The following is a 55925-nucleotide window of genomic DNA, read 5'->3' as shown; positions in this document are numbered from 1 at the left end:
CTGCGGACGCCGGGCTGCTGGACGGCGGGCAGCGTCCACTCCGGATCGAAGCCCTGCAGACGCTCGGCACCGATGATGCCGGGAGTGACGATCTCCCCTGACGGTAGGCGAACGGCCGGGGGACTGGCGATGCCGAGGGAAGATCCGCCCTTGAGCGTCGGGACCGCGTTGACCGCCCAGCCCAGGCCGCGGATGCCCTCGGTCCAGTAGAAGCCGCACGGCTGGGTGGTGGGATCGCCGTCGGGCAGCGGGCCTGCGTCCTGTGAGAACAGCACCTCCCGCGGATCGTCGGTGCGCGAGGCCAGCATCACCACGCGCTGTCGACGCTGCGGCAACCCGAACGCGCGGGCGTCGACGACGCGGTAGGCCCACATGTACCCGAGGTCCTCGAGCGCATCGGTGATGTGTCGCATGGCGGCCCCGCGGCCGAGCTGCAGCATGAACGGCACGTTCTCCATCAGCAACCATCGCGGACCGCGTCGACGCGAGACCAGCCGAAACACCTCGTCCACCAAACCGGAACGCGCACCGGTGATGCCCGCGGTGCGTCCGGCCTGGGAAAGGTCCTGACACGGGAAGCCGGCCGCGACCAGTTCGGTGTCGGCGGGCAGGCTTCGGAGAGTGGTGACGTCGGTGTGCAGGGGTGTCTCGGGCATCCGCGCTCGAAGGACGGCCCCGGCTCCGGGATCGATCTCGCACAGCAACTGCGTCGTCCACCCTGCGTCGGCCAGCCCCAGCTCGAGCCCGCCGATCCCCGCGAACAACCCGACCATCGACCGTGCGCTCACGTGTGCCCTTCCCTCGCCCGACGGTCCTACGTTACTCGAGAGGCGCTGCGCTTGACCTCGACCACGCCCCTCGGTTTCACACTGGAATGCGAGGGCCGAAAAATCGGTTGGAAACTGAGCCTGTGCAATGAAATCATTCGAGCACAGCAATAAGGAGAAGAACTGTGTCTACGGGTGTGCTCGATCCCGAAACCCGAACCCTCGATCAGCCATACCCGGACACCGCGAAGCCGCCCAGCTCACTGCGTCGTTTCGCGCCGTTTCTGCTGCCGTACAAGTGGTTCTACATCGCCTCGATCGTGGTCTCGCTGATCGCCACCATGACCGGTCTGGTGATTCCGCTGGTGATGCAACGCGTCATCGACGGCCCCATCACCGATCGCAATTTCTCTGCTGTCTGGTGGCCTGCGGCATTCGTCCTGTTGCTCGGCACCATCGATGCACTCGGCATCTGGGTTCGCCGCTACCTGGTCTCCCGCCCGTCGAGTCAGTTCGAGATTTCAGCGCGTGCAACGGTATTCGACAAATTGCAGCGACTGTCGGTCTCGGCTCACGAGAGCTGGGAATCGGGTCAGCTGCTCTCGCGAGCCATCGCAGACCTCGGTTCGCTGCGGCGGTTCATGGCCTTCATCGGCCCGTTCATCATCATCAACGCCGTGACACTGGTCGTGGGCATCGGCGTATTGCTGGTGCAGTCCTGGCAATTGGGGCTGATCATGCTGGTGACGTCGGTACCGCTGGTGATCGCCTGCACCAAGTTCGAGACGCTCTATCGCGTTGTGGCCCGTGACGCTCAGGATCAGGCAGGCGACGTCACGACGACGGTCGAGGAATCCATCCAGGGCATCCGCGTCCTCAAGGCGTTCGGCCGAAGTGCGCACTTGGGCAAGCAGTTTCTGCGTCAGGCCCGAACGCTGCGGGGTACCGAGCTGAAGAAGGTGCGCTACCTGGCGATCATCTGGGCGGTGATCGTCGGGCTGCAGCCGATCACCATCGGCGCGATCCTGGCTGTGGGTACGTACTCGATCGTGCAGGGCACCATGACGGTCGGCACGCTCGTCGCGGCCATTGCCATCGTCGCCTTCCTGCTGTGGCCGATCGAATCCTTCGGGTATCTCCTGGCCGAGCTGAACAACGCACGCACGGCGGCAGATCGGTATTGGGAAATCATGGATACTCCCGAAACCGTGACCGATCCGGACAATCCCGTCGAATTACCCGAAAGAATCCGTGGCCGAGTGCAATTCGATCGCGTCGGATTCACCTTTCCCGACGCGTCGTCGCCGCTGCTCACCGACGTCAGCTTCGTCATCGAGCCGGGGGAGACCGTCGCGCTGGTCGGCAACACCGGTAGCGGAAAGACTGCGCTGACGAACCTCGTCCCTCGGCTGTTCGACGCCACCGAGGGGTCCATCACCATCGACGGCATCGACGTGACCTCGATGCGGTTGGCCGATCTACGGTCGATCGTCACGGTGGCGTTCGAGGATCCGGTGCTGTTCTCGGCCAGTGCGCGCGAGAACATCGCGCTCGGTTCGCCCGACGCGACCGATGCCGAGATTGCCGAGGCGTTGGAGATCGCGCACGCAACGGATTTCGTCGAGCAGCTGCCCTGGGGTCTGGCCACCCGCATCGGTGAGCAGGGCATGAGTCTGTCCGGCGGGCAGCGGCAGCGGCTCGCGTTGGCGCGGGCAGTGCTGGGCAAACCGCGGGTGCTGGTGCTCGACGACCCACTGTCTGCGCTCGACGTGGACACCGAAGCCAAAGTGCAGAAGGAACTGCGGCGCGTATTGGCGCACTCGACGACAGTGCTGGTGGCGCACCGGCCGTCGACCGCTGCGTTGGCCGACCGCGTGCTGTATCTCGAGAACGGAAGAATTGTGGAGCAGGGAACACACGAGGGACTGCTGGCGACGTCGCCGCGGTACCGCGAGGTGATGGGGTCGATTCATGGCTGAGCAAACCGCAGCTACGGATTGGCGCGGAGTCGGCGGCGAGGAATCGGAGGTCGACGCAACCGGAAACCTGGTGTTGGCCGGGCGTTCTCGACGATTGCTCGCCTCATTGGTGCGGCCGTACAAGAGGCAGGCCCTGCTGTCCTTCCTGATCATTCTGGTCGACAACATCACCTACGTTGCCGGTCCGCTGTTCATCGCCTATGCACTGGACAACGGCGTCGGTGCTGCAGGACAGGGTGATTGGGGTCCGATGCTGTGGGCGGTCGGCGGCTACACCGGCTTCGGTCTGCTCGGAATGCTCACCACCTACGCATTTCTCACCGTCTCGGGTCGGCTGAGTCAGAACATCCTGTACGACCTGCGCGGACGGGTGTTCGACCATGCCCAGAAGCTGAGCCTGTCTTTCCACGAGAATTACACCTCGGGACGGCTGATCTCGCGACTGACCAGTGATGTCGAATCTCTGCAGACACTGCTCGAAAGCGCGCTCAACGACGCCCTGACCGCCATCCTGTCGATGGTGTCGATCGCGATCATCCTGGTCTACCTCGACGTTCCGATGGCGATGATCGTGCTGGCCGGCTTCGTGCCGCTGGTCCTCGTCACCCGGTGGTCGCAGCGCCGACAACGCCAGGGATACCGTCGAACACGGGTGGCGATCGCCCGCGTCGTGGTCCACTTCGTCGAATCCATGGGCGGCATCCGCGCCGTGCAGGTGTTCCGGCGCGAGGGCCGCAACGACGCCATTCTCAGCACCGAGGATTCGGAGTACCGCGACGCCACCACTGCGGCGCTGCGCGGTATGGCGAGCTACACCGGCATCGTGCGCTGGATCGGCAACGTCACGCTCGCGATCATCCTGGTGTTCGGTAGCTGGCGAGTGATCAACGGCCACATGGACATCGGTGTCCTCGCGGCCTACGTGCTGTATCTGCGCAGGTTCTACGGCCCGCTCGACGAGCTGGCGATGGTGTTCAACGCCTACCAGTCCGCCGCCGCTGCCCTGGAGAAGATCTCCGGTGTACTCGAAGAAGAACCGTCGGTGACGGCACCGAAGAACCCGGTGGAGATCGGAACGGCCAAGGGCGACATCACGTTCGACGACGTGCACTTCTCCTACGGCCCCGAACGCGTCGTGCTGCCGGAATTCTCGCTGCACGTACCCGCCGGACAGGTGGTCGCGATGGTCGGAGCCACCGGAGCGGGCAAGTCGACACTGGCAAAGCTGTTGGCGCGCTTCTACGATCCGACGGCCGGAGCCGTCCGACTCGACGGCGTCGACATGCGGCAGATCAGCGACGAGGACCTGCGCCGCAACGTCGTGATGGTGACACAGGAGTCGTTCCTGTTCTCCGGTTCGGTGGCCGACAACATCCGACTCGGCCGCCCGACCGCGACCGACGAGGAAGTGGAGGCAGCGGCGGACGCCGTCGGACTGACGGAGTTCATCGCGTCGCTACCGGAGGGAGTCGACACCGACGTGCGCAAGCGCGGAGGCCGATTGTCCTCGGGCCAAAGGCAATTAGTGGCCTTCGCGCGGGTGTTCCTCGCCGCACCGTCGGTGATCGTGCTGGACGAGGCAACATCGAGCCTGGACATCCCGAGTGAGCGGCTGGTGCAGCGCGCGCTCGAGACGATCCTGCAGGGACGAACGGCGCTGATCATCGCGCACCGCCTCTCGACGGTGGCCATCGCAGATCGAGTACTCGTCATGGCCGACGGAAACATCGTCGAAGACGGAACCCCCGAGGACCTCATCGCGGGGGAGGGACGCTTCGCGCACCTGCACGAGGCGTGGGAGGACTCGCTCGTCTAGGTCCCGTTGTTCAGGTCCACGGGGTGATCGGCGGTTTGACCCACATGATCTTCTCGTCCGCGTGCTGGGGCGTCGCACCGTCGTGGCCCGGGTGCTCGGCCGCCCAGGCGGATTTACGGTCGAGCAACTCGGCCACGATGGTCCACGTCTCCATCGTGCTCGGCGGGTGCAGATCGGCGGCGCGGGCGAGTTTGCGGCGGACTGCGTCGGTGAGGTCGAGCAGCTCGGCACCGGTGATGCCGCGATCCCACACGTAGCGCGCCAGAGCTTTCGCCTTGTCCTGTCGACTCTTCGCAGCCTGCTCGGAGTGCGCGAAATCGAACTGCCCGCCGCCGGTGTTCTCTGTCGTCACGGGCACAACCTTAATGAACTGCGAGAAAAGGCACGTCCGCTTGATCTTCTGGGGGCATCGTCGCCTACCGTAGGTGGGTGATCACTCAAGCATCGGGTGCAGAGCAAGTCTCCATCCCCGCGACCGACTCCACAGACGCGAAAACCTGGCCCTCCATTCTGACCTGGCGGGCGCACGACGTTCCCCGCATGGAGTCCGTGCGGGTCCAGCTCTCGGGCAACCGCATCAAGGCTGCCGGACGCATCATCGGTGCCGCGTGCAGCGATCACCCCGCCTTCAGCGCGTCCTACGACCTGGTGACCGACGAATACGGCGTCACCAAGCGGCTCTCGGTGCGCACCTCGCTCGCGTCCGGGGACCGGCAGGCCTCCGTCAGCCGCGACGACGAGGGCTACTGGATGGTGGAGAACAGCACCAGCCATCAGCGCTCGACCTACAGCGGAGCGCTCGACGTCGACATGGTGCTCAGCCCGTTCTTCAACACTCTGCCGATCCGTCGATTCGGTCTGCACACCCAGGTCCAGGACCTCGAGGTGCCCACGGTGTACGTGAACCTGCTCGACCTCAGCATCCAGGAAGCCACGCTGACCTACAGCAGTGGTTCCGAGGGCATCCACGTCATCTCGCCGGTCTCCACGTCGTCGGTCAGGGTCGACGCCGAAGGCTTCGTGCTCGACTACCCGGGACTGGCCGAGCGGATCTGACGCACGACGCCACCGCGTCGACCCGCGTCCTGCAGCTTCTCCCGCCAGCCCGGTTCGCCCGGGGTGATGTCGGTGATCTCGAAGCGCTGATGCTGCTCGTACTGCAGACGCGCTGCGTTTCCGGCGTCGACCAGCGTTTTCGTCGAGCCTTCGTCCAGTTCTTCGCGCGCTGCGGTGAGTGCATGCAGCGCTTCGTCGAGCGCGGTTCGGAGAGCGGCGGCGTTGCCCTCGGTCATCGCGCGGACGAGATTCGGCGACGACGACGCCACCCGCGTCCCGTCCCGGAACGAGCCCGCGGCCAGGCCGAGCGCGAGTGGTCCGCCTGCCGCTCCCACCATCGCCAGTGCCTCGGCCAGCAGGTGCGGTAGATGTGAAATTCTGGCGACGGCGCGATCGTGTTCGACGCTCTCGGCCGGCACCACCACCGAACCGCAGTCGAGGGCGAGCTGGGCCACCCGAACCCACACGTCCGCGTCGACTCCCGGGTCGGTAGCCACCACCCACACCGCGTCGGCGAACAGCGTCGGATCGGTGGCCGACCACCCCGACTGGTTGGTGCCCGCCATGGGATGTCCGCCGACGTAGCGGGCCTTTAGTCCGCGAGTGGCCACGGCAGCGGCGACCTCTGCCTTGACGCTGACGACATCGGTGATCGGAGCAGCGGGCGCGTGCTCGGCCACGGCGGCCAGAACGGAGTCGACGGCAGGCATCGGGACGGCGACGACGATCAACGCGTCCTGTGCTGCGGCCCTGCTCAGCGCGGCTGCCAGGTCGGTACCGACGTCGTAGCCATCGGCGGTGGCACCGGCGATCGCGTCGGCCGATCGGTTCCATCCCCACACCTGACGGCCTGCGTCGTGTGCCGCGCGCAGGATCGACCCACCGATCAGTCCGAGACCCAGAACGCACACCGAAGAAGAAGTCACCCGATCAGATTGGCACAGGTGGGTGACGTCGACGGGAGGTGGACTTCGAATACAGGCCCCTACCGGACTACCGTTGCGCGCATGGCCGCACAGCGCGCGAACAACAACCGCGCATCCGCACCGGAATACGACGACCTCGAGGGATTCGGCGTTGCAGTTGTCCGAGAGGAAGGCAAGTGGACCGTCACGCCGCTGTCCGACGACGCACTGACCAGTCTGTCGGCGGCAGAGACCGAATTGCGTGAGCTGCGCAGCTCGGGAGCGGTGTTCGGACTGCTCGACGTGGACGAGGAATTCTTCGTCATCCTGCGTCCCGCACCGAACGGCACCCGACTCCTGCTGTCCGACGCGGTCGCCGCAGTGGACTACGAAATCGCCGCGGACGTTCTCGATGCGTTGAACATCGAGATCCCCGACGTCGACCCCGACGAACTCGACGACATCGAACCCTACGAAGAAGGCGACCTCGCGCTGCTCGCGGACCTCGGACTACCCGAGGCCGTCCTTGGCATCATCGTCGCCGAGACCGACGACTACCCGGACGAGCAGCTGCAGTCCATCGCCGAACGCCTGGGCTTCGAGGACGAGTTCGCCGCAGCGGTGAACAAGCTGCGGCGGTAACCGATGCCGGTGTCCGACGCGGACATGATCCGCGCAGCGCTGTCGGCTGCGGCCGAGGCCTCGGATGCAGACGTCCCCGTCGGAGCCGTCGTGTTCGACTCCTCGGGACGTGAGATCGCCCGGGCCTGCAATGCGCGGGAGGCGTCGGGCGACCCCACCGGACATGCGGAAGTGATCGCACTGCGTCGAGCAGCGGCTGTCCACGGGGACGGCTGGCGACTCGAAGGCTGCACCCTGGCCGTCACGTTGGAACCCTGCACGATGTGCGCCGGGGCATTGGTTCTAGCCCGCGTCGGAGCAGTGGTGTTCGGGGCGTGGGAACCCAAGACCGGAGCCGTCGGCTCGCTGTGGGACGTCGTGCGAGACCGTCGACTCACCCATAGACCACAGGTTCGCGGCGGCGTGTTGGAAGCCGAATGCGCCGAGGTGTTGACCAGGTTCTTCGCTCGCCAGAGATAACGATCTCGTCACTCAGTGGCCCCGATGTCCACTTTTGTGGAGGGTGGAGGGCAGGCGCAAAGAAGCGCTCCACCCTCTGCGAAGGAGAGAACTATGGGAATCGGCGACAAGATCTCGAACAAGACCGAAGACCTCGGCGGCAAAGCCAAAGAAGCCGCAGGTTCGGCCACCGGAGACAGGGACCTCGAAGCAGAAGGCAAGGGCGACCAGGCCTCGGCAGCAGTCAAGGACGGCGTCGAGAAGGTCAAGGACGCAGCCTCGAACATCAAGGACAAGCTCACCGGCAACTAGATTCACGCGCTGAGCAGGCGATTTAGCCTCAGGCCGTCATTCCGGTACAGTCTTTTGCGGTGGCGTGTCCGAGCGGCCTAAGGAGCACGCCTCGAAAGCGTGTGACGGGTAATCCCCGTCCGAGGGTTCAAATCCCTCCGCCACCGCCAAGAACTCCCCACCCGATCCGTCGGGTGGGGAGTTTTTTTGTGCGCTGGGTGGGGGTGGGGGTCAGCGGCCGGATTGGGTTCATCCGCAAACGCGCGCGCATTCGTCAGACGCGTTCGGTTTCGCTTCCGATTAGGGGTCTATTTCGCGCGCACTTGGCAAATGCGCGCGCGTTTGCGGGGTCGCCGGGCGGAAGTGGGCGCACTCAGGGGTTCACCGGGCGGAAGTGGGCGTACTCAGGAGTTCACGGGTGCTGGTTACACGGGTGCAGAGGTTTCGGTCCTCTGCGGCTATGTCTGTCGCAAACGCGCGCGCATTCGTCAGACGCGTTCGGATTCGCCACCGATCCGGGGTCTATTCCGCGCGCTCCTGGCAAATGCGCGCGCGTTTGCGGGATCACCGGGGCCCGGGCCAGGCCGGGCGCCGAACCCCCAGCGACTCAGACGCTCAGCACTGTCCCGCACCGGCGGCGTCGAGTCCGCGCAGAATTTCGTTCTGATCGCCGGGGGGCACGTCGTTCCAGCTGGGCGCGGTGGTCATTTCGTTGCGCAGACCCTCGACGGATGCGGCGCGATCGGAGATACCGGTCTGCTCCAGCGCATCGATGGACGGCAGAAACTGCGTGCAGGTCTGCTGGTAGAGCGCTTCACCGGTGACGCCTGAGGTCGCGTCGGTCGGGGCCGCGGGCTCGGCAGCAGGCGGTACCTCGGAAACAGGCGCAGGAGCGGGCGCAGGTGCTTCGACCGTGGTGCTGATCGGGACCGTGGTGGAGGCGACAGCAGACGTGGTCGTAGCCGCGGCGGGTGTGCTCGACGCTTCCGCGGTCGACGGGTCGTTGCTACATCCGGCAACCGAGACGGCGACGATCAGCCCGAGCAATCCGGTCGCGATTTTTCCGTTCATCGCAACTGTGTACCACCTGCGGCTCACAGCAGCGTTTGCGCACGTCCGGTAATGGTGCCCAGCGCCGTCGACCAGGCGAGGTTCTTCGGGTCGAGAAACGCTCCGTGTCCGGCTCCGGGCAGCACGACGAGCTCGGGGTCGGTGCTGCCCGCCTTCGTGGCGGCGTCGACGTAGACGCGGCTCTGATTCACCGAGACGGTTTGGTCGGCGTCACCGTGCAGCGCGGTCAGTGGAACGTCGAGGGGGAGGTATTCGATGGGTGAGGCGATCTTGTAGCGTCCGGGCACCTCGTTCGGCATACCGCCGAGGAAGGCAGGCACGAACTTGTCGCCGCCGATGTCGGCTGCTCGTTTCATGTCGAAGACGCCGGCCATGATGGTGGCGCTACGTGGTCGGATCTTCGGTTCTGCTCCCGGTGCGTCGACCGGCATGAGGTGTCGAGCCGCCACCCACGCGGCGAGTTGGCCGCCGGCCGAATGTCCGGCGACGTGCACGCGATCGAGATCGAGCCTCCCGTCCGCTGCACCCTGTACGACGGTTGCCAGTGCCTCGGTGGCGTCGTCGACGTCGGAGAGGGTGTTGGCCCAGTTGTTCGGGCCACGCCGATACTCGACGTTCCACACGGCGATGCCCTCGTCGGCGATGGCCGTCGACATCTGCTGGAAGTACGACAGGTCGAGATCTTCCTGCCATCCGCCGCCGTGAATCATCACCACCACTGGGAGCGAGGTGGCGTTGTTGTCGGGGAGGTACAGGTCGCCGATGTTGTCCGGTTCGTATCCGTACTTCAGTCGGATGGGATCCCCGGCCGGGCCCGATACCGGTTGCAGCGCAGCCGAATACGTCTCGGCGGTACTCGGTGAGGAGTCGGTGTCGGCCGAACTGCAGCCGACCAACGCGACCGTCAGCAGACCGGAGAGGAAATGACGACGATTCACGCGCGCTGCGCCGTCCACTCGAGCAATTCGGCGAGCGGCCAGGTGTTGATCACGCGCTCGGCAGGCACACCCTGTGCTTCGGCGCGGATGCATCCGTAGCCCTGCCAGTCGAGCTGCCCGGGTGCATGTGCGTCGGTGTCGATGGAGAACAGGCAGTCGCGTTCGAGGGCGATGTCGATCAGTCGCTCGGGGGGATCCTGGCGTTCGGGTCTGGCATTGATCTCCACTGCGGTGCCGAACTGGCGGCAGCCCTCGAACACCACTGGGGCGTCGAACGTCGATTCGGGCCGGGTGCCGCGGCCACCCTCGACGAGCCGTCCGGTGCAGTGGCCGAGGACGTCGACATGCGGGTTGGCGATGGCAGTGACCATCCGCTTGGTCATCGTCTTGGAGTCGGCTCGCAGGTTGGAGTGCACGCTCGCCACCACCACGTCCAGCTCTGCGAGCAGACCCTCGTCCTGGTCGAGGGATCCGTCGTCGAGAATGTCGACTTCGATTCCGGTGAGGATGCGGAACGGTGCGAGCCGCTCGTTGAGCTCGGCGATCACGTCGAGCTGTGCGCGCAGCCGCTCGGCGGTGAGGCCGTTGGCGACCTTGAGACGCGGGGAATGATCGGTGAGCGCGCAGTATTCGTGGCCGAGCCTCGCGGCGGTGCGCATCATCTCCTCGATTCCGCTGCCGCCGTCGGACCAGTTGGAATGGGTGTGCAGATCGCCCTTCAGTGCGCCGCGAAGTTCGTTGTCGCCGATGGGTTCTGCCGCGCCTCGTTGCTCGAGGAGATAGTCCGGAACGTCCTGGGTCAGAGCCTGGCGGATGATCAGCGAGGTCTTGGCTCCGATGCCGGTCAGCGAGGACCAACTGTCTGCTTTCTCGTGCTCGGATCGTTGTGCGGGCGTGAGGGATTCGACGACATCTGCTGCCCGACGGTAGGCCTTGACTCGATGGGTGTCCGCGCGAGAGCGTTCGAGCCAGAAGCCGATCTCTCGAAGTGCGTCCACCGGGTCCATGCGGTCCATTGTGCCTGGCGGTACCGACACGTGTTCACGGGGTAAACGGACAAAACTCTCAGGGACTTACCAGGTCGCTCACTCCCCATAGGCTTGAAGCTGCAACTACCATCGGCAGTCATGACCAAGAAATGGTGGATCGTAGGAGTAGTTGTCGTCGCCGTGGTGGCGCTCGGGCTGTACTTCGGCCCCAAGATCTATGCATCGCTGCAAGAAGACGACGCCCCGGCAGCATCGGTGTCCACCTCGGGCGCGCAAGCCGCCAGCACCGAGAGCATCGATGGACGGTGGATCGTCACTCCAGGTGACGCTGCCAACGCGACCGCCGCGGGCTACACCGTCGACGAGCTGCTCAACGGGTCCGATGTCACCGTCGTCGGGTCGACGACCGAGGTCGCAGGCAACGTCGTCATCGCCGACGACACCCTCACGGAGGGGCAGGTGGTCGTCATGACCAACTCGATCAGCACCGACAGTGATCGCCGTGACGGCCAGTTCCGCGGCAACATCTTCGACACCGCCACCTACCCGACGGCGACGTTCAACATCGACTCGCCGATCGATCTGTCCTCGCTGCCCAAGGACGGCACCACCGAAACCGTCACCGCCGAGGGCACATTGACGCTCAAGGATCAGACGCGTCCGGTCTCGGTGGAGATGGAGGTGCTGCAGTCCGGTGACACGCTCATCGCGTCGGGCGCCATTCCGACCACGTGGACCGATTACGGCATCGAACCGCCGTCGCTCGGCTTCGTCACCGTGGAGGGCTCGGGAACCGTCGACTTCCTGATCAATCTAAGTCAGCAGTAGCGCGTTCTCTCGCGGGCCCGGGCGTCCATCCCGGCGGTCCGACGAGATATCCGACGCGTTCCTTCCATGACCGCGATGCCGCAACATCCCGCGCGATGTTGCGGTATTCGTGTGTCTGGAGGGTCCAGATGTTGAACGTGTCGACGGGCTTGGTGAGGCCGTAGTTGGGGCGCTCGACTTCCTCGGCGTAGGTGCCGAACAGGCGGTCCCAGATGATGAGGATGCCGCCGTAGTTCTTGTCCAGATACTGAGGATCTCGGCCGTGATGGACGCGATGGTGCGAGGGCGTGTTGAAGACGAACTCGAACGGACGCGGCAGCCGGTCGATGCGCTCGGTGTGTACCCAGAATTGGTAGACGAGGTTGATCGAGAAGCCGACGAACACCATCCACGGCGGCATGCCCAGCAGGGGGAGCGGTAGCCACATGATGACCTCGCCGCTGTTGTTCCACTTCTGTCGCAGCGCCGCCGCGAAGTTGAAGTACTCGCTCGAATGATGTGCCTGATGCGTCGCCCAGATCAGTCGGGTTCGATGCGCGATGCGGTGATAGCCGTAGAACAGCAGGTCGACGCCCAGGATCAGGATCACCCACGTGTACCAGGCGTCGGCCGGGAGATGCCACGGCGCGACGTAGACGTAGATCGCCGTGTAGCCGACCAACGCCAGTGCCTTCCATGCCGTGGTGGTCGCGATGGACACCAATCCCATGCTGAGGCTGGCCCGGGCGTCCTTGCTGGAGTAGCTACCGCGTTCACCGTCTTCGAGCTTCGCGGCCGCTATCCACTCGATGGCCAACAGCAGCGCGAACGCGGGGATGGCCAGCGCCACGGGATCGCGCAGCGGTTCGGGTAGGGCATTCCACGCCGAACCGATCCACTCGTTCATTCGACCCTCCCGCCGTGCGTGACATTCACCGAAGAAGTGTAACGCAAAATGGTGGATTGTTCGCTAATTCCCTACTGCAATGGTAGGAATTGAAACGTGCACATCACGGCCAAGGCGGACTATGCGGTTCGGACGCTTGTCGAACTCGCGGCGGTCGGTGGACAGCGGCCCGCGAAGGCCGAGGCATTGGCCATGGCGCAGGGCATTCCCCACAAATTTCTCGAATCGGTGCTCTCGGACCTGCGTCGCGCAGATCTGGTGTGTAGCAGACGGGGACCCGACGGCGGCTACTGGCTGGCGCGGGAGGCGTCGGACATTTCTGTTGCCGATGTGATGAGGGCCGTCGAGGGCCCGCTGGCGTCGGTGCGCGGTCAGCGGCCCGAGGATGCGGAGTATTCCGGTCCGGCCGAGCCGCTCACTCGGGTATGGCTGGCCGTACGTGTCAATCTGCGGGCGGTGCTCGAAGCGGTGTCGCTGGCGGACATCGTCGAGAACGATCTCCCGGACTTCGTCGGGGAGCTGATCAGCGAGCCGACCGCATGGGCGCGTCGATGAGCTGAGTCACATCCGTTGCCTGGTGTGGCGCGATCGACAAAATTGCACTCCACTGCAAACTTGCAGAACAGTGCAAGTTCCGTAGGTTGGTAAGCGTGACTTCTCCGACGGGCCTTCGTGATCTGAAGAAGGCCGCCACCCGCGACGCCCTCGGCATGGCCGCCGTGCGTCTGGGTAAGGAGCACGGCTTCGACGCGGTCACCGCCGACGCCATCGCGCACGAAGCGGGAGTCTCCACCCGCACGTTCCACAACTACTTCTCCAACAAGGAAGAAGCAGTACTCCACCACATCGAAGTGTCTGCACTCGAATGGTTCGAGCTCCTGCGCGCCAGGCCGTCGACCGAACCGATCTGGGACTCGTTGCGGCACATCGCAATCAACCTCGTCGCGGACCCCGGCCGGGATCTGGACGACACCTTCGCGGCAGCGCGGCTGATCGAGGCCAACCCTGCCCTGATGGCGCGCAAGCTCGAAATGCACCAATCGCTGACCCGCAAACTCGGCGAAGCCATCGCCGAGCGAACCGGCACCGATATCGACACCGACCTCTACCCCAACCTGCTCCAGATGGCCGTCGGTGGTGCCGTCACGGCAGCACTGAACATCTGGGTCACCGATTGCGCGGGTGCGTCGACGCCCAGGGCCCTCATCGAAGACGCCTTCGACCAACTGCGCGCGGGCCTACCGGAACCACATGGTCGTTCCGCAGGCTCCACTCCTGACCCCGAACCTCATCCCCATCCCGACTCGTCCGAACCCAACCGAGGAGCTTGACAGTGGCCACCTATCTCTACCGAATCGGAAGATTCGCGTACCGACGCAAGGGCATCGTCCTCGGACTGTGGCTGGCGATTCTGGTTCTCGCCGGAGTCGGCGCAGCGACGCTGTCCGGTCCCACAGCCAACTCGTTCAACATCCCGGGCACACCGGCGCAGGCCGCACTGGACCTGCAGGAGGAGCGATTCGGCAACGCCGAGGATCCGCTCACCGCAGTCAACGCCGAGTACGTGTTCCAGGCGCCCGACGGGCAGACGCTGGACACCCCGCAGTACACCTCGGCCATCGATGCCACCATCGCCGAGATCGAGAAGGTGGACGCCGCGAAGCCCGCGGAAGGTGCTCCGCCGCTGGCGAATCCGGTCGCTGCAAATCAGTCCACCATCGAGCGATACACCGAGGCGGCAGCGGAGGCAGGTACCCCGGCCGACGAGGTTGCAGCCGACGCCGCAGCCACTTCACCGCTGAGCCCCAACGGCAACGTCGGAACGGTCACCGTGCCGATCAACGTCGAGCTCGCCGACGTCACCGACCAGATCCGAACCGAACTCGACGAGGCCGCACAGCCGGCCCGTGACGCCGGATTGACCGTCCTGCTCGGCGGAACCGTCGCGCAGGACACCGCCCCGCCCGGCGGAACGTCGGAACTCGTCGGTCTGGCCGTGGCCGCCGTCGTGCTGCTCATCATGTTCGGCTCCGCCGCTGCCGCCAGCCTGCCGCTCATCACCGCCATCGTCGGAATCGGCATCTCGAGCCTGGCGATCACCACCGCATCCGGCTTCGCCGACCTGTCGACGTTCACACCGGTGCTCGCCATCATGATCGGTCTGGCCGTCGCGATCGACTACTCCCTGTTCATTCTGGCTCGCTACAGACACGAGCTGACGCTCACCGACGACCGTGAGGAAGCCGTCGGCCGGTCGGTGGGAACGGCAGGCTCGGCCGTCGTGTTCGCCGGTGCCACCGTGCTGATCGCCCTCGTCGCACTGCGCGTCGTCGGCATTCCGTTCCTGTCGCAGATGGGTCTGGCAGCCGGATTCGCAGTGTTCATCGCGGTCCTCATCGCCCTGACGTTCCTGCCCGCCATGCTCGGCCTCTACAAGAACAAGGCCTTCGCAGGCAAGATCAAGTTCGTCAACACTGCCGACCCGGAATCTCCCGATGCCAAGCCCACCAACGGACTTCGGTGGGCCAGGTTCCTGGTCAAGCGGCCCGCGGTGGGACTCATCGGCGGCATCGTTCTGCTCGGCGTCATCGCAGGCCCGGCCACCGGACTGTCGCTGGCTCTGCCATCGATCGCCACGTCGGATCCGTCCACGCCCGCGCGTCAGGCCTACGACATCGTCGACGAGGGCTTCGGACCGGGACGCAACGGACCTCTGCTGGTCATCGCCGACGCGTCGAATGTGGCCGAGGCCGATCGGACTGCGTCGTTCGGCAAGGTCGTCGAGGCCGTCGTCGAGCAGTCGGACGTCACGAACGCGCAGATCATCGCCGTCAACCCGGCCGGTGACACCGCGCAGATTCTCGTCACGCCGTCGTCCTCGCCGAACAGTGAGCAGACGAAGGATTTGGTGGCGAACCTGCGGGACGCCGAACCGGGCGTGCTGGCCAGCGACGGCGTCTCCTACGGCGTTACCGGACAGACGGCGCTCGAGTTGGACGTCTCCGAACGACTGCAGGACGCGTTGATTCCGTACCTGGCAGTGGTTGTCGGCCTGGCCTTCGTGTTGCTGATGCTGGTGTTCCGCTCCATCCTGGTGCCGCTGACCGCAACACTGGGCTTCCTGCTCAGTGTCCTCGCGACTTTCGGTGCCACGGTGTTCATCTTCCAAGAGGGTGGGCTCGGCCTGATCTCCAATCCGCAGCCGATCGTCAGCTTCATGCCGATCTTCCTGATCGGTGTCGTGTTCGGCCTGGCGATGGACTACCAGGTGTTCCTCGTCTCGCGAATGCGTGAGGAGTTCGTCCATGGTGCCGCCGCCAAGGATGCCGTCGTCAACGGCTTCAAGTACGGCGCACGCGTGGTCACTTCGGCAGCGATCATCATGATCTCGGTGTTCGCCGCGTTCATCGCCGAGCCGGACTCGTTCATCAAGTCCATCGGATTCGCGCTCGCCGCCGCCGTGTTCTTCGACGCGTTCGTCGTGCGTATGGTGCTGATTCCGTCCGTGATGGCGCTGCTCGGCGACAAGGCCTGGTGGCTGCCGAAGTGGCTGGACAAGGTTCTGCCGGACGTCGACATCGAAGGTGCCAAGCTCAAGACGGCACCGGAGAAGACCGCGTAATTCTCGACTGCAGCCGGTCGGCCGAAGATTGCCCGCAACACTCGAAAAACGGAGAGACTGTTATCCATGTGTACGAGTAATCTTCGGCCATCATGCTGATCCCCCTGCTGCGCACGTATCTGGCTCCGTACAAGATGCCGATCGTCGCGCTGATTCTGCTCCAACTGGTCGCCACGCTGGCGGCACTGTTCCTACCCAGCCTCAATGCCGACATCATCGACAAGGGCGTCACCACCGGCGACACGGGCTACATCCTCTCCGCCGGCGGAGTGATGCTGATGGTCTCGGCGGTGCAGATCATCAGCTCGGTGGCCGCGGTGTTCATCGGTGCTCGCACGGCCATGAGTGTCGGACGTGACCTGCGCGGTTCGATCCTGCACCGCGTCGGTACATTCTCGGCTCGTGAGGTCGGCCAGTTCGGTGCGCCGTCGCTGATCACCCGCAACACCAACGACGTTCAGCAGGTGCAGTTGGTGATCGTCATGGGATTCACCATCGTGGTGATGGCCCCCATCATGTGCGTCGGTGGCATCGTGATGTCGCTGCGCGAGGACCTCGGGTTGTCCTGGATCCTGATGATCGCGGTGCCCGGGCTCGCGATCTCCATGGGCCTGATCATCATCAAGATGGTGCCAGCGTTCCGCTCGATGCAGAAGCGTATCGACGCAGTCAATCGTGTTCTGCGTGAGCAGATCACCGGAATCCGCGTGGTACGAGCGTTCGTTCGCGAGGATTTCGAGATCGACCGGTTCGGAGCGGCCAACACCGCGCTCACCGACACTGCTCTCCGCGTCGGACGGCTCATGGCCCTGATGTTCCCGACGGTCATGCTCATCAGCAACGTCACCAGTGTTGCCGTCATCTGGTTCGGCGGCCACGCGATCGACGACGGTACGATGCAGATCGGCTCTCTCACAGCACTTCTGAGCTACATCATGCTGATCCTCATGTCGGTGATGATGGCCTCGTTCATCGCGATGATGGTTCCCCGCGCGTCGGTGTGCGCCGATCGCATCAGCGAGGTACTGGCCACCGAATCCTCGGTCGTGTTGCCCCGTGAGCCCAAGACGTTCGCGTCCTCGCCGGGAACCGTCGAGCTCGTGAACGCCGAATTCTCTTTCCCCGGAGCCGAATATCCGGTGCTGTGCGGGGTGAATCTCGAGGCCGAGGCCGGCAAGGTCACCGCCATCATCGGCGGCACCGGCTCGGGAAAGTCCACTCTCGTCAATCTGATTCCGCGACTCATCGACGTCACCGGCGGTGAGGTGCGGATCGGCGGAGTCGACATCCGCGAACTCGATCTGGACCTGCTGCGCTCCGAGATCGGTCTGATCCCGCAGAAGCCGTACCTGTTCTCGGGCACCATCGCGAGCAACCTGCGCTACGGCAAATCCGACGCCACCGACGAAGAACTGTGGGAGGCACTCGAGATCGCCCAGGGAGCCGACTTCGTTCGCGCCATGCCCGAGGGATTGGAAACACCCGTCGCGCAGGGCGGTACGACGGTCTCCGGCGGTCAGCGGCAACGCCTCGCCATCGCCCGCGCGTTGGTCCGCAAACCCAGCATCTATCTGTTCGACGACTCGTTCTCCGCACTGGACCTCACCACCGACGCCAATCTGCGCGCGGCTCTGAAGGCAGTGACGCGAGATGCCTGCATGATCGTTGTCGCTCAACGCGTCTCGACCATCATCGATGCCGATCAGATACTCGTACTCGACGACGGAAAGCCGGTAGGTGTGGGTACCCACGACCAATTGATGGCCGATTGCCCCACCTACGCCGAGATCGTCGACTCGCAGCACGCCGTGGGTGCACTGTGACCGCGCAGGTGGAGAAGACGGAAGAGGAGGACACCGCCCCCGTCGCCAAAACTGTGAAGCCGGGAACCAAGGCCCGCGACTTCAAGGGCTCGTTCAAGCGACTGATCGGCCTGCTCGCTCCCGAGCGAGTGTTCCTGTCGATCATGCTGGCGTTCGGTATCGCCAGCACCGTGCTGACCGTCGCCGCGCCCAGCGTCCTCGGACATGCGACCGACCTCATCTTCAACGGTGTCGTCGGCCGCGAGCTCGATCCGGGTCTGACCAGAGAACAGGCCATCGACCAGCTGCGGGCGGAAGGGAACGACTCCGTCGCAGATCTGGTGTCCGGGACGGACCTGACTCCAGGAGCCGGAATCGACTTCGGCGCAGTCGGAACCGTGCTGATGTGGGTACTGGTTCTGTATGTGCTGTCGGCGGTGCTGGCCTGGGCGCAGGGATACATCCTCAACATCGCGCTGCAGCGTCGAATCCTGTTGCTGCGCGGCAGCGTCGAAGCGAAGGTGCATCGACTGCCGCTGAAGTACTTCGACAACAATGCTCGCGGCGAGACGCTGAGCCGCGTCACCAACGACATCGACAACGTCTCGACCAGCCTGCAGCAGACGCTGAGTCAGTTGATCACCGGCATTCTCACCGTCCTGGGCATCCTCGGCGTCATGATCTGGATCTCGCCGCTGCTGGCTCTCGTTGCGGTGCTGACCATTCCGGCGTCGTTCGCGGTCACCGCCGTCATCGCCAAGCGTTCGCAGCCGCACTTCGTCGCGCAGTGGAAGCACACCGGCAAGCTGAACGCGCAGATCGAAGAAACGTACACGGGCCACGAGATCGTCAAGGCCTTCGGTCGTCAGGCAGAGGTGGAACGCGAGTTCGGTGACCGCAACGAGAAGCTGTTCCAGTCGAGCTTCCGGGCGCAGTTCATCTCCGGCATGATCATGCCCGTCATCATGTTCCTCGGGAACATCAACTACGTGGTCATCGCCGTGGTCGGCGGGCTGCGGGTCGCGTCGGGCACACTAACCCTCGGTGAGGTGCAGGCGTTCATCCAGTACTCGCGTCAGTTCACGCAACCGCTCACCCAGGTGGGTGCGATGGTGAACCTGGTCCAGTCGGGTGTGGCGTCGGCCGAGCGTATCTTCGAGGTCCTCGACGCCGAGGAAGAAGACGCCGACCCCGCCGATGCGGTACGGCCCACCGAGCGCCGAGGACGCGTCGAGTTCGACAACGTCTCGTTCGGCTATTCTCCCGACCGCCCGCTCATCGAGAACCTATCGCTGGTGGCCGATCCCGGGCATCTGGTCGCGATCGTCGGACCGACCGGCGCGGGCAAGACCACCCTGGTGAACCTGATCATGCGGTTCTACGAGATCGATTCCGGCCGAATCACCCTCGACGGCGTCGACACCAGGAAGATGACCCGCGAAGAACTGCGGGCTCGCACCGGCATGGTGCTGCAGGACACCTGGCTGTTCGGCGGAACCATTCGCGACAACATCGCCTACGGCGACCCGAGTGCCAGCGAGGAGGAAATCCTCGAGGCCGCGCGAGTGAGCTACGTCGACCGCTTCGTCCACTCGTTGCCCGACGGCTACGACACGATCATCGACGAGGAGGGCAACAACGTCAGCGCCGGTGAGAAGCAGCTCATCACCATCGCCCGAGCCTTCTTGGCCAAGCCGCTGATTCTCATCCTCGACGAGGCCACGAGTTCCGTCGACACCCGTACCGAATTGCTGGTGCAGAAGGCCACCGCGAAGCTGCGAACCGATCGCACCAGTTTCGTGATCGCGCACAGGCTTTCGACCATCCGCGACGCGGACACCATCGTGGTGATGGAGAACGGCAGCATCGTCGAGCAGGGCAATCACGAGGAACTGCTCGCGGCCAGGGGTGCCTACTTCCGCTTGAATGCGGCTGGAGCGGCGGCGCCGCAGGTGAGCGGAACTTCGTAGTGGGCTACGAATTTCCGCTCACAAGCCGCGCAGCGGCATACTGACGCGGTGAGTTCTTCCAGCTTCGGCTTCGATATCGGCACCCGGCTCGACGGTGAGCTCGGTCGTACCGGCACCATCCACACCCCGCACGGTGACATCGCCACCCCCGCGTTCATCGCGGTGGGAACAAAGGCGACCGTCAAAGCGGTGCTGCCGGAGGCGATGAAGGAACTCGGCGCGCAGGCTGTGCTCGCCAATGCCTACCACCTGTATCTGCAGCCGGGCTCGGACATCGTCGACGAGGCGGGCGGGCTGGGCAAGTTCATGAACTGGGACGGGCCGACGTTCACCGACAGCGGCGGATTCCAGGTGATGTCGCTCGGCGTGGGGTTCAAGAAGGTCATCTCGATGGACGCCACACGCGTGCAGTCCGACGACGTCATCGCCGAGGGCAAGGAACGCCTCGCACACGTCGACGACGACGGAGTGACGTTTAAGTCGCACCTCGACGGCTCCAAGCATCGGTTCACTCCCGAGGTGTCGATGCAGATTCAGCACCGCCTCGGAGCAGACATCATGTTCGCGTTCGACGAGCTGACCACGCTGATGAATACCCGGGGCTACCAGGAGAAGTCGGTCGATCGGACGCAGGCGTGGGCGAAGCGATGCGTCCTCGAGCACGAACGACTCACGGTCGAGCGCGCCGACAAGCCGTACCAGGCGCTGTTCGGGGTGGTGCAGGGTGCGCAGTACGAGGATCTACGACGCAAGGCCGCACACGATCTCGAGACCATCACCGGCGAGACCGGCAGAGGATTCGACGGCTACGGCATCGGCGGCGCACTCGAGAAGCAGAACCTCGGCACCATCACTCGGTGGGTGAACGAGGAACTGCCCGAGCACAAGCCGCGGCACATGCTCGGCATTAGCGAGCCGGACGACTTCTTCACCGCCATCGAGAACGGTGCCGACACCTTCGATTGCGTCAATCCCTCACGGGTGGCGCGCAATGCGGCGATCTACGTGCCGACGGGACGCTTCAACATCAACACCGCCAAGCATCGACGCGACTTCACCCCGATAGACGAGAACTGCGACTGCTACACCTGCGCGCACTACACCCGTGCGTACATCCATCACCTGTTCAAGGCCAAGGAGATGCTCGCCTCGACGCTGTGCACCATCCACAACGAGCGTTTCACGGTCAAACTGGTCGACGACATCCGTGCCTCGATCGATCAGGGACGCTTCGCGGAATTCAAGACGGAGTTCCTGGGTCGCTTCTATGCGTCGAAGACTGCGTGAGCTGATCTTCGAGTTCTGAAATGCGCTGTAGCAGTTCCTGTTCCCGCTCGGCCGCCTTGCGCTGATACACCTCCGACAGCTCTGCGAGGTAGTTCGCGTCGTAGCGGGGGATGATGCTGCGGGTGCAGTTCCAGTCGACGGCCTCGACGTCGATGACGACGCTGCGCTCGCAGGTAGCGGCGACGGTCATGTCGCCGATTTTTCTCAGCCGGTCCAGCAGTTCGGGGTCGTCGGCCTGCTCGACGGTGCGCGCCCGTCCGTAGAGCTTGAGCCGTTGCCGCAGAGGGTAATTCACCAGAAACAGTGCGACGCGGTCATCGTGATCGAGATTGGCCGCCGTGACGTACTGGTGGTTTCCGGCGAAATCGGCGAAGCCGAGAGTGTGATCGTCGAGGACCTGCAGGAAGCCTTTCGGGCCACTTCGATACTGAATGTAGGGCCACCCGGTCTCGGCGACGGTGGCGATCTGGAACTGATCCAACGCGCGAATCATGGCCTTCTCGCGAGTGTCGAGAGGCGTCGGGCCGTCGTCGGGACGCTCGGTCTGCGAGCCGTAGGCGGTGTAACTGCCGTCGACCTTCTGCCGCGCAATCGCAGCAGGGCCGAACATCAAGTGGTGATAGTGGTTGTTCGGCGGCATGTCAGAAGGCTGTCGGCGAGATCGTACGTTCGGGCAGTGTCACGATTGCAACCTTAGAACTGCAGGGCGGACGGCACCAGATCAGACCCCATACGAATCGAGCTGTCAGAGAAGGATTCTTCGCAGGTCGTCGATAACGGCATTCGCCCCGCTGAGGTTGTAGCCGTCGAACCATGGCGCAGAGTCGACCTTGACGGCTCGATTCGCCTGTACGGCCGACAGTCTCGACCACAACGGGCTCGAGGTCAGGGCCTGCTCGACGTCGGCACCGGCATCGGCTTGGCCACCTGCTCCGACGTAGTAGATGATCACGTCACCGTCGATGAGCGGAAGATTCTCGGCACTCACAGCGGTATTGACCTTGCTTGGGTCCGCTCCGGGCAAGGAGTTGGCGCTGGGAACGATCCCTGCCCCGGAAAGAATGTCGGCGTACAGGAATGTCGCCGATGCGGCGAGGGTGTTGTAGGAGCGCACATCGCCTGAAATGTCCGAGACCCGGACCACCGACAGGCGGAGCCCGTTCGGCCAAGCCTGCTCGAGGTCGGAACGAAGGGCGGCGACGCGCTCGTCGAGGCCGGTGAAGTTCTGCGAGGCCTGCGCCGAGAGTCCGACGGAATCGGCGACATCGATGTACTGGTCACGCCAGTACGTAAACGGGATCAGCACTGTCGGAGCGATACCGGATAATTCGGTGTAGTACTCCTGACCGATCGGTTGACGTCCGACGATCAGATCGGGTGCAGCGGCGGCGATCGCTTCGAGTTGAATGTCACCCAACGCGGTGACGCCGATCGAGGGCAACTCCTGCGATGCGGCGCTGACAAGCGTACGTAGTCCACCGCCGAGGGTTCCGGTTGCTATGACCGGGGCTCCTAGCTCGTCGAGGGTTTGCAATCCGACGTACGCGTCCAAGCTCACGACTCGCTGTGGATCCAACGGGACTACAACTGGGCCCATCGGCGTCTCGATTGTGCGAGTCGAACCACCCGCACTGTCGCCGGGATGCTCACTCGCGGAGGAGCATGCAGCGCCGAACAAGGCAGCGAGGGACAGCCCTGCAGCGGCACCGAAATGCCGGCGCGAAAGGTCATCGGTGACAGAATTGTCGTGGACGCTCAGGGAAGCCATGGAAGTTCCTTACATCGTTGGGTGGTTCGGCTGCGATTCACAATCCGGCGTTTTCGAGTGCGTCGTCGACGATTCGGGCCAGTTCGTCACCGGATTTGCCATCTGCAATGGCCTGCTCGCGGACAGTGTCGATGCGATGTTGTACCTGGGCGTAGCGCTGCTGCCATCGTTCTTTGTCGTGCCGCCAGTAGCCCTTGATATCGAAGGACCGAGGATCCCAACAAAGCTCGCGATGAAAATATTTACGGATGGATCGGGCTTCGGATGCCTCGGTAGCCACCCACACATAGCCTGGGCTGTCGGGAAGTTCGAAGTCTCGTACCGCTTCGGGAAGCGATGGGACCGGCACTGTTCGGGCTCGATCGTGCCGTGATCCATCTGTGTGGAGCCACAGATAGGAGACGTCGCCTCGCGTGGGAACGATCTGTTCATCGGCGCGATCGGGAACCGCGGCGATGACCGATGCGCGAGTGCCCGCAGGGAGCTGTTCGATGGCACGGGTCAAAGCCGGGAGCCCGGTCATGTCGGCGACCAATAGTTGCCAGTCGATATCGGTTGGAGGCCCGTACCAACCGCGGGCCTCGGAAAGTCGAAGCCGATCGCCTGGCTTCGCGCGGAGCGCCCAGTCGGCCGCGATCCCACCGTCGTGGACGACGAAATCGACATCGAGAAACGGCCCTCGTGGATCGAATGCACGCACCGTGTAGCTGCGTGCAACCTGTGCGGTGCCGTCACCGAAAAGCAGCCGTAGCCTCTCGTCAGGTATCCCGGTGCTCTCGAACTTTTCGAGTCCGGCACCCCCGAACCGAACCCTGATCATTGACGGAGTCACGAACACCGTGGATATCGTCACTGCATCGAAAATCAGCGGTACCGCAGAACCAGTCATCGACACGAACGACGCTACTTTCTAGAAACGGACGATCCATACCAGCTGGTGAGCTTAGCCTAGCCTGCCTTCTTTCGGCGGGGTGGCTCCGCGGTGTTGGCAGTCGGTCTCGGTCTTGGCGGTTCGCATCCGAACGACGACAATCGTGCAGGTGTACAGAATCGGAGAGTTCGGCGCGCGTGCCGCGTGGGAAGCCGTGACGGCTGTCGGCAATGTCTGAGCCCGAGCCGGCCCTGCACGAGCACGAGCCACACGGTGATCTGTCGGGGCGGTTGAACTGGCTTCGGGCAGGCGTATTGGGTGCGAACGACGGCATCGTCTCCACGGCCGGCCTGGTGGTCGGCGTGGCAGCTGCCACCACCGATCGTGGGTCGCTGCTCACCGCGGGCGTTGCCGGTCTCGTCGCCGGGGCGGTGTCGATGGCGCTCGGCGAATATGTCTCGGTGAGCACGCAGCGCGACGCCGAGCGGTCTCTGCTGATCAAGGAGAAGCGGGAGCTGGCCGAGGAACCCGAGGAAGAGTTGGCCGAGCTGGCTGCGCTCTACGAGGCCAAGGGGCTTTCGGTGGAGACCGCGCAGAAGGTTGCGCAGGAACTGACCGATCACGATCCGTTCGCCGCGCACGTGGACGTCGAATTGGGAATCGACCCCGACGCGTTGACCAATCCATGGCAAGCGGCCGCGTCGTCGGCGGTGTCGTTCATCAGCGGTGCCCTCTTGCCGTTGCTCTCGATCCTGCTTCTGCCTGCTTCGCAACGTATTCCGGTCACGTTCGTCGTCGTGTTGCTGGCTCTGGCGTTGACCGGAACCATCAGCGCGCGCCTCGGTGGAGCGCCGAGTCGCCCGGCGGTGACTCGAATTGTGATCGGTGGCGCGATCGCGATGGCCGTTACAAACGCGATCGGCCAACTGGCTGGAGTGGCCGGGATCTGATCGACCGTTCAGAGGAAGATCGAGGTGATGGGCTCGCTGGCATCGCTTGAAATATTTCGCACTTCTAGCGGGCGGCGCGATCGTGTAATACTCTGGCGCTATCAGTCCACCACCTCGAGGACCAACCATGAGCGTCGAAGCGAATACCCGCGCGATAGAGAAAACCGTCGTCACCGACTTCAGCGATCGCATGAGCTACGGCTCGTACCTGGACCTCGACACGTTGCTCAGTGCGCAGAAGCCGGTCAGCACCCCGGAACATCACGACGAACTGCTGTTCATCATTCAGCACCAGACCACCGAACTGTGGCTCAAGCTGGTGCTGCACGAGACGCTGGCCGCGCGAGCAGCTCTCGATGCCGACGACATCGGCACCGCGCTCAAATGCGTCGCGCGGGTCAAGCACATTCAGAAGACGCTGACCGAGCAGTGGTCCGTCCTGGCCACGCTCACCCCGACGGAGTACTCGCAGTTCCGCGACTTCCTCGGCAACTCGTCGGGGTTTCAGTCGTATCAATATCGAGCGGTGGAGTTCGTGCTCGGCAACAAGAACGCAGGCATGCTGAAGGTCTTCGAGTCGGATCCGGCTGCGCACCAATTGCTTTCGACTCTACTGCACGAGCCGAGCCTGTACGACGCCTTCTGGCAGTCTCTGGCGCGGCAGGGGTACGACGTGCCGGCATCGGCTCTTGATCGCGACGTCACCACGGCGTACACGTTCAACGAGGACCTGATGCCGCTGATCAAGTTCGTCTACGAGAACCACACCGAACACTGGGCCGTGTACGAGGCCTTCGAGGAGTTCGTCGATCTGGAGGAGAACTTCCAGCTGTGGCGCTTCCGTCATATGCGGACGGTGCTCCGTACCATCGGAATGAAGAGCGGCACAGGAGGATCGAGTGGAGTCGGATTCTTGCAGAAGGCACTCGAACTCACCTTCTTTCCCGAATTGCTCGCAGTGAGAACGGATATCGGACGATGATGGAACGCGCAGACGAACTCGACGCCCAGGATCCACTCCGCAGCTACCGCGACAAATTCCTCGGAAGCGACGACCCGTCGATCAGCGCATATCTCGACGGCAACTCGCTGGGCCGGCCCACCAAGGCAAGCGTCGAACGAATCAATACCTTCATGACCGACGCCTGGGGTGGACGCCTCATCCGCGGCTGGGACGAGCAGTGGTTCGACCTGCCCATCACCATCGGCGACGCCCTGGCCGACGCCACCCTCGGAGCCGCGTCCGGACAGACCACGATCGGTGATTCGACGACGGTGCTGCTGTACAAGCTGGCGCGGGCGGCCATCGCCATGCGGCCGGGCCGCACCGAGATCGTCATCGACCGCGACAACTTCCCCACCGATCGATACCTGCTCGAAGGCATTGCAGCAGAGCTGAATATGACCCTGCGTTGGATCGAGACGGATTGCCGCAGTGGTATCGAACCGGAACAACTTGCAGAGGTGGTGGGGGAGAACACCGCCTTGGTGGTGATCACTCACGTCGCCTACCGTTCCGGCTTCCTCGTCGACGTGGCCGCGGCGACGCGCATCACGCATGCTGCCGGAGCTTTGATGCTGCTGGATGTGTGTCATTCCGTCGGATCGGTACCGCTCGAACTCGATTCCTGGGGAGTGGATCTGGCCGTCGGGTGTACGTACAAGTACCTCAACGGAGGACCCGGATCGCCGGCCTTCGCGTACGTGCGCAGTGATCTTCTGGGCGATTTCGTCCAGCCGATCTGGGGCTGGATGGGCCGCGCCGATCCGTTCGAGATGGCGCAGGGTTACGTTCCGGCGCAGGGCATTCGACGCGTCATTAGTGGGACGCCGTCGGTATTCGGCATGATCGCGATGCAGGACACCATCGAGATGATCGCCGAGGTGGGGATGGACGCGATACGTGCGAAGTCCGTCGCGCTGACCGAATACGCCCTCGAGCTCGTCCGAGAGATGTTGGTGCCGTTGGGCGTGGAGATTGCCTCACCCGAGGATTCGACGCGACGCGGCGGGCACGTCACCATCGACCATCCCGATTTCAAGGCCATCACCGCTCGATTGTGGGAGCAGGGTGTCATCCCGGATTACCGCGCACCGCAGGGCATTCGCCTGGGTTTGAGTCCGCTCAGCACCTCGTACCGCGAGGTGTATCTGGGAATCGTGGCGATTCGTGACGAACTCCGCGCCTAGCACCGCCGGTGCCATTCTCGACGACTTCGACTCTCGTCCGGGAAGCGCCACCTCGTTGGTGCGTACCGTGCTCGGAGCCTACGTTCGTCCTCTGGGAGGTTGGTTCGCCATCGCCGATTTCGTTGTGTGGATGGACGCGCTCGGAGTGCCGCCGGAGAGCACGCGCATCGCGGTGGCCAGGTTGAAGAAGAAGGGCGTCGTCGAATCCGGTAATCGAGAGGGCCGCACCGGCTATCGCATCACCGAGCAGGCCGACGCCATGTTCGCGCGCGGCGACGGTCGGATCTTCGGGTTCCGGCGGATGGCCGACGGCGATCCGTTTCGGCTCATCTCGTTCACCATCCCCGAGACCCAACGCGCCGCGCGCCACCAGCTTCGGCGTCGACTCATCGGAATAGGCTGCGGCACAGTCTCGCCCGGTCTGTGGATCGCACCCGAATACCTCGCGGGTGAGGCGGGCGACATCATCGACGCGTTGGAGTTGTCGGAGTACGTGACGAGCTTCGTCGCCTCCGAGGTAGCGCCACCCGCCTCACTGCGCGAGAGCGCCGCCCAGTGGTGGGACCTGGCGGGCATCGCCGATCGGCATCGAGCATTTCTTGCTGCGTACGACGGTGGGTCCCTGGCTGGGAACCCCCGCGACGCGTTCGTCACGTTCGTGCCGCTGCTCGACGAGTGGCGAGTCATCCCCTACGTCGACCCGGGTCTTCCTCCGTGCATGACGCCGGAGGACTGGCCGGGGACCCGGGCCGTCGCGACTTTCGACGCGGCGCGTGAGCGCTACCTGGAGATCAGTCGGGCATGGGTCGATACGACGGTTCGCGCTTCTTGATGTACGAGATGACGCGGTACGTGATGGGCAGGACGAGGACCTCGACGAGTGTCTTCCACAGGAATCCGACGATGACGTAGTTGATGAAGTCGGTCCATGTGCTGATGCCGATGACGCCGGCGGCGATGGCGCAGAAGATCAGCGTGTCGAAGAATTCGCCTACGACGGTCGAGCCGATCAGACGCGCCCACAGGTGCTTTTCCTTGGTGCGTTCCTTGATCTTGACCAGGACGTAGGAATTGAGCAGCTGGCCGACGGCAAAGCCGGCCAGACCGGCGAGAACCAGTCGGGGGACGACGCCGACGACGGTTTCGAGTGCCTCTTGGTTCTCGTAGAACGAGGCGGCGGGAAGTTCGATGGCGATCCAGAAGCACACCGAGGTGAGGATCAGGGAGCCGAAACCGAGGTAGATCGCGCGGCGTGCGGCTTTGAAGCCGTAGACCTCGCTGAGGACGTCGCCGAGGATGTAGGCGAGAGGGAACAGGAAGAATGCGCCGTCGGTATTGATCGGCAGGATCTGGAGCGGTCCGAGCATGACGTCGGAGGAGGCGAAGAAGGCGACACCTTTGCTGGCGGCCACATTCGAGATCAGCAGCGTCGCCACGAAAAGCGCGACGATGGTGGGGTAGTAGCCCCGGCTGATGTGAGCGAACGTGGCCTGCCCAGACTCGGTGCCGCCGTTGGCGGCGGTGGGTTCGGTAGTAGTCACCGCTCGATCCAAGCACCGAGACGACGATGGACGCGAATCCCAGGGAGGGATGCGCGCCCATCGAGGCGGATCTCAGGTCAGGCGACGTGGCCACGCACGGTGACGCGGTAGGCGTAGGTGCCGGCGATGATCGTGATCGGGATGGAGGCCAGCAGACCGACCAAGAGCAGAAGTGCGCCGACGATGTTGATGCCGACCAGGGCGAGCGCGAGCACGAAGAGGGTCCCACCGTTGGACGCGATCGCCTGAGCGCTGGCTTTGATGGCGGGGATCGGTTCGTCGCCGCGGTCGATGACGAACTGGAAGGTCCACCACGTGAAGAACGTGATGACAATGCCGGGGATGATCAGCAGGAGGAAGCCGATGCTGGTTGCGATTCCGACGAGGACGCCGGCGATGACGACGGACACGACGTTGCCGAACTGGAAGAAGGACCCGAACGCGGGCTTGATCCCGTCCACCTCGTGCAGAGCGCCGCGGACGAGTGCCGCCTGAATGAGGAGCGCGACGACTCCGACGATGACACTGAAGACCAAGCCGAGGACGAAGTTGTCGGAGCTCAACACGAAGTTCAGGACGCTCTGGATGATCGCGGCGATCAGGACGATGCCGACCCAGACGAGGGCGTTGTCCTTGAACTTGTTGAAGGCGTAGCCGATGGCCGTTCCCACGGACAGCTGCGTCGGCATCGGTGACTCACCGAAGGCCGGAGGCGGCGGATAGTTGCCCTGCGGGGGCGGTGGGTAGTTTCCTGGGGGTGGGTAGTTGCCCTGCGGGGGAGGTGGGTAGCCGCCCTGCGCAGGTGGTGGGTAGTTGCCCTGGGGAGGTGGTGGATAGCCGCCCTGCGGCGGGGGATAGCCGCCGGGGTTCTGTGGATCCTTGTCGGGGTCGTAGCCGCCTGAGGTCATCGTGTCCTTCTCCCTCGGGAAGAGTTGTCGCGGCTACTGTACGTCCGATTCCTCCCGAGTTGGGCCCTGTCGCATTGCAACGTGATCTCGATCGGTTCGTGGATCAGAAAATCGCGGGGTCGAACACCCACGGTTCGCGTGGCACATGCGTCGGTTTCCACTGTTCGAGCAATTCCTCGGCGTTCTTCGCGTCGGGCACACCGAGGGAAGCGGTGATGAGCGCCCACGCGTCGGGTCGTTCGCGCAGTGTCACCGCGCCGTCGCGCTTGGCCAGGCGCTTGCCCTCGACATTGAGAGCGAGGGGCACATGCACGTACGTCGCAGGAGTGAGACCGAGGAGCTGAGCCAGATATCCCTGTCGCGGAGCGGAGGTGAGTAGGTCGTCGCCGCGCACGATCTGGTCGACACCTTGCGCGCCATCGTCGACGACGACGGCGAGGTTGTAGGCGGGCACACCGTCGGATCGGCGGAGGACGAAGTCGTCCACCTGGCCACGAAACGGGCCGTGCAGCTGATCGACGATGGTGAAGCCGGTTATCTGCGAACGTAATCGGATGGCCGGCGGGCGGTCCTTCGCTGCCTTTTGGTCTGCAGTGAGATCGCGGCAGGTGCCGGGATAAGCCCCGTCGGGCGCATGTGGCGCGGATGCGGCTTGTTGGATTTCCCGACGCGTGCAGAAACACTCGTACGTCAGCCCGGCTGCGGTGAGCGTGCGAATCGTGGCGTCGTAAATCTCCCGACGCTCGGATTGCCGCATGATGGGCCCGTCCCAATCGAGTCCGATCGCCGCGAGGTCCTCGAGTTGACGTTGTTCGGAACCTGCTTTGACGCGATCGAGGTCTTCGACGCGCATCACGAAACGTCGTTCAGTGGAGCGGGCGAAGAGCCAGGCCAGTAGTCCGGTGCGCAGATTGCCTAGATGCAAGTCGCCGGAGGGACTGGGAGCGAAGCGTCCGGCGGGCATGGGGTGATCTTAGTTTCGACGCAATGGGAGGATGCGGCACCCTCGAGGTCGACGGTTACGTGGCCGATCCGGCCATGCTCGGTCCCATCCTCAGCGCGTCGTTGTCCGGCCACCGGGCCACCCCCGGATGTGAGCGACTGAAGCAGTCGCCTGCTCGGATCGTCACTGGACGACCTGCCACATGGTGTGCTGACTAAGCAGAATCTGCACTGCCACTGGTGATCCCAGCCAGCACGAAGAAGGGCGAGGCAAGCGCACCCGCGATGATGGGTCCGGGCGGAAACCCTGCCAGCGCGGCCGTAGTGTTCCAGAAAATTTCGTAGCCGAGATTGTACAAGCCTGCTGCCATAGTGCTCTCCTTCGGTGATTCCTTCGGTCGATCGAATCAGGTGGTAGGGGTCGTGGTGGAGGCACCTGACCGTGTGGTCCTTGCTGAGACCGATTTCAGAATAGTCTGCCCGTCGTTCGGCGGTGTTCGGGTCGAACTGCCCTGTTCGCTTCGCGGGAGATCATGAAATCGAATTGAGCGTCCTCGGGCCAGGCCCCGTGGGTGTCAGTTCGCCGTTCTGTTGAGCTTGCTGGTGGTGGCCGACGTAATCGATGGTCATCTAGAAGGGTCGAAGGACACGTTGCCGACCGAGTACTTTAAAAGTACTTTATAAGTATGTCTGTGGGTGAGGTGCCGTTCTCGGATATCCAGAACAAGGGAAAAGCGACGCTGTCGGCGTGGCAGCAGTCGGGTGCGCGGCCGCTCCGTGTGACTCGGCGCGATGACGAAGACCTGGTGTTGATGACGGCAGCTCGGGCGGACCAGGAGCGAAGTGTGCTCGTGGCGGCCACTGCGATGGTCGATGCTCTCCTGCATTCCGGGGATCGAGTCCTGGTTCGCACAGCGGTCGCAGCGGCGTTCCCATGGGTGAGCTACCTATCCGACGAGGAAGTCGCCGAGTTCGTCGACGAGCTGGTGGGTTCGCTGAAGGTGGGCTCGTCGTTGGACAATCCGGCCCCGGCAGCGCACGCGATCGAAGCGTGGCGCCATTCGGCGGAGGTGTACGCCGATCCAGAATTGGCCCGGATCTTGTCGGCATCGTCCATGGGTGATGGCGGGGCTGTTCCGGCACCGCAGCTGTGAGTCCCAAGAGGGGCGATCGAGTTGCACCCCCTGCTGCAGGTGAGCTCTGGGAACTTCGATTCGCCACCAGCGAAGCAGCCAAAGGCTGGGACGAGCTGTGCCGGCAAGCACCTGCAAATACTCTGGTGGCGTACGAGGAAATGCGTCGTCGTAGTACGACAGGCGAGTCGACCACACGACATCACCGTTTGAGAGGCAATCTCGCGGTCGGGGTTCACAACGGCGTCGAGATGGAGCAATGGCAGTACGAAGTCACAGCCGGCGGACGGATCTGGTACTTGGTCGATACCGAACTCCGCACGCTGTGGCTCAAATATGCAAGCACCAGGCATCCCAAACCGACCGAGTGAGGTTGCCGTAGCAAATGCCCGTCGACCATTCTCGACCGTCGGTCAGCCTGCAACAACGAACCTTGCCCCACCCGGAATCTCCAACCCCACTGCATCCCCGATCCGCACCGTAGCTCCCGCCGCTAACTCCACCTTTACGGTTGCCGAGCCCACGGTCACATCGGCGATGCTGCGAAATCCGGTCGGACGCAGATCCGAAACGACTCCACGAATCCCGTTGTCATCCAAAGTAATCAGCTCATGTCGCAGCAGCAACACGGCCGGCCCTGCCTGAAGCCCTGCAACCCCTTCGACCTCCAACTCCCCGAGCTCGGAGCGATGCACCCCAACGCCGTCCCACTGACCCTCGATTTCGTTCATCCCGCCCATCAGTCGCGAGACCGCCAATGTGCTCGGACGCGTGTAGGCCCTCGCGATATCGGAGTGATGTTCGAGCCGACCGTCGATGAGCACCGCCACCGAATCGGCCAGCACCGCCGATTCCTGCTGATCGTGGGTGACGAGCAGCAGAGTTTGATCCAATGTCGAGCGCAATTCGCGGACCAGATCGTGCATCTCGGTGCGCAACACCGGGTCCAGAGCGCTGAAGGGCTCGTCCAACAACAACACTCGCGGGGACCCCGCGAGTGAGCGCGCCAACGCCACCCGCTGCGCTTGCCCGCCCGACACCTCGGACACCGCACGATCTCCGATGTCACCCAGATGCACCAGATCGAGGTACTCCCGGGCACGTTCGCGCGACCGCTTGCGACTGTCCCCGGCAGCGCGGTAGGCGAAACCGATGTTGTCGAGTACCGACATGTGCGGGAACAACATCGGACGCTGGAACACCATCCCCACCCCGCGGTTCTCGGCGGCAACAGCGTTCACCTCGCGGCCGTCGATGCGCACCGTGCCGGCACTGGGTGAATCCAGTCCCGCGATGAGGCGCAGTGCAGTGCTCTTACCCGAACCCGACGGCCCGAGAATCGCAGTACAGGACCCCGGCGGCACGGTGAGATCCAGCGAATCCAGCGCCGCAACCGATTGACCGGCATGCACTTTGGTGAGCCCGTGAACGGACAATTCGACGCTCATCGTGCACTCCTACGACGCAACCGGGCCAGCATGAGCACCAACAACAACGGCGGCACGACGGCGGCGACCGACAGTGCGGCCACCACCGAATCGTTGCCGGTCCCGGCGGCGAACGAGGCGACGAGAATGGGCACGGTGACCAGTCTGCCCCCACCGATCAGCAAGGTGATCACGTAGTCGCTCCACGCGACGAGGAAGGCGAGCAACGCCGCACCCGCCAACGCCGGAGCCAACATTGGAATGCGAATTCGCCGCAGAATCAGGGCGGGCGACGCACCGAGGGTGCGCGCTTCTTCCTCGTAGCCGATTTCGTACGCGCCGAACGCCACTCGCATCAGGAACGTCGTGTACGGAATGGCCGCAACGGTCAGCAACGCGATCACCGCCACCGTGCTCGGAATGCGTGAGCGCAGCACCAGGACATCGAGTCCCAATGCCACGGCAAACGGGGGCAGGGCCAGCGGAGCGAAGAGAATCCCGGCCACGAGAGCGGGAAAGCGCACCGTACCGTTCACCAGGGCGCGAGCGGCCAACGCACCCAATGGCGTTGCGATAGCTGCGACTGCAAGAGCGAGAAGGGTCGACCGCACGAATGCATCGACGCCCCCTGCATCGAGGGCGCTGCGGACGCCGTCGAATCCCCATTCCTGGGGAACCGAGCCGGGAAACGACCAGCGATTGCTGATGGCCCACAGGACAATCGGAACCAGGGGCAGCAGGAACCACAGGATCAACACGAAGCGGCCGACGGACGGGAAAACCCTGTTCATTTCCACGCTGCCGATCTGCGCAGATAGTGCAGTGCCACCGCGGCCACGACCACCGTCAGCGCAGTGGCGATCGTCGCGGCGGCGGCTGCCTGCGGACGCGTCTGGAGATCGATCGAGGTGAACAGGCGAATTGCCATCACCGACAACGGTTCCGGATAGGGTCGCCCCAGAATGCGGGCCACCTCGTAGGAGCCGACGGTATAGGCGAACGCGATGGCACTCGACGCGATCAGCGCGGGGCGCGCCAACGGCAGAGTGACCAGCCGCAGCCGAGCCCACCGCCCGGCACCGAGGGTCGCGGCCGTTTCGTCGTATGCGGCTACGCGGGTGGCCAGCGTCCCGGCCACGACGACCGCCACGAAAGCCGATTCCTTCCAGGCATATTCGGCGACGACAGCGATCCACCACTTCCCACCGACCAACTCCGGCCAACCGCCGTCGGTCATGCCGAGAATGCGGGGGAGCATGCCCGAGTCCGCCAGCAACAACGCCATCGCCGCGGCGCCGATCAGGTGCGGCACCGTCACCGTCACCCCGGCAGCGACGAGGGCAGCGCGACCGCCCGAGAGCGCGGTCAGCGCCGCGGCCAGCCCGATCACCGCGGCCAGAGCCGTCGAGACCACGGCGATCGACAGCGTCAGCGCCACCGAACGCCACAGATCACCGCCCAGAGCGGAGTACGCGTCCACCGACAGCTCAGGCGTTCCCACCAGCGGCATCAGTCCCAGGCTCTGCAACACGACGGTCCCGAGGCCGCCGCCGACGACGAGCACGACCAACACGACGGCAGGGAGCACCGCCAGCGAGCCGCGCCAGCTCTTCGTGGGCGTGCTCACTGACCGGCGAGCACGCTTCGTCGCCAACCCTCGTCGAGAGGGGACACCCAGTCCGCCGACAGCTCGGGATGCGCGTTCTCCGAAAGATCCTCGTAGGACGGAAGAACCGTCGAACTCGGCAGGGACTCGAACTGCGTACGCGTCTCCGGCGTCAACCGGTCGAAGTCGAGCACGGTGAACTGGCCCCACACGTCCGGCGTCGATTTGGCGAGTTGCTGCTCCGGCGAGAGTGCGAGGTTCGCGACCACCTGCGCCGCCGCCGACTTCCCCGACGTCGACGGGATGGCCAGGAAACTTGCATTCCCGACGGTTCCCTCGTCGAGAGTCAGGACTCGGGTCTCCGGGGGATAGGTGCCGTCGGCGACGAGTTGGGGGAGGGTCGCGGGGCCGTACGTCATGGTCATGTCCACCTGACCGCCGGCGTAGAGGGCGTCGAGCTCGGAAGAGGACTGCGGATACGTCGATCCTTCACGCCACAGTGAGGGTGCGAGCTCGTTCAATCGGTCGAACAACGCCGGAGCGAGGCGATCGTAGGAGTCCTGATCGAACTGCGCCGGAACCTCGTCGACGCCACCGGAGACGTTCACCAGCGCTTCACGCACGAACACCGAGCCGGTGAAGTCCGGGGGAGCGGGGTAGGTGAAGCGGCCCGGGTTCGCGCGGGCCCAGTCGAGTACGCCGTCGAACGTCGTCGGCGGATCCGGAATCGCTGCCGCATTGTAGACCAAGGTGAATTGCGCTTTGTGCCAGGGTGATTCGCAATTCTCGACCGGGGTGCCGAAGTCGTCGAGCAGCAGGGGATCCTCGGGATCGGTGAATTCCATGTTCGGCAGATTCTGCGTCCAACCGCACAGCCACGCGCCCGCCTGCTTGCCGGTGCCGAAGTTCGCGCCGTTGACCCACACCAGGTCCACCTCGCCGTCGGTCACACCGGCCTGCCGCTCGGACAGGATGCGGTTGACGGCATCAGTGGTCGATTCCACCGGCACGCGTCGCAGCGTGACGCCTTCCTCGGCGGCCGCTGGCGTGAGCACGTCGTCGACGTACGCATTGCCCTGCTCGTCCCCGCCGTACATCCACAGCGAGACGGTCTGTCCTTGCGCCTGCTGTTCGATCTCGCTCCACGGCAAGGCGTCGGCGATGGGGGCTTCGGAGTCCGGGGCCGCGCAGGAGGTCAGCAGTAATCCCGCGCTCGCTGCGATCGTCACCGCGCACCGTACGGAGCGAAACTTCAACGGAGGGCCTCCTGGTTCACGGGAACAGACGAACGACGCTGCGCTCACCACCGTAATCGGTCGAATGAGACAACCGCTGAACACGCGGACAGACCGATCGTGTGCACAATGGATCGTGAACCGCCGGACGAGAGGCCCACACCGTGACGCAGGACCGCCCGACGCGTAGTCGTCGCGGCACCACCCTGAAATTGCTCGGGGCCGCCGCCGCCGTCATCGCCGTGGTGATCGTGCTCGGCACCGTCGATCTACCCGATCCGGCGTTCATCCGTGATCGGGTGGCGTCGGCCGGGGTCTGGGGCATCGCACTGTTCGTCGTTCTCTATGCCGTCCTGTCGGCCACCCCGTTCCCCGCCAGCACGCTGACCATCGCGTCGGGATTGCTGTTCGGGCTCGCGGTGGGCGCGATCGTCGTGGTGTTCGCCGCCACGGCCGGGGCGTATCTGGGGTACTGGGGAGCGCGGTCTCTGGGACGCGGCAAGGTGGCCCGCACCGAATGGGAGAGGCTCCGCAGGCTCGACGCCATGCTCGGGCGTCGGGGATTGATGTCGGTGCTGCTCGTGCGACTGGTGCCGTTGCCGTTCTCCTTGGTCAACTACGCGGCCGGCGTCAGTGCGGTGGGACAACGGGACTACGTGGTGGGAACCATGGTCGGGATCGTGCCCGCGACCGTCGCCTACACCGCGCTCGGGGCCTACGGGACCTCGCCGCTGTCGTGGCCGTTCGCCATCGCGCTGCTCGCGGTGCTGGCGATCGCGGTCGGTTCGGCGCTGCTGGCCCGACGTCTTGGGCTCACCGGAGCGAATCCGTGATCGACAACGTGCTGCGCCGACACCTCGAGGCCCCACTCGATCGCTGCGCCCGCGCCCTGGACCGTCCGGCGATCACCCCGGACCGCATCACCGCAGCCGGACTGGTGCTCGGTCTCGGCAGTGCACTGGCGGCCGGGCTGCAGTTCTGGTGGCTCGCGTTGGTGTTGTGGATCGTCTCCCGCATCGCCGACGGCCTGGACGGGCCTCTCGCACGTAGGCGTTCCAGTACGGGCGGTGCCGGCGGATTCTTCGACATCACAGCCGATTTCGTGGTCTACGGAACCACGGTGGTGGGTGTTGCGGTAGGTGCGTCCGCCGGATACGACGCCCCCTGGTGGCCGTTCCTGCTGGTGTTGTTGGCCTACTACATCAACGGAACCGCGTTTCTGGCGTTCTCCTCGATTGCCGAACGCAACGGCCGCACCATCGACGACGGCCGCTCGCTGTCGTTCCTCGGGGGCTTGGCCGAGGGTGCGGAAACGATTGCGGTGCATTGCCTCTGGCTACTGTTGCCAGGTATCTCGTGGCAGATCGCGGTGGTCTGGGCGGCGGTGGTCGCGGTGAGCTCCGGTCAGCGGATCATTGCCGGTTATCGCGCTCTTTCCTGATCCATAGGCTCCTGCCCTTCGCCAGTGCGGCCGTTGCTCGGGAGATCACCGGAGAACTCAGCTGCGCTTTGACGTCCGCGATCGCCGCGTTCCACGGCCCGTCGTTGTATGTCGGATAGGGATGGGTGGCGCTGGCGAGGTCGCGGGTCCGCAGACCCTGCTCGATGGCGGTGATCAGCTCCCCGATCGTCTCGCCTGCCCTCGGTCCCACCACGCAGGCCCCGACGATGCGACGCTTGGCGTCGAGCACCAGTGTCGTCGATCCGTTTGTTGCCCCCTCGGTGACGGCGCGGTCGACGTGGCGGTGGTCCAGGGTCTGCAGCCGTAATCCGCGACTGCGGGCGGTCCGCACATCGACTCCGGCCGAGGCGATCTCGGGATCGGTGAACGTCACCCGCGGGGTTCCCGTCGTACTCACCGTTCGGTTCAGGCCCAGTGCCGCGTTGCTCGAGGCCAGGCTGCCGTGCACGCCTGCTGTGTGCGTGAACTGCGGATGACCGGTGAGATCACCCGCGGCCCAGATGTGGGGGTTGGTGGTCCGCAGATGCTCATCGACGCGCACGAAACCGTTGTCGTCCAACGACACTCCGGCCGAATCCAACCCGAGCGACGCAGTCCGCGGAGTTCGTCCGGTGGCGATCAGAACCCGGTCGAAGGCGAGCTCGACGCCCGTGTCGGTGATCGCCGAGCCGTCGTCGATGCGTACGACGGCGGTGGAGGTCAGCACCCGCACGCCCTCGTCGGTCAAGCCCTGCGTCAGGATCGACGAGGCCTCGGGGTGCTCGCGGGGAAGGATCGTCGCCGACCGCCCGACGAGTGTGACCTCAGACCCGAGCCGCGAGAATGCTTGCGCCATTTCGCATCCCACCGACCCGGCCCCGACGATCAGCAGCCGCTCCGGTAGCGCCGTCAGATCCCACAGGGTGTCGCTGGTCAGGTAGTCCACCGCGTCGATGCCGTCGACCGCCGGCACCGTGGGACGCGCGCCGGTGGTGACGATCGCCTGACCGAATTCGAGCGTCCGCGCGCCGACGGCCACGGTGTTCGGCCCGGTGAAAACAGCGTCGCCGCTGATCACGTGGACCCCGGCAGCGGTGAGTGCCTCGGGCGAATCGATCGGTGCGATCTGGGCAATCGCGCTGTGCACGTGCTGCATGACTCGCGCGAAATCCACGCGCGGCGGCTCGGTGTCGATGCCGAAGCGGGACGCGGTTCGGACGGTCGCCGCCACCGAGGCGGCGGCCAGGAGCGCCTTCGACGGCACGCATCCCGTCCACAGGCAGTCGCCGCCGGTTCGTTCCCGCTCGATCAGCACCACTAGTACACCGAAGCTCGCCGCGGTCTTCGCTGCCACGATGCCGGCGGTGCCGCCGCCCACCACGACCACGTCGGCGCGATTGTCGGGCACACTCGAAGACGAACGACGCATTCCCATACCTCCCACTATGCCCGCGCCCTGGAGAGACCCGAGATGAAACGACCGACAAAGTACACGGCATCGGCGCGCCTGTACGACGTGATTTCCTTCGAATGGCCGGTGTATCGCGCCGGACGAGGGGCGGCGTTCGAGCTACTGAATCTGCCTGTAGGAAGCCATGTTCTGGACCTCGGCTGCGGGACGGGTCTGAACTTCGCGGGGTTGCAGCGGATGATCGGACCCACCGGCTCGATCACCGGAATCGACGCCAGTTCGCAGATGCTCGAACAGGCCCGACGGCGAGCAGACCGGGCCGGCTGGGACAACGTCACCCTCGTCGCCGCCGACGCCACCGCCCTGACGTCGGCGGATCTGGGCGAGACCCCGTTCGATGCGGCACTGAGTACCTACGCGCTCTCGTTGATGACGCCGTGGCAGGCGGCCCTTGAGTCCATGATCTCGGCTACGCGAGTGGGCGGCGTCGTTGTCGTCGTCGACATGCAGCGGCCCTACGGGCGCGCGGCGGTGTGGACCCCACTGGCGAAGCTCGCGTGCCGTCTCGGCGGAGCGGACATCGAGGCTCACCCGTGGACCGCGATGACACCACCACTCGAGCCGCTACACGCCGCCTCGGTGCGCGGCGGCCACATCCAGGTACGCGTGGGGACCGTCGGCTTTCGGCCGGCAGCGCCGAATTCCTAAACCACGCTCTCCTCCGTTACGACCAGGCGACGCTTCCCGGTGAGTTTCCGCTCTGACCGAGGTCCGTACCGCCGTAAGCGCTCTGTCGTACCGCACGAACACCGTCGGTCCCGGCAGCCGCACCGGCTTCCTCGCACAGAGCATCCATCGAACCAGGAGCAATCATGGGCCTCATCACGCTGGAGCTTTTCGCCACCCTCGACCTCGTCGCGCAATCACCCGGAAGCCCAGAGGAAGACCCCGAGAACTTCCCCTACGGTGGTTGGCAGGCTCCCCTGCTCGGCCAGGTCTCCGGAGCGCAAGTTGCCGCCGCATACGAAGGCACCGATGCGCTCCTGCTCGGACGGCGCACCTACGACATCTTCGCCGCACATTGGCCGAACCGAAACGATTCGTTCGCAACGTTGTTCAACGCAATACCCAAATACGTCGCCTCTCGCGGCACACCCGATCTGCTGTGGGACGGTTCGACCCAACTCGGACCGGACCTGGCCGGTGCGGTGCGCGAGATCCGAGATCGACACGACCACATCAAGGTGGTCGGAAGCCTCGATCTGGTTCAGACTCTGTTGCGGGAGAAGCTCTTCGATCGACTCGACCTGTGGGTGCATCCCATCCTTCTCGGAGCGGGAAAGAAGGTGTTTGCCGACGGCACCGTGCCCAGCAACCTGACGTTGCTCGCGCCACCGGCCGTCGGCGACGCAGGCACCGTGTACCTGCGCTACGCCCTCGACGCCGGAACGCCGGAGGTCGGCAACATGGACGACGTGCAGGGCGACTGATCCGGCCTGAAATCACTTCTTCTGTCGTCGGCTACCGCCGTGCCAGTCCTGCTGCACGCCCGCTTCGTCTTCCTGCACGCCCAAGGCCCTCAACTGAGGAAGCTCACGCAGACTGCGCTTCATCTCGGCGAAGCCGGGGAAGCGAGCGAGTCCGATCACGTTGTCCCACAGAGCTACTGCCTCTTCGTCGCTGGGTAGACGGCTGATCACCGGCCCGAAGAAGGCGACGCCGTTCGGCGGCTCGAAGGCAATGATCGGTGTGCCGACGTCCTTGCCGGTCAGCGACAGTGCGTGATCGGTTTCGGCTCGGATCTCCTCGTCGAATGACGAATCATCCAGTGCTGCAGTGTGATGGGTGGGCAGACCGAGTTCTTCGAGGATCGGCCCGAGGAATGCCGCGGTGCCGCGGTGGCCGTGGCTCGCAGCGTCGTCGGGGACCACCTCGGTGTCGAAGATGTGCGTGCCGAGGGCCTCGTACAGCGGCCCGATCGCGGCCGACCCGTGCTCACGGCGAACGTCGGCAGCGGCCCGCAACAGTCGCAGACCCGCGGTGTGCCCGGCCTCGTATTCAGGCGGGAAATGCGCGTCGTAATCGATGTGGGAGTTGAGCAGTCGCAGTGAGATGAACCGCCAGTCGACGCTGTAGTCGCGCTGGGCCTGGACCTTGCGAACCCATTTGCTGGTCATCCAGGCGAACGGGCACACCGGATCGAAATAGAAGTCGATATCGGCCATCGGGGACTCTCCTTGTGGGGCGTAGGTTCCGTACGATTCAGTGTTCACCCAGCAGAGCCGAGCGCTGCTCCGTGACCACGGCCCGAATCGCGTCGACCACCGCCGACACCTCCGGCCGTCGCAGAGTTTCGCTTCGGGTGACGAGCCAGTAGGTCAGTTTCACCGCGATCGCGTCGGGCAGGATTCGTCGTAGGTCGGGATGGCGGTCGGCCATGAAGCACGGCAGCAGCCCGATACCCGCGGACGCTCGGGTGGCCTCGACGTGCACGAACACGTTGGTGGAGGTGACGGATTCGCGCATCGTCGGGGTGAAGTTGGGGGCCAGATCGAGATCGTCGACGTGCAGCATCGAGTCGATGAAGTAGATGAACGGGTGAGCGGCGAGGTCGGCCGGGATCTGCGGCGTTCCGTGCTCGTCCAGGTAGGTCTCCGATGCATACAGGCCGAGCCGGTAGTCCCCGAGCCGGATCGCCTCGGCGCGGTGCACCTGCGGTTGGCCGACGACGATCTCGATGTCCAAGCCCGATCGCTGCTGCGACGCACGCCGGGTGACGGCGACGATCTCCACCGACACCCGAGGATGCGTTCGCTGCACCCGCGCCGCTGCCGGGGCGGCGATGTAGGCACTGAAGCCGTCGGTGGCCGAAATGCGCACCACACCCTCCAACGCACCGGCGTCGGTCGAGACCAGCGTGCGTAGCGCATCCTCGACGGCCTCGGCAGCGGTCAATGCGCCGCGGCCCAGTTGCGTGAGCTCCCAGCCTCCGCCTGCTCGGGTCAGCACTCGCCCGCCGAGCGTGTCCTCGAGCGCGGCGATGCGTCGGGAAATGGTCGTGTGGTTGATGCCCAGGTCGTCGGCCGCAGAACTGTAGCGACCCGTTCGGCTCACAGCGAGGAGCACCAGTAGGTCGTCTGCACTGGGGATCTTCGCGCCACCGAGCGTCATATCTGCAGTTTTGCAGATCCGACCTGCGTTCATGGCTCTTGCGCCGACAAACATCTGCACCAATACTCAGAGCGGCCCGCCAATGTGTGGTCTGTCACAAACAAGAACCTGAAGTGCCGAGTAACACAGGAGAGTCAATGAGCGTCGATCAGCCGCTGGCAGGACGGTCCGAACCGGACCCCGATGCCACCCCCGCAGGCCTCAAGAAGGTAGTCGGGGCATCGATGGCAGGCACCATCGTCGAGTGGTACGAGTTCTTCCTCTACGGAACCGCCGCGACCCTGGTGTTCAGCAAGATCTTCTTCGCCGCCGGAACCAGCGAGCTCGACGCCATCCTCGCGGCCTTCGTCACCTACGCCGTCGGTTTCGTCGCACGGCCGTTGGGCGGCATCGTCTTCGGGCACTACGGCGACAAGTACGGCCGAAAGAAGTTGCTGCAGTTCAGCCTCGTCCTCGTCGGTGGAGCCACGTTTCTCATGGGCTGCCTGCCGACCTTCGAGGCGATCGGCTACTGGGCACCGGCACTACTGGTGACCCTGCGATTCATCCAGGGCTTCGCCGTCGGCGGCGAATGGGGTGGCGCGGTTCTCCTTGTCGCAGAACACAGCCCGAACAAGTCTCGCGGATTCTGGGCCAGCTGGCCGCAGGCAGGCGTGCCCGCAGGCAACCTGCTCGCCACCGTCGCGCTGCTGGTTTTGACGTCGACACTGTCGGACGAAGACTTCCTGAGTTGGGGTTGGCGTATCGCGTTCTGGCTCTCTGCCGTCATCGTTTTCGTCGGCTACTACATCCGCACCAAGGTCTCCGACGCCCCGATCTTCCTCGAGGCACACAAGCAGGCCGAGGTCATCAAGGCCGCGTCGTACGGCGTCTTCGAGGTCGTCAAGCGTTACCCGCGGGGCGTCTTCACCGCGATGGGACTGCGCTTCGGTGAGAACGTCATGTACTACCTCGTGGTCACCTTCTCGATCACGTACCTCTCGGTGGAAGTGGGAACCGACACCTCCACGATCCTGTGGTGGATGCTCATCGCCCACGCGATCCACTTCTGCACAATTCCGTTGGTGGGCAAGCTCGCCGACCGCGTCGGCCGTCGCCCGGTCTACTTCGCCGGTGCCGTCACCGCGGCCACCTGGGGCTTCTTCGCCTTCCCGATGATGAACAGCGGGCACAACGTCGTCATCATGCTGGCCATCATCATCGGCCTGATGTTCCACGCCTTCATGTACGCCACGCAGCCGGCCATCATGGCCGAGATGTTCCCGACGCGGATGCGCTACTCCGGTGTGTCCCTCGGCTACCAGGTCACCTCGATCGTCGCCGGTTCACTGGCCCCGATCATCGCGGTGAAGCTGCTCGACGTCTACGGCTCGTCCGTCCCGATCGCGGTGTACTTGGCCGTGGCCTGCGCGATCACCGTCGTTGCCGTCGTCGTCGCCAGGGAGACAAAGGGATTGGCACTCGAGAGCATCGACATCGCCGACGCCAAGAACCTGGCCACCGAAGCCGAGTTGGCCAAGGCCGGTCTGCTCGATCAGAATTCACAGCGGTGACCGATCTCGACGGACGCTCCGCCCTCGTCACCGGGGGAGCGTCCGGTATCGGGGCCGCGTGTGCACGCGAGCTCGCCGACCGAGGTGCACGCGTCACCGTCGCCGATGTGAACGACGTTGCCGCAAAGGAATTGGCGTCGGAGATCGGCGGTGAGGTCTGGTCGGTGGATCTGCTCGACACCACCGCGCTGGACGACCTTCGCCTGGACGTCGACATCCTCGTCAACAATGCGGGCATCCAGACAGTGGCACCGATCGTCGACTTCGACCCGGGCGCGTTCCGCAGGATTCAGACGCTGATGGTCGAGGCTCCGTTCCTGTTGATTCGTGCGGCGCTGCCTGGGATGTATACCCGCCGGTTCGGCCGGGTCATCAATCTGTCTTCGGTGCACGGGCTACGCGCGTCGGAATTCAAGGTCGCCTACGTCACCGCGAAGCATGCGCTGGAAGGACTGTCGAAAGTGACAGCCCTCGAAGGTGCAGCCCACGGTGTGACGAGTAACTGCGTCAACCCGGGATACGTCCGAACGCCACTGGTCGAAAAACAGATCGCAGACCAAGCCAAGGCGCACGACATCCCCGAGGACGAGGTACTCGAGAAAGTTCTGCTGACCGAGGCCGCCATCAAGAGACTCGTCGAACCGGCCGAAGTCGCCTCACTGGTGGGCTGGTTGACCTCCGAGAACGCAGGCATGGTCACCGGAGCGTCGTACACGATGGACGGTGGTTGGTCGGCTCGATAGATTCGGTGCCGCCCGTTCCGCGTCAATGGACCACTGCACACGTCTGGGCGCGTCAATGTGACATCGACGCAGAATCGTGAACTGCGTGAATAGACCACTGCATACGTCTGAGCGCGTCAATGTGACATCGACGCGGACTGGGGCCGGCGATCGGGCCGGCGGACTGGGGGCGGGCGATCGGGCCGGCGGGCGGGTGAACAACCTCCTCGAACAGCAAGAAGCCCCCGTGACATGTCACGGGGGCTTCTCTGGCGGAGGATAGGGGATTTGAACCCCTGAGGGCGTTAACCCAACCCGCGTTCCAGGCGAGCGCCATAGGCCACTAGGCGAATCCTCCGTGGGGAAGCTTACCCGGTTACCCCCACCATCTCCCAAATCGGGAGGCGCGAAGGGTGGTGATGTGTTGCCCGACGGGAGGCGGCTACACTTTCCAATGGATCCCGCGCGGCGCGCATCCTGTGAACTCCCCCAGGGCCGGAAGGCAGCAAGGGTCAATGGGCTCTGCCGGGTGCGCGGGGTCCCCTTTATTCAGTGACATCAACACTGTCCGGGGAACCCAGTCACCGAGAGGCCGCTCCGCATGTCAGCGCAAACCCAGTTGGGTCTGATGAACCATGAGGAGCTTGCCTCCGAGCACGAGCGGCAGAGCGCGAAGTACACGCAGCTCAAGACCGAGAATCTGAAGCTGGATCTGACGCGCGGCAAGCCGTCACCCGAGCAGCTCGATCTCGCTGCCGACCTGTTGACGCTCCCGGGCGCGGATTACAAGGACGGCAACGGCACCGATTGCCGCAACTACGGCGGCCTTGCGGGCCTGCCGGAACTGCGTGCCATCTTCGGTGAACTGCTCGGCATCCCGGTGAAGAATCTGCTGGCCGGGAACAATGCCAGCCTCGAAATCATGCAGGACTTGGTCGTCTGGGCGCTGCTGCACGGTCTGCCCGACTCGCCGCGAGCCTGGTCGGCCGAGCCGAACGTGCGCTTCCTGTGCCCGGCCCCCGGCTACGACCGGCATTTCGCGATCACCGAGAGCTTCGGCATCGAGATGATCCCCGTTCCCGTGGGACCTGACGGCCCCGACGTGCACGAGATCGCCAACCTGGTGGCGTCGGATCCGCAGATCAAGGGCATGTGGGTGGTGCCGAACTACGCGAACCCCACCGGTGCCGTGTACTCGGAGGACGTGGTTCGCGCGCTGGCCACCATGCCCACGGCCGCACCCGACTTCCGACTGTTCTGGGACAACGCCTACGCGGTGCATCCACTGACCGAGGAATTCGCGCCGTCGTACGACGTGTTGGGCATGGCCGCCGAGGCCGGGTTCCCCAACCGCCCGTTCGTGTTCGCGTCGACCTCGAAGATCACGTTCGCCGGGGCAGGCGTCAGCTTCTTCGGCGGTTCCGAGGAGAACCTCGCCTGGTACCAGAAGCACTTCGGCAAGAAGAGCATCGGACCGGACAAGCTGAACCAGCTGCGGCACCTGCGTTTCTTCGGTGACGCCGCCGGGGTGCGGGCCCACATGGCCAAGCACCGCGAGATCCTGGCACCCAAGTTCGCCCTGGTGCAGCAGATTCTCGAAGACCGGCTCGGTGCGTCGAAGATCGCGTCGTGGACCGAACCGAAGGGCGGCTACTTCATCAGCCTCGACGTGCTCGAGGGCACGGCCGCACGGTCGATCGCGCTGGCCAAGGACGCCGGAATCGCTCTGACGGCCGCCGGCTCGGCCTTCCCGTACGGAAAAGATCCGGAAGACAAGAACATTCGCCTCGCCCCGAGCTTCCCTTCGCTCGGTGAGCTGGAGAAGTCGATGGACGGCGTCGCGACCTGCGTGTTTCTGGCCGCGACCGAGAAGCTGCTCGAAAGCTGAACCCTTGTGAGCGGAACCTCGTAGCAGGCTACGAAGTTCCGCTCACATGCGGCGCAGCCGCTCTCAGTGCCCGACGACAACCGCACCTTCGGGAGCCGAAGGCAACGGTCCGTTCTTCAGGAGCACGGCCGAGAGCACTGCGCCGAGCAGGAAGATTCCCGACGCCCACCAGAACGTGGTGGTGTAGCTGGCGATCTCCGCGTTGGCCTGCAGCAAGGCCGCGTCGGTTGCCGTCGCCAGGTTGGAGCTGACGTAGCCCGTCGCCGCGTTGGCGGCCACGGTGCTCAGCAGCGCGGTTCCGATCGAGCCGCCGACCTGCTGCATCGTGTTCACCGTTGCCGATGCGACGCCGGAGTCGTCCCGGTCGACGCCCGAGATCGCGCCCTGCATCGCCGGGGCCATGGTGGCACCGAGTCCGAGGCCCATGATGACCAGGCCGGGCAGGATGTGCGTGACGTAGCTGCTGTCGATGGAGATCTGCGTCAGCAGCGCCATGCCGATCGAAGCGACGACCAGGCCGGTCGTCATCAGAATGCGCGGTCCGAAGCGGGGGAGGATCAGCGCCGTCGACAGCGTCGCGGTGAGGATCAGTGAAGCGATCATCGGCATGAACGCGAACCCGGTGGTGATGGGTGTGTATTTCAGCGTGTTCTGCAGGTAGTAGGTCAGGAACAGGAACACCGCGAACATGCCTGCTCCGGTGACGAACACGGCCAGGAACGATCCTGCACGGGTGCGGTCGAGAACGATCCGCAGCGGCAGCAACGGGTGCTCGACGCGCATCTGGATGGTCACGAACACTGCGAGCAGAACGACACCTGCGGCGAGGAAACCGAGGGTGACTGCGTTGCTCCAGCCGTCGGACTCGGCGTGTGCGAAGCCGTAGACGATGGAGAACAGGGCAGCCGATACTGCCAGGGTGCCGGGGATGTCGAGCTTGGGCCGGACGTCCACCTTGTGCTTGGCCAGGAACAGGAATCCGCCGACGAAGGCGATCGCCGCGAAGATCAGGTTGACGTAGAGGCTCCAGCGCCAGTTCGCCCATTCGGTGAGCACGCCGCCGAGAAGCAGGCCGAGTGCACCGCCGCCGCCTGCGATGGCACCGAAGATGCCGAATGCCTTGGCACGTTCCTTGGTGTCGGTGAAGGTGGTGGCCAGGAGCGAGAGGGCCGCGGGAGCGAGCAGTGCGCCGAACAGGCCTTGACCGGCTCGGGCAGCGACGAGCATGCCGAAGTTGACGGCCGCGCCGCCGACCGCCGACATCAGCGCGAAGCCGACGAGACCGATGAGGAAGGTGTTGCGGCGACCGAAGAGGTCGCTGAGCCGCCCGCCGAGCAGCAGCAGGCTGCCGAACGCGAGGGCGTAGGCGGTGACGATCCAGGAGCGGTTGGCATTGTCGAAGCCCAGGTCGAGCTGGGCTGCGGGCAGCGCGATGTTCACGATGGTCGCGTCGAGCACGACCATGAGCTGGGCCAGTCCGAGCGTGGCGAGAATCAGCCAGCGATTCCGATGCGCACGTTCGTCCGCCGGCGTGGTCGACGTCGCGTCGCCCACGTTCTCCGATGAAAGGGTGGTCATGAGTCCTCGGTTCGACTATGCGGAGGTGTATCCTCCGGTTGTAGAACAAGGTAGCAGCGAAGTGGAGGAATGTCCTCCGCTTATCGGGTGAAACGGACATCGAATGAGTGTGAGAGCCGACACATCGGCAGCGAAGCCCCTCCGTGCGGACGCCGAGCGCAACCGTCGACGCATCGTCGACGCGGCCCGCGAGCTGTTCGCCTCACGGGGCATCGACATCACGCTCGACGACGTCGCTGCGCACGCCAAGGTGGGCGTCGGAACCGTCTATCGCCGCTTCTCGTGCAAGGAAGAGCTGATCGACGGCGTGTTCGAGCAGCGTCTCGTGGACATGCTCGAGAACGCCGAGCGTGCACTCGCGGCCGAGGATCCGTGGGACGGGCTGGTGCAGTTCCTCGGCGATGTGTGCGCGGGAATGGCACTCGATCGGGGACTCGGAGACGTCGTTCTCGGGTCCGATCAGGGCTGCCACGGAATTGCACAGGTGCGTCAGCGGATAGATCCGTTCTTCGCGAAGATCGTCGAGCGGACCCGGGCGTCCGGCCAGCTACGGCCCGACATCGAGGTCAACGACTTCTATCCGATACTCGGCATGATCGGTGCCGCTGTCGAGTTCTCCACCTCCGTCGATGCGCAGAACTGGCGTCGCTACTTCACCGTGCTGCTCGACGGTCTCCGCGGGGACGGAGTCCCTCTCGCCGAGCTGCCGGGCCGACCCTTCACCGACGCCGAGGTCGACGTGGCCAAAGCGGCGCTGCACCGTCGCCGCCGCTGAGCGAACAGGGTCCACGTCACGAAACCCTTTGCGTTGTGCGATCGATCACGTAGGGTCCCTAACGGAATTGAGTGCTACCCGATGTATCGCGTACTCGGGAGCTGGGGATCGACGTTGGGGGATTCGAGTTGCGTTCGACACGTGTCATTTTTTCGGCAGTGGCGGTATCCGCAGTGCTCATCGGTATGGCCAATCCGATCGCATCTGCAGCCCCGGGCTCTGGATCGTCGACGGGTTCGACCGTCGAATCGGACTTCTACGTACCGCCGAGCCCGCTGCCCGCAGGCGTCCCGGGTGACGTCATCCGGTCCGAGCCGTCGCACCTCGCTCTGTCGGTCCCCGGGGTCGGTGGCCCTCTGCCGGGTGCCGCAACGCGAATCATGTACCGCAGCAACGATTCCAACGGCGAAGCCAATGCCGTCACGGGAACCTACATCGATCCTGCCGCACCGTGGACCGGGCCCGGCCCGCGTCCGCTCGTCGTCCTCGCCCCGGGAACCCAGGGCCAGGGCGATCAGTGCGCGCCGTCGAAGATGCTGAACAACGTCATCACCTACACCCCGCCGCTCGGCTTCATGGTCGAGTACGAGGTGCTCGCGGCATACGCCCTGCTCTCGCAGGGATACGGCGTCGTCATCACCGACTACGAGGGCCTCGGTACCCCCGGTGCGCACACCTACGTCAACCGCGCATCGGAAGCTCACGCTGTGCTCGACGCGGCCCGCGCAGCGCAGAACCTGCAGGGCACCAAGATCTCCGCGGACGGTCCGGTCGCGGCGTACGGCTACTCGCAGGGCGGTGGAGCAGCGGCTGCTGCTGCGGAACTCGCGGAGGAGTACGCACCGGAGATGAATCTGGTCGGCACCTACGCGGGCGCCCCACCTGCCGATCTGAAGCAGACCCTCGAGCAGGTCGACGGCACCATTCTCACCGGCGTGATCGGCTACACCCTGAACGGTCTGCTCAACTCCGATCCCGATCTCCAGCCGCTGCTCGACGAGAACATCAACGACGCAGGCAAGGCCATGCTGAACCTGGTGGCTAACCAGTGTGTGGGAGAAACGATTCTGAACGTCGGGCTGCACCGGACGAACGAATACACCAAGACCGGTGAGCCGCTCTCGGTGGTACTCGACAGGCTGCCGAGGGCTCAGGAGATCCTGGCCAAGAACAAGATCGGCCAGCGCACGCCCAACGCTCCGGTGCTTATCCAGTCGGGCACCTCCGACGACATCGTGCCTCACGGACAGGCCGTCGGTCTGGCCGGTGACTGGTGCGGCAAGGGTGCCACCGTGCAGCTGAGCGCCGCGCAGATTCCGGCCATCGTCCCGGGTTCCGGTGCCGGACATCTGATTCCGGACATCCTCGGACTCGGTGAGGCGCAGAACTGGATCAAGGACCGCTTCTACGGAGTGCCCGCACCGTCCAACTGCTGAATCGGCAACACCTCGATCGTGTACGGTCCGCGCAGCTCAGCGCGGGCCGTACATGATCACCGCGACGCCGATCAGCGCGATCGACGATCCGGCGATGTCCCAGCGATCGGGCCGGAAGCCGTCGGCCACCATCGCCCACAGCAGTGATCCCGCGACGAACACACCGCCGTATGCCGCCAGGATCCGACCGAAATTGGCGTCGGGCTGTAGCGTCGCCACGAAACCGTAGGCACCGAGGGCGATCACGCCCGCTCCCGCCCAGAGCCACCCGCGATGCTCGCGGATTCCCTGCCACACCAGCCATGCCCCACCTATCTCGAACACGGCTGCCACCGCGAACAGCATGACCGACTTCACAATGTTCATGCGACAAAGGCTCCCACAGTGCCGACCTGGTGTAGAAGGATGCATTCGGGGGTAACAGACCTACAGGCCCCGCGTCGTGGGCCGATTCGGTAGGGGTGAGTAGTACATGCGGGACGTTTACACCGAGACACTCGATACGTTGGCGTCGAACCTGTCCGATATGTCGAAGATTGCCGAAAAAGCAATGGTCGACGCCACCCGAGCTTTGCTGACCGCCGACATCGTCCTGGCCGAGCAGACCATCGAATACCGCGAAGAGATCGACATCCTCGCCGTCGAGTGGGAGCACGGAGCGTTCGGCTTCCTGGCCCTGCAGGCACCCGTTGCCCACGATCTACGACGCGTCGTCTCCGGAATCAACATCGTCGCCGACCTGCAGCGAATGGGCGGCCTGGCCGTGCACATCGCCGAACTGGCCCGTCGTCGCCACCCCGCGCACGTGCTGCCGCCCGAGGTCGAGGGAGTGTTCGAGCAGATGGGTCGAGTTGCCGTCGCGCAGGCCGAGGCGACGCAACGCGTACTGGAAACCCGGGACGCCGAACTCGCCGCCGACCTGCGAATCCAGGATCAGGAAATGGACGCACTGCACCGCAGCCTGTTCATGCTGACTTCTGCACCCGACTGGCCGCACGGCGTGCCGGCCGCAGTGGACATCACGCTGCTCGGACGCTTCTACGAGCGATACTCCGACCACACCGTCGAGGTCGCCAAACGAGTCATCTTCCTGGTGACCGGCGATCGCCCCACCGACGAGTCATAGTCTGCGCGAACGGCTCGAAGATGGCAGGATCGGCACGATGAAACGTGACGTCTCTGCGTACCTCGATGTCGACGTGACCGAGGCCAGCACCCTCGAGTTCCAGATCGCAATCGCACCTCATCCAGGAACCGATGTGTGGGAAGCGCTCTCGTTCACACTCGACGGTCAGCCGATCGAGGCGCAGGAGATCAGCGGTGCTCACGGCACTCGCATCCACAAGATTCACGCCGACGTCGGCAAGCTCGAGGCGTCGTACTCGGCGACCATCTACGGCAACACCGAGCCTGCACCGGTCTCCGATTACGACCTCTCTTTGTACCTGCGGCCCAGTCGATACTCCGAGGCGGACAAGTTCTTCGGTTTCGCGGCAACGGAATTCGGTTCCTACCCGCCGTCCGAAAAACTGCTCGCCGAGGTCTCGTCCTGGGTCGGGGCGCGGCTGAGCTACGTCCCGGGCAGCAGCGACCCCATCGACGGCGCCGTCGACACCCTCCTCGCCGGTGCCGGAGTCTGCCGCGACTACACCCACCTCGTGGTGGCCCTGCTGCGTGCGGTCAACGTCCCCGCGCGCCTGGTCGCGGTGTACGCACCGGGCTGCGACCCCATGGACTTCCACGCGGTCGCCGAAGCATTCGTCGAAGGCCAATGGCGAGTGGTGGACGCGACGTGCCTCGCACCTCGATCGACCCTGGTGCGCATCGCCACCGGACGCGACGCATCCGACACCGCCTTCCTCGACAACCACGGCGGATCGATCATCCTCAACAGCGCCGTCGTCGGAGCCGTCGTCGACGGTCCACTGCCCTTCGACGACATCACCCAGTTGGTGTCGATCACCTGACCGGTCCCTTGTGAGGTAATCGCGTCGGCTGTTCCCTAGGGCGCTCTCGCACGACGGTTCGACCGAAGATAGGGAACTCGTCCGATGTGTGGACGGTGCGGCGGAGCCAGAGTGAGTTCCATGCACTCCACCTACGATGCCCTGGCCGATCATGAACGTCGTGTTGCCGATTCGCTGCGAGCGTACGACCGCCGAGTGCGCAGGCGCGCACAGAACGACCGCCGGCCACGAGCGCGGCGTAGTTTGTTGGCGTGGCTCGCACTCTGATCGGACGGGGCGCCGAACTTGCAGCGCTCGAACAGGTCGTCGCCGATGCTGCCCGAGGCGTACCTGCCGCGGCCGTCGTGTCCGGTGACGCCGGTGTCGGCAAAACGCGACTGCTGGCAGAACTGCGGCGCAATGCGGAAGCACGCGGAACTCAGGTACTGGTCGGGCGGTGCTTGGACCTCGGTGAGGTCGGTATTCCGTATCTCGCGTTCACCGAATTGTTCGGTCCACTCCAACACACCACACGGACCGAACTGTTCGATGCTGCCCTCGTCGCGCTGACTGCAGCCGGGGCCGACCGCTCGGCGCTCCTCATCGTCGAGGATGCGCACTGGGCGGACACCTCCACCCGTGAGCTCATGACATTTCTGCTGTCGAGACTCGCGAAAACGCATGTTTCCTTGGTGATCTCGTATCGTAGTGACGATTTGCATCGCAAACACCCACTCCGACAGTCGCTCTCCGAGTGGACACGTCTGAGCTACGTCCGTCGAGTCGATCTGACGGCTCTCGACGCCGAATCGTCGTATCGCCTCCTCGATTCGCTTCCCGTAGCAACGGATGTGGCATCCCGGGACGTCATCGTGGAGCGATCGGGCGGCAACCCTTTTTTCATCGAAGAACTCGTATCTGCCGGCCAGCGTCCCGGATCGTCGATTCCGCCGGGCCTTGCCGAGCTACTGCTGGTCCGGCTCGACGCCTTGTCGCCCACGGCGAAGTCGGTAGCGGAAACGATGGCGGTGGGTGGCCCCCGCGTCGCGCACGAGGTTCTGGCAGCGGTGACCGGTCTGGACGAAGACCGGCTCGAAGACGTGATCCGCGAGATCGTCGACGCCCGACTCGTGGAGACCACCGACTTCTACTACGTCTTTCGCCACGCGCTCCTGGCCGAGGCCATCTACGACGACGTCCTGCCCGGTCGTCGTGCGAGGTTGCACGCTACTTTCGTCGACACGCTCACCGAACACCGACATCGTGGCGCTGCCGCGGATCTGGCTCGACACGCAGGATTGGCCCACGATCTGCCGAAGGCGTTCAGAGCCCACGTCGATGCGGGCCGCGAGGCGATGTCGCTGGCTGCTCCTGCTGAGGCCATGGCTCATCTCGCCGCCGCCCTGGAACTGCGACAGCCGCAATGGGAGCCGACGGAAACGGCTTTGGTGTTGGAATACGCGTTGGCGTCGACGACAGCAGGGCAGGACCTGCGGGCGCTCTCCGTCGTCCGTGCCGAACTGGAACGGGGTGGGGATGCGTTGACGATCCCTGAGCGACTCGATTTGTTGCACGCCGAGGCGACATCGGCTCTGGCGATCGAACGTGAGGATTCGGCCCTGGCGGCCGTCGAGCAGGCTTTGATCATCGCGGACGCGGAGGAATTCGCCCCATGGAGAGTGCAATTGACCGCTCTCGGTGCACGGATAACCGATTCGTTGGGCAGGGAAGATCAGTCACTCGCCTGGGCCGAGGAATCTGTGCGTATTGCAGAGTCCCTCGGCGACCCGGGGCGGTCGGCAGATGCACGGATTACGCTGGCGCGCTTACACGGACGCCACAATGACCCCGCGGCGTCGCGCACGCTCCTCATTCGTACCGCCGCACTCGCGCGAGAAAGCGGTGACATCGGGGATCTGCTGCGCAGCAAGTTCAATCTCGGAATGGTCGAATTCGACGACGGTAATTTCCTATCGGCCCAGGAATCGTTCCAGGAGGCAGTCGAGATCGCTCGATCCACGGGCCGCCAATGGACGCCCTACGGCGTCGGGGCGCGTGTCCAGCTTGCGAACGTGCGCTACTACTCGGGTGACTGGATGCTGGCCCTTGCCGACCTGGCTCAGATCGAGTCGGCCGCACCACCTTTGGGTTCGGCCGAGCAACTGTGCGCAGGATTTCAGATTCGAGCCGCAATCGGGGACGAGGAACTCACGGCCGACATCGAACGCGTTCGACCCTTCGAATCTCAGGATGGCTTCATCACGATTCTGACGAGCGCAGCTGTTGCCTATACAGCGTTGTGCAACGGGCGGTTCGCCGAAGTGATCACCTGCCTCGAAGCCGCTGTCGCCACCGTGGGCGCGCAATGGCACAACCCATGGTTCGGGGGACGCATCAGATTGTCGGTACTGGCGATGGAAGCGGCGCGCCGCGGGTCGACCGTCATCGGTGCTCAGGCCGCACTGGAAATCGGATCACGCCTGCACTCCGACATCGAACGCACAGCGAGTTCCAGCCCGTCCTACGGTTGGGAGTCGACCGCATGGATACTGCGAGGCGAGGCCGAGTTGGGTCACCTGCGTCTCAACTGCGGATACGGGCATGCTGCCTCGGTAGTGGCGGCATGGCGTGCGGCCGTGGACGCGTTCGCAATTCAGCCGTTCGAGCGTGCCCGTGCACTGCAGTCGCTATCCGAAGCCCTCGAGGCCGCAGGTGACCGGTCGGCAGCCGCACACGCGGCCGATGAGGCCATCGCGATCTACGACAGACTCGGGGCCACCGTGAGGCTCGGCGATGCGCGTCGGCCCGTGGGTGCGGACCTGTTGACTCGTCGTGAGTGGGACGTTCTGGAACTCCTCGGCGAGGGATGCACCAACAAGCAGATCGCGGAGCGACTCGTGATCAGCGTCAAGACCGTCAGCGTGCACGTGTCGAATGTCTTGACCAAACTCGGAGCCCAGAACCGCACGGAAGCAGCGCGCTTCGCGACACGATGAACGAGACGTGTGGAGCTTGTTCGAACAAGGGGGAGCACATGGAACTGAATTGGCTCGGCGTAGTGCTCGCAATCGTGGCAGGCATGGGTGTAGCCGGCATCTGGTACGGCAAGGTCTTCGTTGCCCCGTGGTGGCAACTGACCGGCATCACCCCGCAACAGTCCAAGAATGCCAGCACAAGAAACATGGTGCAGCTTCTTGTCGCCAACAGCATCACTGCCGTGGGTCTGGCAATCGCCATCAGCGTTGCATCGTCGGCTTTCGAGAATGAATCGGTCTGGGTCGCAGTGCTCGTCGGCCTGGTCACGTGGATAGCGTTCTCGGCGACGACGTTGCTTCAGCACAATGCCTTCGAGCTGAAACCCCCCAAGCTGACGCTCATCAACTGCAGCTATCAGCTGGTGTCGTTTCTCGCCATGTCGCTGGTGATCTGGCTGGTGTGAAGGAGTGCATACGGTTCTGTAGCGCCCCGGTCACAGATCGACATCCACCGTGGCAGGATCGATCGCATGTCTCGCACACTGCACCTCGTCGGCGACCCTGAGGCCGACGCACTGCTCGCCGAGGATCCGTTCGCACTGCTGATCGGCATGCTGCTCGATCAGCAGGTGCCGATGGAATCGGCGTTCGCTGGCCCGAAGAAGCTCGTCGACCGTCTCGGCGACCTGAAGGTCGACACCGTCGCCGACACCGATCCCGAGGAATTCGCTGCCTTGTGCGCGCAGACCCCGGCCGTCCATCGGTTCCCGGGTTCGATGGCCAAGCGCATCCAGGGGCTCGCGGCATTCCTGGTCGAGAACTACGACGGGAAGCCGCAGGAGATCTGGACTCGCGACGATCCCGACGGTGCCGAAGTGCTGAAGCGACTCAAGGCCCTCCCCGGCTACGGCGATCAGAAGGCTCGCATCTTTCTTGCACTGCTCGGCAAGCAGATGGGCGTCACGCCCGACGGGTGGCGCAAGGCCGCCGGAGCGTACGGCGACGACGGTGCGCGTCGATCCATCGCCGACGTGGTGGACGAGAAATCGCTGCTCGAGGTGCGCGAGTTCAAGAAGGCAGCGAAAGCCGCAGCCAAGAACAAATAAGTCTGTCGGTGCCGGTCGTTACAGTGACCAGAACTTTCACCGGGGGGCGAGATGACCGACAGTAT

General features: G+C 64.5%; 56 protein-coding genes, 2 tRNA genes and 1 other RNA gene (2 of these 59 cut by a window edge). 35 read left to right on the top strand and 24 right to left on the bottom strand.

Going from position 1 to position 55925, the window contains the following annotated elements:
- Nucleotides 1-773: the 5' portion of a DNA (cytosine-5-)-methyltransferase gene (gene dcm / locus AB0366_RS08220; protein ID WP_366243827.1), read on the bottom strand. Its footprint begins 376 nt before the window's first position; 773 of the gene's 1149 nt are visible here — the first part of the coding sequence; its start codon is at nt 771-773; its stop codon lies off the left edge, out of view.
- 179 nt (nt 774-952) lie between these two features.
- Between dcm and AB0366_RS08215 the strand changes: the two genes are divergently transcribed.
- Nucleotides 953-2746, top strand: coding sequence for an ABC transporter ATP-binding protein (locus AB0366_RS08215; RefSeq protein WP_366243415.1), 1794 nt, complete (start codon nt 953-955; stop codon nt 2744-2746).
- A complete protein-coding gene (locus AB0366_RS08210; protein ID WP_366243414.1) occupies nt 2739-4562 on the top strand; it encodes an ABC transporter ATP-binding protein in 1824 nt (607 codons plus the stop codon). Before AB0366_RS08215 ends, AB0366_RS08210 begins: the two co-directional genes overlap by 8 nt.
- 10 nt (nt 4563-4572) lie before the next feature.
- Here AB0366_RS08210 and AB0366_RS08205 read toward each other — a convergent pair whose 3' ends face one another.
- Complete coding sequence (locus AB0366_RS08205) at nt 4573-4914, bottom strand: hypothetical protein (RefSeq protein WP_121872896.1); 342 nt, start codon at nt 4912-4914, stop codon at nt 4573-4575.
- A 188-nt stretch (nt 4915-5102) separates the two neighbouring features.
- Between AB0366_RS08205 and AB0366_RS08200 the strand changes: the two genes are divergently transcribed.
- Nucleotides 5103-5618: a putative glycolipid-binding domain-containing protein gene (locus tag AB0366_RS08200; RefSeq protein WP_366243825.1), complete on the top strand. Its 516-nt coding sequence runs from the start codon at nt 5103-5105 to the stop codon at nt 5616-5618.
- On the opposite strand, the gene AB0366_RS08195 is transcribed toward AB0366_RS08200, so the two are convergent.
- A complete protein-coding gene (locus AB0366_RS08195) occupies nt 5591-6544 on the bottom strand; it encodes a prephenate dehydrogenase (RefSeq protein WP_366243413.1) in 954 nt (317 codons plus the stop codon). The genes AB0366_RS08200 and AB0366_RS08195 overlap by 28 nt on opposite strands.
- Before the next feature lie 81 nt (nt 6545-6625).
- Between AB0366_RS08195 and AB0366_RS08190 the strand changes: the two genes are divergently transcribed.
- The 4 genes from AB0366_RS08190 (at nt 6626) to AB0366_RS08175 (ending at nt 8064) form a co-directional block, all read left to right on the top strand.
- Nucleotides 6626-7165: a tRNA adenosine deaminase-associated protein gene (locus AB0366_RS08190; RefSeq protein ID WP_094635770.1), complete on the top strand. Its 540-nt coding sequence runs from the start codon at nt 6626-6628 to the stop codon at nt 7163-7165.
- Nucleotides 7166-7168: 3 nt separating this feature from the next.
- Nucleotides 7169-7624: a nucleoside deaminase gene (locus AB0366_RS08185; RefSeq protein ID WP_366243412.1), complete on the top strand. Its 456-nt coding sequence runs from the start codon at nt 7169-7171 to the stop codon at nt 7622-7624.
- Between the two features lie 93 nt (nt 7625-7717).
- Nucleotides 7718-7915 (top strand): CsbD family protein, encoded by a 198-nt coding sequence (locus AB0366_RS08180; protein ID WP_366243411.1) that lies wholly within the window; start codon nt 7718-7720, stop codon nt 7913-7915.
- 58 nt (nt 7916-7973) lie between these two features.
- Nucleotides 7974-8064, top strand: a tRNA-Ser gene (locus AB0366_RS08175).
- Nucleotides 8065-8509: 445 nt separating this feature from the next.
- Here the strand turns inward: AB0366_RS08175 and AB0366_RS08170 are convergent.
- Genes AB0366_RS08170 through AB0366_RS08160 form a run of 3 tightly spaced genes read right to left on the bottom strand, consistent with a single transcriptional unit; the run spans nt 8510 to nt 10910 of the window.
- Nucleotides 8510-8965: a hypothetical protein gene (locus AB0366_RS08170; RefSeq protein ID WP_366243410.1), complete on the bottom strand. Its 456-nt coding sequence runs from the start codon at nt 8963-8965 to the stop codon at nt 8510-8512.
- A gap of 23 nt (nt 8966-8988) precedes the next feature.
- A complete protein-coding gene (locus AB0366_RS08165) occupies nt 8989-9903 on the bottom strand; it encodes an alpha/beta hydrolase (RefSeq protein WP_366243409.1) in 915 nt (304 codons plus the stop codon).
- On the bottom strand, nt 9900-10910 hold the full coding sequence (locus AB0366_RS08160; RefSeq protein WP_366243408.1) for a PHP domain-containing protein: 1011 nt from the start codon (nt 10908-10910) through the stop codon (nt 9900-9902). Before AB0366_RS08160 ends, AB0366_RS08165 begins: the two co-directional genes overlap by 4 nt.
- 120 nt (nt 10911-11030) lie before the next feature.
- Here AB0366_RS08160 and AB0366_RS08155 point away from each other — a divergent pair, with 120 nt between their 5' ends.
- The gene (locus tag AB0366_RS08155; protein ID WP_366243407.1) at nt 11031-11720 is read left to right on the top strand and encodes a YceI family protein; all 690 of its coding nucleotides are present in this window, start codon (nt 11031-11033) and stop codon (nt 11718-11720) included.
- On the opposite strand, the gene AB0366_RS08150 is transcribed toward AB0366_RS08155, so the two are convergent.
- Entirely contained in the window at nt 11701-12606 is a 906-nt protein-coding gene (locus tag AB0366_RS08150) for a sterol desaturase family protein (protein ID WP_366243406.1), read from the bottom strand. The two genes, AB0366_RS08155 and AB0366_RS08150, sit on opposite strands and share 20 nt — an antisense overlap.
- A 96-nt stretch (nt 12607-12702) precedes the next feature.
- On the opposite strand from AB0366_RS08150, the gene AB0366_RS08145 reads away from it, so the two are divergent.
- The 6 genes from AB0366_RS08145 to tgt all read left to right on the top strand — a co-directional run bounded on the left by AB0366_RS08145 (nt 12703) and on the right by tgt (nt 21287).
- Nucleotides 12703-13161 carry an Rrf2 family transcriptional regulator gene (locus tag AB0366_RS08145; RefSeq protein ID WP_149407222.1) on the top strand — a complete coding sequence of 153 codons (459 nt, stop codon included), beginning with the start codon at nt 12703-12705 and terminating at the stop codon, nt 13159-13161.
- Nucleotides 13162-13247: 86 nt separating this feature from the next.
- Nucleotides 13248-13937, top strand: a complete 690-nt coding sequence (locus tag AB0366_RS08140) for a TetR family transcriptional regulator (protein WP_366243405.1) — start codon at nt 13248-13250, stop codon at nt 13935-13937.
- A 2-nt stretch (nt 13938-13939) separates the two neighbouring features.
- Nucleotides 13940-16228, top strand: a complete 2289-nt coding sequence (locus tag AB0366_RS08135) for an MMPL family transporter (RefSeq protein ID WP_366243404.1) — start codon at nt 13940-13942, stop codon at nt 16226-16228.
- 92 nt (nt 16229-16320) lie between these two features.
- Nucleotides 16321-18051, top strand: a complete 1731-nt coding sequence (locus AB0366_RS08130) for an ABC transporter ATP-binding protein (RefSeq protein WP_366243403.1) — start codon at nt 16321-16323, stop codon at nt 18049-18051.
- An 8-nt stretch (nt 18052-18059) separates the two neighbouring features.
- Entirely contained in the window at nt 18060-20000 is a 1941-nt protein-coding gene (locus AB0366_RS08125; protein ID WP_366243823.1) for an ABC transporter ATP-binding protein, read from the top strand.
- 48 nt (nt 20001-20048) lie between these two features.
- Nucleotides 20049-21287: a tRNA guanosine(34) transglycosylase Tgt gene (gene tgt / locus AB0366_RS08120; protein ID WP_094668999.1), complete on the top strand. Its 1239-nt coding sequence runs from the start codon at nt 20049-20051 to the stop codon at nt 21285-21287.
- Here the strand turns inward: tgt and AB0366_RS08115 are convergent.
- The 3 genes from AB0366_RS08115 to AB0366_RS08105 all read right to left on the bottom strand — a co-directional run bounded on the left by AB0366_RS08115 (nt 21241) and on the right by AB0366_RS08105 (nt 23908).
- Nucleotides 21241-21927 carry a pyridoxamine 5'-phosphate oxidase family protein gene (locus AB0366_RS08115; protein ID WP_366243402.1) on the bottom strand — a complete coding sequence of 229 codons (687 nt, stop codon included), beginning with the start codon at nt 21925-21927 and terminating at the stop codon, nt 21241-21243. The two genes, tgt and AB0366_RS08115, sit on opposite strands and share 47 nt — an antisense overlap.
- 105 nt (nt 21928-22032) lie before the next feature.
- A complete protein-coding gene (locus tag AB0366_RS08110) occupies nt 22033-23055 on the bottom strand; it encodes an ABC transporter substrate-binding protein (RefSeq protein ID WP_366243401.1) in 1023 nt (340 codons plus the stop codon).
- A 37-nt stretch (nt 23056-23092) separates the two neighbouring features.
- Complete coding sequence (locus tag AB0366_RS08105) at nt 23093-23908, bottom strand: siderophore-interacting protein (protein WP_366243400.1); 816 nt, start codon at nt 23906-23908, stop codon at nt 23093-23095.
- Nucleotides 23909-24156: 248 nt separating this feature from the next.
- On the opposite strand from AB0366_RS08105, the gene AB0366_RS08100 reads away from it, so the two are divergent.
- The 4 genes from AB0366_RS08100 (at nt 24157) to AB0366_RS08085 (ending at nt 27898) form a co-directional block, all read left to right on the top strand.
- A complete protein-coding gene (locus AB0366_RS08100; RefSeq protein WP_366243399.1) occupies nt 24157-24876 on the top strand; it encodes a VIT family protein in 720 nt (239 codons plus the stop codon).
- A 127-nt stretch (nt 24877-25003) separates the two neighbouring features.
- A complete protein-coding gene (locus AB0366_RS08095; RefSeq protein WP_366243398.1) occupies nt 25004-25858 on the top strand; it encodes a tryptophan 2,3-dioxygenase family protein in 855 nt (284 codons plus the stop codon).
- Nucleotides 25858-27066 (top strand): aminotransferase class V-fold PLP-dependent enzyme, encoded by a 1209-nt coding sequence (locus AB0366_RS08090; protein WP_366243821.1) that lies wholly within the window; start codon nt 25858-25860, stop codon nt 27064-27066. The genes AB0366_RS08095 and AB0366_RS08090 overlap by 1 nt, the downstream gene beginning before the upstream one ends.
- A complete protein-coding gene (locus AB0366_RS08085; RefSeq protein WP_366243397.1) occupies nt 27047-27898 on the top strand; it encodes a PaaX family transcriptional regulator C-terminal domain-containing protein in 852 nt (283 codons plus the stop codon). The genes AB0366_RS08090 and AB0366_RS08085 overlap by 20 nt, the downstream gene beginning before the upstream one ends.
- Here AB0366_RS08085 and AB0366_RS08080 read toward each other — a convergent pair.
- From AB0366_RS08080 to AB0366_RS08065, 4 genes are all read right to left on the bottom strand, one after another.
- Complete coding sequence (locus tag AB0366_RS08080; protein WP_366243396.1) at nt 27858-28607, bottom strand: queuosine precursor transporter; 750 nt, start codon at nt 28605-28607, stop codon at nt 27858-27860. The genes AB0366_RS08085 and AB0366_RS08080 overlap by 41 nt on opposite strands.
- A 77-nt stretch (nt 28608-28684) precedes the next feature.
- Nucleotides 28685-29515, bottom strand: a complete 831-nt coding sequence (locus tag AB0366_RS08075; RefSeq protein ID WP_366243395.1) for a hypothetical protein — start codon at nt 29513-29515, stop codon at nt 28685-28687.
- 103 nt (nt 29516-29618) lie between these two features.
- Nucleotides 29619-30479 (bottom strand): tRNA glutamyl-Q(34) synthetase GluQRS, encoded by an 861-nt coding sequence (gene gluQRS, locus AB0366_RS08070; RefSeq protein WP_366243394.1) that lies wholly within the window; start codon nt 30477-30479, stop codon nt 29619-29621.
- Between the two features lie 193 nt (nt 30480-30672).
- The gene (locus AB0366_RS08065; protein ID WP_366243393.1) at nt 30673-30828 is read right to left on the bottom strand and encodes a hypothetical protein; all 156 of its coding nucleotides are present in this window, start codon (nt 30826-30828) and stop codon (nt 30673-30675) included.
- Nucleotides 30829-31143: 315 nt separating this feature from the next.
- Between AB0366_RS08065 and AB0366_RS08060 the strand changes: the two genes are divergently transcribed.
- Entirely contained in the window at nt 31144-31611 is a 468-nt protein-coding gene (locus AB0366_RS08060) for a hypothetical protein (RefSeq protein ID WP_366243392.1), read from the top strand.
- Nucleotides 31612-32003: 392 nt separating this feature from the next.
- Here AB0366_RS08060 and AB0366_RS08055 read toward each other — a convergent pair whose 3' ends face one another.
- From AB0366_RS08055 to AB0366_RS08040, 4 genes are read right to left on the bottom strand one after another with little or no spacing between them, the layout of a single operon-like run.
- The gene (locus AB0366_RS08055; protein ID WP_366243391.1) at nt 32004-33038 is read right to left on the bottom strand and encodes an ABC transporter ATP-binding protein; all 1035 of its coding nucleotides are present in this window, start codon (nt 33036-33038) and stop codon (nt 32004-32006) included.
- Nucleotides 33035-33808 carry an ABC transporter permease subunit gene (locus AB0366_RS08050; RefSeq protein WP_366243390.1) on the bottom strand — a complete coding sequence of 258 codons (774 nt, stop codon included), beginning with the start codon at nt 33806-33808 and terminating at the stop codon, nt 33035-33037. Before AB0366_RS08050 ends, AB0366_RS08055 begins: the two co-directional genes overlap by 4 nt.
- Entirely contained in the window at nt 33805-34644 is an 840-nt protein-coding gene (locus tag AB0366_RS08045) for an ABC transporter permease subunit (protein WP_366243389.1), read from the bottom strand. The genes AB0366_RS08050 and AB0366_RS08045 overlap by 4 nt, the downstream gene beginning before the upstream one ends.
- A complete protein-coding gene (locus AB0366_RS08040) occupies nt 34641-35852 on the bottom strand; it encodes an ABC transporter substrate-binding protein (RefSeq protein WP_366243388.1) in 1212 nt (403 codons plus the stop codon). The genes AB0366_RS08045 and AB0366_RS08040 overlap by 4 nt, the downstream gene beginning before the upstream one ends.
- A 170-nt stretch (nt 35853-36022) precedes the next feature.
- On the opposite strand from AB0366_RS08040, the gene AB0366_RS08035 reads away from it, so the two are divergent.
- Together AB0366_RS08035 and AB0366_RS08030 are read left to right on the top strand one after the other, a co-directional pair.
- Nucleotides 36023-36691, top strand: coding sequence for a TVP38/TMEM64 family protein (locus AB0366_RS08035; protein WP_366243387.1), 669 nt, complete (start codon nt 36023-36025; stop codon nt 36689-36691).
- Nucleotides 36688-37299, top strand: a complete 612-nt coding sequence (locus AB0366_RS08030; protein WP_366243386.1) for a CDP-alcohol phosphatidyltransferase family protein — start codon at nt 36688-36690, stop codon at nt 37297-37299. Before AB0366_RS08035 ends, AB0366_RS08030 begins: the two co-directional genes overlap by 4 nt.
- On the opposite strand, the gene AB0366_RS08025 is transcribed toward AB0366_RS08030, so the two are convergent.
- Nucleotides 37271-38707 (bottom strand): FAD-dependent oxidoreductase, encoded by a 1437-nt coding sequence (locus tag AB0366_RS08025; RefSeq protein ID WP_366243385.1) that lies wholly within the window; start codon nt 38705-38707, stop codon nt 37271-37273. The genes AB0366_RS08030 and AB0366_RS08025 overlap by 29 nt on opposite strands.
- A 63-nt stretch (nt 38708-38770) precedes the next feature.
- On the opposite strand from AB0366_RS08025, the gene AB0366_RS08020 reads away from it, so the two are divergent.
- Nucleotides 38771-39418, top strand: a complete 648-nt coding sequence (locus AB0366_RS08020) for a class I SAM-dependent methyltransferase (RefSeq protein ID WP_366243384.1) — start codon at nt 38771-38773, stop codon at nt 39416-39418.
- A gap of 164 nt (nt 39419-39582) precedes the next feature.
- Nucleotides 39583-40200 (top strand): dihydrofolate reductase family protein, encoded by a 618-nt coding sequence (locus tag AB0366_RS08015; RefSeq protein ID WP_366243383.1) that lies wholly within the window; start codon nt 39583-39585, stop codon nt 40198-40200.
- A gap of 12 nt (nt 40201-40212) precedes the next feature.
- On the opposite strand, the gene AB0366_RS08010 is transcribed toward AB0366_RS08015, so the two are convergent.
- Nucleotides 40213-40935: a hypothetical protein gene (locus tag AB0366_RS08010; RefSeq protein WP_366243382.1), complete on the bottom strand. Its 723-nt coding sequence runs from the start codon at nt 40933-40935 to the stop codon at nt 40213-40215.
- Between the two features lie 37 nt (nt 40936-40972).
- Nucleotides 40973-41881: a LysR family transcriptional regulator gene (locus tag AB0366_RS08005; protein WP_366243381.1), complete on the bottom strand. Its 909-nt coding sequence runs from the start codon at nt 41879-41881 to the stop codon at nt 40973-40975.
- Nucleotides 41882-42018: 137 nt separating this feature from the next.
- Here AB0366_RS08005 and AB0366_RS08000 point away from each other — a divergent pair, with 137 nt between their 5' ends.
- Nucleotides 42019-43434 carry an MFS transporter gene (locus AB0366_RS08000; protein WP_366243380.1) on the top strand — a complete coding sequence of 472 codons (1416 nt, stop codon included), beginning with the start codon at nt 42019-42021 and terminating at the stop codon, nt 43432-43434.
- Entirely contained in the window at nt 43431-44177 is a 747-nt protein-coding gene (locus tag AB0366_RS07995) for a 3-hydroxybutyrate dehydrogenase (RefSeq protein WP_366243379.1), read from the top strand. The genes AB0366_RS08000 and AB0366_RS07995 overlap by 4 nt, the downstream gene beginning before the upstream one ends.
- Before the next feature lie 249 nt (nt 44178-44426).
- On the opposite strand, the gene AB0366_RS07990 is transcribed toward AB0366_RS07995, so the two are convergent.
- A tRNA-Ser gene (locus tag AB0366_RS07990) sits at nt 44427-44514 on the bottom strand.
- Nucleotides 44515-44609: 95 nt separating this feature from the next.
- Here AB0366_RS07990 and ffs point away from each other — a divergent pair.
- Nucleotides 44610-44704, top strand: an RNA gene (ffs, locus tag AB0366_RS07985) — signal recognition particle sRNA small type.
- Between the two features lie 53 nt (nt 44705-44757).
- On the top strand, nt 44758-46044 hold the full coding sequence (locus tag AB0366_RS07980; RefSeq protein WP_366243378.1) for an aminotransferase class I/II-fold pyridoxal phosphate-dependent enzyme: 1287 nt from the start codon (nt 44758-44760) through the stop codon (nt 46042-46044).
- Nucleotides 46045-46107: 63 nt separating this feature from the next.
- Here the strand turns inward: AB0366_RS07980 and AB0366_RS07975 are convergent, their stop codons facing one another.
- Entirely contained in the window at nt 46108-47622 is a 1515-nt protein-coding gene (locus AB0366_RS07975) for an MFS transporter (RefSeq protein WP_366243377.1), read from the bottom strand.
- Between the two features lie 103 nt (nt 47623-47725).
- Here AB0366_RS07975 and AB0366_RS07970 point away from each other — a divergent pair, with 103 nt between their 5' ends.
- Complete coding sequence (locus AB0366_RS07970; RefSeq protein ID WP_366243376.1) at nt 47726-48397, top strand: TetR/AcrR family transcriptional regulator; 672 nt, start codon at nt 47726-47728, stop codon at nt 48395-48397.
- A gap of 185 nt (nt 48398-48582) precedes the next feature.
- On the top strand, nt 48583-49833 hold the full coding sequence (locus AB0366_RS07965; RefSeq protein WP_366243819.1) for a lipase family protein: 1251 nt from the start codon (nt 48583-48585) through the stop codon (nt 49831-49833).
- 36 nt (nt 49834-49869) lie between these two features.
- On the opposite strand, the gene AB0366_RS07960 is transcribed toward AB0366_RS07965, so the two are convergent.
- On the bottom strand, nt 49870-50199 hold the full coding sequence (locus tag AB0366_RS07960) for a YnfA family protein (RefSeq protein WP_094612013.1): 330 nt from the start codon (nt 50197-50199) through the stop codon (nt 49870-49872).
- Nucleotides 50200-50305: 106 nt separating this feature from the next.
- Here AB0366_RS07960 and phoU point away from each other — a divergent pair, with 106 nt between their 5' ends.
- The 6 genes from phoU to AB0366_RS07930 form a co-directional block, all read left to right on the top strand.
- Nucleotides 50306-50959, top strand: a complete 654-nt coding sequence (gene phoU / locus AB0366_RS07955) for a phosphate signaling complex protein PhoU (protein WP_121871980.1) — start codon at nt 50306-50308, stop codon at nt 50957-50959.
- A gap of 37 nt (nt 50960-50996) precedes the next feature.
- The gene (locus AB0366_RS07950; protein WP_052049483.1) at nt 50997-51800 is read left to right on the top strand and encodes a transglutaminase family protein; all 804 of its coding nucleotides are present in this window, start codon (nt 50997-50999) and stop codon (nt 51798-51800) included.
- Between the two features lie 251 nt (nt 51801-52051).
- Complete coding sequence (locus AB0366_RS07945; protein ID WP_366243375.1) at nt 52052-54775, top strand: LuxR C-terminal-related transcriptional regulator; 2724 nt, start codon at nt 52052-52054, stop codon at nt 54773-54775.
- Between the two features lie 38 nt (nt 54776-54813).
- Nucleotides 54814-55218, top strand: a complete 405-nt coding sequence (locus tag AB0366_RS07940; protein ID WP_128645775.1) for a DUF1761 domain-containing protein — start codon at nt 54814-54816, stop codon at nt 55216-55218.
- A gap of 66 nt (nt 55219-55284) precedes the next feature.
- Complete coding sequence (locus AB0366_RS07935; RefSeq protein WP_366243374.1) at nt 55285-55860, top strand: HhH-GPD-type base excision DNA repair protein; 576 nt, start codon at nt 55285-55287, stop codon at nt 55858-55860.
- Nucleotides 55861-55911: 51 nt separating this feature from the next.
- On the top strand, nt 55912-55925 hold the 5' portion of the coding sequence (locus tag AB0366_RS07930; protein ID WP_366243373.1) for a helicase-associated domain-containing protein. 2380 nt of this gene lie beyond the right edge of the window; 14 of the gene's 2394 nt are visible here — the first part of the coding sequence; the start codon lies at nt 55912-55914; the stop codon falls past the right edge of the window.

The organism is Rhodococcus sp. NPDC076796 (assembly GCF_040702765.1).
GTDB lineage: Bacteria > Actinomycetota > Actinomycetes > Mycobacteriales > Mycobacteriaceae > Rhodococcoides.
This window is presented reverse-complemented; position numbering and strand designations above follow the sequence as displayed.

Excerpts from the sequence above, each read along its gene's own strand:
- AB0366_RS08210 (WP_366243414.1), top strand. The coding sequence starts at position 2,739 with ATGGCTGAGCAAACCGCAGCTACGGATTGGCGCGGAGTCGGCGGCGAG.
- AB0366_RS08200 (WP_366243825.1), top strand. The coding sequence starts at position 5,103 with ATGGAGTCCGTGCGGGTCCAGCTCTCGGGCAACCGCATCAAGGCTGCC.
- AB0366_RS08190 (WP_094635770.1), top strand. The coding sequence starts at position 6,626 with ATGGCCGCACAGCGCGCGAACAACAACCGCGCATCCGCACCGGAATAC.
- AB0366_RS08185 (WP_366243412.1), top strand. The coding sequence starts at position 7,169 with ATGCCGGTGTCCGACGCGGACATGATCCGCGCAGCGCTGTCGGCTGCG.
- AB0366_RS08180 (WP_366243411.1), top strand. The coding sequence starts at position 7,718 with ATGGGAATCGGCGACAAGATCTCGAACAAGACCGAAGACCTCGGCGGC.
- AB0366_RS08170 (WP_366243410.1), bottom strand. The coding sequence starts at position 8,965 with ATGAACGGAAAAATCGCGACCGGATTGCTCGGGCTGATCGTCGCCGTC.
- AB0366_RS08160 (WP_366243408.1), bottom strand. The coding sequence starts at position 10,910 with ATGGACCCGGTGGACGCACTTCGAGAGATCGGCTTCTGGCTCGAACGC.
- AB0366_RS08155 (WP_366243407.1), top strand. The coding sequence starts at position 11,031 with ATGACCAAGAAATGGTGGATCGTAGGAGTAGTTGTCGTCGCCGTGGTG.
- AB0366_RS08150 (WP_366243406.1), bottom strand. The coding sequence starts at position 12,606 with ATGAACGAGTGGATCGGTTCGGCGTGGAATGCCCTACCCGAACCGCTG.
- AB0366_RS08130 (WP_366243403.1), top strand. The coding sequence starts at position 16,321 with ATGCTGATCCCCCTGCTGCGCACGTATCTGGCTCCGTACAAGATGCCG.
- AB0366_RS08115 (WP_366243402.1), bottom strand. The coding sequence starts at position 21,927 with ATGCCGCCGAACAACCACTATCACCACTTGATGTTCGGCCCTGCTGCG.
- AB0366_RS08110 (WP_366243401.1), bottom strand. The coding sequence starts at position 23,055 with ATGGCTTCCCTGAGCGTCCACGACAATTCTGTCACCGATGACCTTTCG.
- AB0366_RS08100 (WP_366243399.1), top strand. The coding sequence starts at position 24,157 with ATGTCTGAGCCCGAGCCGGCCCTGCACGAGCACGAGCCACACGGTGAT.
- AB0366_RS08095 (WP_366243398.1), top strand. The coding sequence starts at position 25,004 with ATGAGCGTCGAAGCGAATACCCGCGCGATAGAGAAAACCGTCGTCACC.
- AB0366_RS08090 (WP_366243821.1), top strand. The coding sequence starts at position 25,858 with ATGGAACGCGCAGACGAACTCGACGCCCAGGATCCACTCCGCAGCTAC.
- AB0366_RS08075 (WP_366243395.1), bottom strand. The coding sequence starts at position 29,515 with ATGACCTCAGGCGGCTACGACCCCGACAAGGATCCACAGAACCCCGGC.
- gluQRS (WP_366243394.1), bottom strand. The coding sequence starts at position 30,479 with ATGCCCGCCGGACGCTTCGCTCCCAGTCCCTCCGGCGACTTGCATCTA.
- AB0366_RS08065 (WP_366243393.1), bottom strand. The coding sequence starts at position 30,828 with ATGGCAGCAGGCTTGTACAATCTCGGCTACGAAATTTTCTGGAACACT.
- AB0366_RS08060 (WP_366243392.1), top strand. The coding sequence starts at position 31,144 with ATGTCTGTGGGTGAGGTGCCGTTCTCGGATATCCAGAACAAGGGAAAA.
- AB0366_RS08055 (WP_366243391.1), bottom strand. The coding sequence starts at position 33,038 with ATGAGCGTCGAATTGTCCGTTCACGGGCTCACCAAAGTGCATGCCGGT.
- AB0366_RS08050 (WP_366243390.1), bottom strand. The coding sequence starts at position 33,808 with ATGAACAGGGTTTTCCCGTCCGTCGGCCGCTTCGTGTTGATCCTGTGG.
- AB0366_RS08020 (WP_366243384.1), top strand. The coding sequence starts at position 38,771 with ATGAAACGACCGACAAAGTACACGGCATCGGCGCGCCTGTACGACGTG.
- AB0366_RS08015 (WP_366243383.1), top strand. The coding sequence starts at position 39,583 with ATGGGCCTCATCACGCTGGAGCTTTTCGCCACCCTCGACCTCGTCGCG.
- AB0366_RS08010 (WP_366243382.1), bottom strand. The coding sequence starts at position 40,935 with ATGGCCGATATCGACTTCTATTTCGATCCGGTGTGCCCGTTCGCCTGG.
- AB0366_RS08005 (WP_366243381.1), bottom strand. The coding sequence starts at position 41,881 with ATGACGCTCGGTGGCGCGAAGATCCCCAGTGCAGACGACCTACTGGTG.
- AB0366_RS08000 (WP_366243380.1), top strand. The coding sequence starts at position 42,019 with ATGAGCGTCGATCAGCCGCTGGCAGGACGGTCCGAACCGGACCCCGAT.
- AB0366_RS07980 (WP_366243378.1), top strand. The coding sequence starts at position 44,758 with ATGTCAGCGCAAACCCAGTTGGGTCTGATGAACCATGAGGAGCTTGCC.
- AB0366_RS07975 (WP_366243377.1), bottom strand. The coding sequence starts at position 47,622 with ATGACCACCCTTTCATCGGAGAACGTGGGCGACGCGACGTCGACCACG.
- AB0366_RS07970 (WP_366243376.1), top strand. The coding sequence starts at position 47,726 with ATGAGTGTGAGAGCCGACACATCGGCAGCGAAGCCCCTCCGTGCGGAC.
- AB0366_RS07965 (WP_366243819.1), top strand. The coding sequence starts at position 48,583 with ATGGCCAATCCGATCGCATCTGCAGCCCCGGGCTCTGGATCGTCGACG.
- AB0366_RS07960 (WP_094612013.1), bottom strand. The coding sequence starts at position 50,199 with ATGAACATTGTGAAGTCGGTCATGCTGTTCGCGGTGGCAGCCGTGTTC.
- phoU (WP_121871980.1), top strand. The coding sequence starts at position 50,306 with ATGCGGGACGTTTACACCGAGACACTCGATACGTTGGCGTCGAACCTG.
- AB0366_RS07950 (WP_052049483.1), top strand. The coding sequence starts at position 50,997 with ATGAAACGTGACGTCTCTGCGTACCTCGATGTCGACGTGACCGAGGCC.
- AB0366_RS07940 (WP_128645775.1), top strand. The coding sequence starts at position 54,814 with ATGGAACTGAATTGGCTCGGCGTAGTGCTCGCAATCGTGGCAGGCATG.
- AB0366_RS07935 (WP_366243374.1), top strand. The coding sequence starts at position 55,285 with ATGTCTCGCACACTGCACCTCGTCGGCGACCCTGAGGCCGACGCACTG.